The organism is Mucilaginibacter sp. UYP27 (assembly GCF_040547175.1).
Lineage (GTDB): Bacteria > Bacteroidota > Bacteroidia > Sphingobacteriales > Sphingobacteriaceae > Mucilaginibacter.
The window spans coordinates 1-57,671 of record NZ_JBEPPE010000010.1 but is presented as its reverse complement, the minus strand read 5'-3'; the positions used below and the strand labels follow the sequence as shown (position 1 = coordinate 57,671).

Below are 57,671 nucleotides of genomic sequence, written 5' to 3'. Positions count from 1 at the left end.
GACGCATCCCGTTTAAGAAGGTTACATCATATCGCTACTTTTTGAGTACAAGTTCCTGTATATCCCCATAGTTCTCGTAGCTCGAGGTGATTACCTTGTCGCCCGGCTTTAAGCCCGAGGTCACTTCGTAATAATCAGGGTTTTGACGGCCTATGGCGATGTCTGTTTTATAAGCAGTTTTGCCATCTTCGCTCACTTTAAAGATCCAGTTACCACCGGTTTGCTGGTAAAAACCACCCTTAGGTACCAATGTAGCTGTGGTCTCGTCGCTCAACGCTAAACGGATCTGCAAGGTTTGGCCCTTACGGATGCCTTTAGGCACTTCGCCAACAAACTGCATATCAACTTTGAAACGGCCGCTGGTTACCTGTGTAAATACCTTTTTAATGGTTAGCTTATATGTTTTACCCGCAAAGGCAAAATCGCCCATTAAGCCGTTATAAATCCTCGACAGGTAATGTTCTTCCACATCAACCTGTACTTTAAAACCGCCTTGTGCATCTATCTGCCCTAAATGTTCGCCTTTGTTTTTATTCTGGCCAACCTCGGCATCCATTGATGTTAACTGGCCATCTATCGGGGAACGAACGGTTAAGTCGGCAACTTTTTTGCGCATTAAAAGCAGGGTGCTTTTGTTGTGTGCATATTGCTCGCGCGCCTGCTCGTCTTCCTGGTGTATTAGGGTAGTGTCTTGTTTTAAAATCTGCGTGGTTAGTTTTTTGCGCCTTAACTGGTAGATGTAAGCATTTTCTGCCGCTTTATACTCCTGCAGGCCTATTGCTTTTTGGTCTAACAGTTTTTTATCGAGGGTGTAAACACGCTCGGCCTCTTTGTAAGCGTTATCCACATCGGCCATCTGGTTTAGTTTGGTGATGGTGTTTTGCTGGGCGTTATTATGAGAGATCTGCATTTGGGTTTGGGCCGCATAAACGGCAGTTTCCTGGTTAGCAAGGCTCAATTCAAGGTCGGTATTTGATAAACGGATGATCGGGTCGCCTTTTTTAAGGCTGGCGCCATCTTCTACATACTTCTCTTCTACGCGTCCGCCTTCTATCGCGTCAAGATATATGGTAGTAAGTGGTAACACCACGCCGTTAACCGGAATAAACTCCTGGAAGGCGCCTTTTTTAATTTCGCTTACGGTGATACGCTCTGTATCTACGTTCAATTTGCTTTTGCCCGATGTGAAAAATATACTGCCGGCAACCAAAACTACTACACCCGCAATACCGGCTATGGTCATCAGGCGCTTAGTGCTCCATTTCTGTTTTTGTATAACTCTATCCACTGTGTTTTATTAATATTTGACAATTGAATACAAAAACACATGCCACAAATTAAAATACTGTATTTCAGTAACTTATATTAAAAATACCATATTGCACCGTACGCTTCTGTTACAGCAAGTGTTCGGTATTGATACAGTGCGTTTTTAAGGCATATTATTTATGCTTCGTCAATCATAGTTGAATATCAGTATTATACTTAATATAGGCCAATTGGTACGATATTTCGTATCAAAATATTAAATTGCATGGGCAAATAGTACCGCTATATTTGGTGCTGTTATCCATGAACCAACCACTAATCACCACCAATAAATGATACTTAAAAAAGCAACCGTTTTAATTGTTGACGACGACCCCGATGTGCTTACGGCTGTTAAGTTATTGCTTAAAACAGAAACTAAAGAAATAATTACCGAAAAGAACCCGGAGAACATCAACTGGCTTTTACAAAAAAACGAGGTTGACCTGGTGCTGCTGGACATGAATTATAACAGCGCCATCAACACCGGTAACGAGGGTATTTACTGGTTGCGTAAAATAAAGGAATGGAAGCCGAACGTTTGCGTGATCATGATAACGGCATATGGCGATATTGACCTGGCCGTACGCTCGTTAAAAGAAGGCGCAAACGATTTTGTGGTAAAACCATGGCATAACGAGAAGCTGATAGATACCATTAAGGACCTGCTGGATAAAAAAGAAGGCGGCGGTGGTAAATCTGCCAAGGCATCTATTAAAGGCGCCGGTGGCGAAAAATCCATCCTTGGCGATAGCGAGGTGATGGAAGATATTTTCCATAAAGTAAATAAGATCGCCCCTACTGATGCCAACATACTAATATTGGGCGAGAACGGCACGGGTAAAGACCTGATGGCGAAAGCCATACACGAACGATCTTTGCGTTCCGATAAACCTTTTGTAAAGGTAGATGTAGGCGCACTGACGGATTCGCTGTTTGAAAGCGAACTGTTCGGCCATAAAAAAGGTGCTTACACCGATGCCCGCGAAGACCGCATGGGCCGTTTTGAAGAAGCTGAAGGTGGTACTTTGTTCTTAGATGAGATCGGTAACATCAGTCTGCAGCAGCAAGCAAAGCTGCTTACCATTTTACAAAACCGCCAGGTAACCCGTTTGGGCACCAACAAAGCTGTGGACATTAACATCCGCCTGATATGCGCTACCAACGTGCCCTTGCATGAACTGGCTAATGAGAACAAATTCCGTAAGGATTTAATTTACAGGATAAATACGGTAGAGATAAATATGCCCCCCCTGCGCAAACGTGCCGAGGATATTGTGGTATTGGCAAAACACTTCGCCAAAATGTACAGCAACAAATACCTTAAACCGGTAATTGATTTTGATAATACCGCGCTTAACAAATTGCGCGGGTATAGCTACCCGGGTAACGTGCGCGAACTGCAATACACCATTGAGCGCGCCGTAATTATGGCCGACGACCAGATGCTAAAAGCTGATGACCTGCTATTCTCGGTATTGGAATCACCCGGAGAAAACATTATTGATGACGATAACATACAGTTAAGCACACTGGAGAAGAATGCTATTTTACGCGTGATAGAAAAACACAACGGCAACATTACCCGCGCCGCTAAAGAATTGGGTTTAACCCGTACCGCCCTATATCGCAGATTAAGCAAATATGATATTTAACCGTTACGAATGGCGGCTGGTGCTGCGTGTGCTGTTGCTGTTTGTGGCTGTGGTAGCTACCACATTGGTTGTTATGAACGGGCAGGTCTTTTATGGGGTTATAACCGTTCCGATGGTGATCTATTCGGTGCTTGACCTGATCCGTTTTAACAAGAAAGCACAAGACGAGGTGAACCAGTTTGTAGAATCTATCCACTACCGTGATTTCTCCAGGCACTTTGATGTACGCAAAGCACCTAATGAGTTAAAACCCCTGCGCAAGGGCTTTAACGATATTAATACAACGTTTAAACTGATAAGCCGGGAGCGCGAAACCCAATACCACTACCTGCAAAAAATATTGGAACTGGTTGATACCGGTATCCTTTCTTATGAGGAAGAAACCGGCGAGATAGCCTGGATAAACGAGGCCTTTAAATCGCTCATCAGCATCCCTTATCTGAAAACCATCCACTCGCTCGAGAAACGCGAACCAATTTTGTATAAGGATGTGGTTAAATTAAAGCCCGGAGAGGCGCAAGTGCTTTCAATCACCCGCGACCAGCAGCAGGTTAAAATGTTGGTTACAGCCAGCACTATGCGGAGCGATGATAAACTGTACAAACTCATCGCGTTCCAAAACGTGAGCGAGGCTTTGGACGAAACGGAATCAAAGGCATGGTCGAAATTATTGAACGTGATGACGCACGAGATCATGAACTCGGTTGCGCCTATCTCCTCTTTGGCCGATACTTTAAAGAACCGCCTGCAAAGCCCGGAGATTGCCAATAGTATAGAAAGCGGCGACCTGGAAGATATTTCGCTCGGTATTGAAACCATAAAACGCCGTAGCGAGGGCTTGCTTAAGTTTACCGAAAGCTACCGCAGCCTTAACAAGATCACCAAGCTTGACCTAAACAAGTTGTTGGTACGTAACATATTCGAGAACCTGGCCAGCCTGATGCGCCCGATGCTCGAAAAAAAGAATATCGAACTGGAAATTATTTTGCGCGATCCGGCCCTGGCTATTGAAGCGGATATTAACTTGTTAGACCAGGTGATGATAAACTTACTGGTAAACGCTATTGAGGCTGTTAAAGACCGCGAAGAACCACGCATCACCCTATCTGCCGAAACGCAAAGCAGCAGCCGCATCCTGGTTAAAGTAACCGATAATGGCCTTGGCATGCCACCAGAATTGTTGGACAAGATCTTTATCCCGTTCTTTAGTACCCGCAAAACCGGCAGTGGCATCGGCCTAAGCCTTTGTAAGCAAATCATGTTGCTGCATAAGGGTAACATCCAGGCACAATCTACCGAGGGTAAAGGCGCATCGTTTATATTGCAGTTTGCTAATAATTAGCAACTGCCTCTAAATAAAGTAATTATGCAAGGAAAGCAAATCTTCGCCATACCCGGCAGCCTGCGGGCAGGCTCATCAAACCATAATATACTAAAGCAAATAGGCGGCTTGTTACCCACTGATGTTCGTTATAACATTTACGATGCACTCGCCATAATCCCGCCCTTCGATCCGGGGTTGGATAACGATACGCCTCCACAGGCGGTCATGGAATTAAGAAATACCATTACACAAGCCGATGCGGTAATTATCTGCACACCAGAATATGCTTATGGCATCCCTGGTCAGTTAAAGAACGCGCTCGACTGGATGGTATCGAGCGCGTCATTCTCTGGCAAGCCTACCGCGCTGGTAACGGCATCAACAGGTGGTGAGAATGCGCATACGGCATTGTTAAAAGTGCTGGGGGCAATAGATTGCCAGATAATTGAAGGCGGCACTTTGCTTATTTCCTATATCCGTTCAAAAATGGATGCAGATGGAAACATCACAGATAAAGATACCGCCGGTGCTTTAAAAAATATTGCAGATAAATTACTGAAAGCCACGGCATAGTAATCTACTTATTACTAAATTGCTTAAAAATCATTCGCCATGAAAAAATCGCTGTTCATATTGTTCGTATTGTTCGCTGTTAAGTCGGGCTTTGCACAAACTGCTGCCTTGCCTGCGAGCGAAGTTGTATTGAAAGAGGCCTACGCCAAAGCCGCTAAAGAAAATAAAAAGGTAATGCTGATCTTCCACGCTTCGTGGTGTGGCTGGTGTAAAAAAATGGAAGCCTCACTTGCCGACCCTACCATTAAGCCGCTTATAGACAACAACTATGTTATTGCCACACTCGATGTAATGGAGCGCCCGGGAAAAGAAAGTCTGGAAAATCCGGGTTCGCTACAGATCATGACCAAACTTAAGGGCGAAAAATCGGGTTTGCCCTTTTGGGTGGTGCTTGATGCCAAAGGCAAAGTTTTAGGTGACAGCCAGGTACGCCCGGCAGGTGCATCGTTAGATACTTACGGAGAAAATGTTGGCTGCCCCGCAAGTACAGATGAAGTGGCGTTCTTTACCAAATTGCTTAAAGCAACCTCAAAATTGAACGATGAGCAATTAGCTGTTATCGCAAAGCGCTTCGCACAAAACGCCTCAGCCCCAGCCCCGGCAAAAGCCGCAACACCAACTTCACCAGCTACCGTAGGGTCGAAATAATAAATATGTCATGGTGAGCTTGTTGAACTATTTGCGAAGCGCCTAGTCTTCGACAAGCTCAGACTGACATTTATTTCATCTGCACACCTCCATATTCGCATATCTGCACATCTTCCCCCTCTCTGCCAATTTGGCAAATCCTAAGCTTTGGAACGGGCATTGATTAGTTGTATCCGTAAATCATTTAAGCTTTATAAAATTACTACTATGCAAGAAAAAGGAACAATTTCGATCCACACCGAAAACATTTTCCCGATAATTAAAAAGTTCTTATACTCTGATACCGAGATATTTCTGCGCGAGCTGGTATCAAACTCGGTTGATGCTACACAGAAAATAAAACGTCTTTCATCCTTAGGCCAGTACACTGGCGAGCTTGGCGACCTGCGCGTTGAGGTTGCTTTTGATGCAGACAAAAAGACCGTCACCATATCTGATAACGGTTTGGGTATGACGGCCGAAGAAATAAAAAAATACATCAACCAGATAGCGTTCAGCGGCGCTACCGAGTTTGTGGAGAAATTTAAAGAAGCTAAAGATGCCAATGAGATCATCGGCCGCTTTGGTTTAGGCTTCTACTCGGCCTTTATGGTTGCTGATAGGGTTGAAATTGAAACCCTTAGCTACCAGGACGGCGCTACCCCTGCGCACTGGACATGCGATGGCAGCACCGAGTTTGAAATAAGCGAAGGTAGCCTTGAAGAGCGCGGTACCGAGATCACCCTGCACATTAACGCCGAATCTGAAGAGTTTTTAAATCAGGGCCGCATACAGGAAATACTGGACAAATATGCTAAATTCCTGCCGGTGCCTATCAAATTTGGCACTACTACCCAAGAGGAAGAAGATGGTGTTGATGAAGAAGGCAAACCAAAATACAAATCGGTCGAGGTTGATAACATCATCAACGATACCAACCCTATCTGGACTAAAGCACCAAACGAACTTAGTGACGAGGATTACCTTAAATTTTACAAAGAGCTTTACCCGTACAGCGAAGACCCTTTATTCTGGATACACCTTAATGTTGATTATCCATTCAACCTTACCGGTGTATTGTACTTCCCTAAGCTGAAGAACGATTTTGAGATCACCCGTAACAAGATCAAGCTATACTCTCGCCAGGTATTTATTACCGACGAGGTTAAGGACATCGTGCCTGAATTTTTGATGTTATTGCATGGTGTTATCGATTCACCGGATATCCCGTTGAACGTATCACGTAGTTTCTTACAGGCCGATAGCAATGTTAAAAAGATAAACAGCTACATCACCAAAAAAGTAGCGGATAAACTTGCCGAACTGTTTAAAGCAGACCGTAAAGGTTTTGAAGAAAAATGGGGCGACATTGGCTTATTTGTAAAATACGGTATGGTGAGCGAAGAGAAATTCTACGACAAAGCGAAAGACTTTGTTCTGGTAACCAACACCGCTAAAGAAAACTTTACTCTTAACGAGTACAAGGACAAAGTTGAGCCTTTGCAAACCGATAAGGACGGCCAGCTGATCTACATTTACACCAACGATGCCGAGAAACAGGATGCGTTTATCCAGTCGGCAGGTAAAAAGGGTTACGATGTTTTGGTGATGAACTCTCCTATCGATAACCACTTCATTAGCCAATTGGAGCAGAAGCTTGAAAAAACTTCGCTTAAACGGGTGGATGCTGATGTTGCCGATAAACTGATCAAAAAAGACGATGCCCCTGAGCACATACTTACTGAAGAGCAGTCGATCAGGATTAAAGAGATCTTTGATAAGGCCATCAACAAACCGGCATACAAAGTGCAGTTAGAAAGCCTTAGCCCTGATGAGTTACCGGTAACCGTTACGTTAGATGAGTTTATGCGCCGCATGAAAGATATGGCTGCCATGGGCGGTGGTATGGGTTTCTACGGCAATATGCCCGATAACTACAAGGTTACTGTAAACGGCAACCACAAATTAATAAGCCGCATTTTAGATGGCGAAGACGAAGGCGTACAGGCACAACTGGCCAAGCAAGCGTTCGACCTTGCCCTATTATCTCAAGGTCTATTAACCGGCGCCGAATTAACCGAATTTGTTAATCGCAGCGTGAGCCTGATATAAGTCGTAATACTTCTTAAATGGAAAAAGCCATCCGAAACCCGGGTGGCTTTTTTGTGGAATAAATTTTGATTGATTTATGGAAACCCGCTGCAGTTTGCATCTTATCATCAAAACCCGAAGATGAAACGTTATAAAACAAGCAGTAACGCACCGCCTAACTTAGTTTTCTTAAAGTATAAAAGCCTTTACAATTAAACCTGTGTAGGTGTATCAAGTCTAATAAATACTACGTTATATTTATATAAACATTTAACAATGAAAACTTTAATTAAAATATTTTTTGCAGTGGCTATTGCCTTTACAGCAATATCGCCCGCAAACGCGCAAAATGCTAAATCCGTAAAAGAAGCTAAAAAAGCCGCCGAAATAAAAGAACTTATAGATGCTAAAAATTACGTATTCCAGGCGAACTATATGTATCCAATGGGGAGTGGGTCGCGATACCTAACCTCTCCGTATGACCTGACCGTATCTCCGGACACTGTGGAAGCCTACCTGCCATACTTCGGGGTAGCTTATTCTGGTGTGGGCTACAATAGTAATGAAGATAATGGCATTAAATTTAAATCGACCAAGTTTGATTATACTACTACTGGTTTGCAAAAGAACGGCAGTTATATCATCCGCATAAAAACTAATGACACCCGTAACGCCACACAAATGCTATTGCAGGTTTTTAAGAATGGCAATGCCGATCTAAGTGTAATAAGCCAAAACAGGCAACAGATCCGTTTTACAGGTTATTTGGCAGAAAGAAAGAAAACCAAAGTGTAATATGGGATGTTAAAAAAACATCAAATAATAAGCCATGTTAAAAATAGCCATACCATCAGCCACCTTATCTGCTACAGTTTTTGGGCAGGAAACTTTGCCTACCCCGCCAAACGGAACGAAGACCGAAGCAAACGGCGACCTGATATTATTATTTGAAGATGAGGAAGAAGCTGTGGCTTACCTGGACGAACTGGAAGATTATGCTACCGAACTTGATGCAAACGCACCCGAAAAGCCAGCTATAAACGCTTTAATAAGCGCCATAAATAATGATGAATTTGTACAGGCATATTTGCAATAGCCAGTACAAATTCTATCTATTAATTACACATTCAAATTTTTGTTGATGTATTTAATACTGCTATTGATGCTCACAAAAGGATCTTTAGGCATATCGTGCTCTACAAAAAAACTTTGCATACCTGCAATTTTAGCTGCAGCGAAAATCGGTTTAAAGTCGATAGTACCGCTGCCTACAGGCAGGATATTCTCGCGGCTTGCGTCAAGGTCCTTAACATGCCATAGCGGGAAACGGCCCGGGTTTGCTTTAAACAGGTCTACCGGGTTTTTACCCGCCTTAACTGCCCAGGCAAGGTCAAGCTCCATTTTTACATGCTTCGCATCAGTTTCTGATAATAGCAGGTCATAAGGGATAGTGCCATCGCTCAGGATCTTAAATTCCATATCGTGGTTATGATAGGCAAAGGTTAAACCCGCTTTGCTTGCAGCCTCGCCTGTTTTATTCAGTACGGCTATAGATGCTTTTAGATTCTCGGGGGTGTCTGTTGGGGTATTAGCGCATACCAGGTATTTTACACCACCTTCGGCAGCTTCATCAACCAGTTGCTGCATATTATCCTGCAGGTTCATCATAGTAGGGATTACCATTGGTTTACCATCAGGTGTGGTTGGCATTTTAGCACCGGCAGGTAATTTAAACGGCGCGCCCAATACGTGGTGTGATTTCCAGGTTAAGCCAAGGCCGTTTGCCAAAGCTTTAAACTCTTTTGGTTTTAAACCATAATACCCACCTTTTTTACTGAAGGCCGATTCTATTTCGCGGTAACCTGCCGCTGCTACTTTGGTTAAAGTACCCTTAACATCTTCGTCCATCACGTTGAAGAACGTGAACAATTGTACACCAATAGGGTGCTTAATAAGATTTAAATATGATGCCGCTTTCCCCGACAACACTGCACTGCTAAGCACCAAAGTGCCGGTGCTTTGCAAAAACTTGCGCCTGTTAAAATTCATTACTGTAGTTAATTTAGTTTACTTGGTAAGTAAATCTAAATCAAATAATTCGAACAAAAAAATTATTGTGTCAAAACTACGCATTAGACTTAATGATAAAGGCAATTTGCTATCAATCCCGTCCAGCCGGTTTGGTGCGCGGCGCCTAAGCCACGGCCGGTATCGCCGTCAAAATATTCGTAGTACAGGATGTGATCTTTAAAATAAGGATCTGTTTGTGTCTTTTCATCGGTACCGTTACTTGGGCGGTGGCCGTTCTCATCCGGCAGGAACAATTTAGAGATGCGGCGGTAGATCTCATTCGCAACCTCCTTAAGGTTCATCATATTGCCCGAACGTGTTGGGCATTCAACAGTAAGCTCATCGCCGTAATATTGATAAAAATCGTTTAGACTTTCAATGATGAGGTAATTAATGGGGATCCATACCGGGCCACGCCAGTTGCTGTTACCTCCAAACATATCGCTGTCGCTTTCGGCAGGTACATATTTGATGCTGAACTGTGTGCCGTTGATTTTGGCGCTAAACGGATTGTTGAGGTGATATTTTGATAGTGAGCGGATGCCATAATCGCTTAAAAACTCATTCTCATCAAGCATATATTTCAAGATGCCTTTCATACGATGGCCGCGTAACAGGCTCACAAGGTGTTTACCTGTGGCGCTTTTCTCATCCCAACGGGAAACCAAACCGGCGAGATCCGGCCTGTTTGCAGCAAACCAATCCATCCTATCTCGAAAGATGGGGTTACTGGCAATGGTTTGTTCATCCAATACCTCAGTAGCAAATAATGGTACTAAACCCACTATACTGCGAATTCGCATTTTTTCGGCAGTACCATCGGGCATGCGCAGCTGGTCGTAAAAAAAGTCGTCTGCCTCATCCCATAAACCGCTTGTGCCACCCTCGCCCAGGCTGGACATAGCAGCCGATATATAAATAAAATGCTCAAAAAACTTAGAAGCGATATCGGCATAAGCTTTGTTTGTTTCGGCAAGTTCGGAAGCTATGCGCAGCAGGTTTAACGAGTACATGGCCATCCAGCTGGTACCGTCCGCTTGTTCAAGGTGCGCACCGTCTGCAAAGCGGGTGTTACGGTCAAACACGCCGATGTTATCCATCCCCAGAAAGCCACCCTCAAAAACGTTGTTACCGGCCTCGTCCTTGCGGTTTACCCACCAGGTAAAGTTGAGCATCAGCTTATGAAAAATGCGTTCTAAAAAGTAGGTATCGCCCTCGCCGTTATTGGCATTTTTATCTAATTGGTAAATTTTCCAGGTTGCCATAGCGTGCACGGGCGGGTTGGCATCGCTAAAATCCCACTCGTAGGCAGGTAGCTGCCCGTTAGGGTGCATGTACCAATCTTTAACCAGCAGGCTTAGCTGCCTTTTGGCGAAAGCTATATCCACCGCAGCAAGTGGTATGCAATGGAATGCAAGGTCCCAGGCGGCAAACCACGGGTACTCCCATTTATCGGGCATGGAAATGATATCCTGGCTGTTAAAATGCTGCCATTTGCTGTTGCGCTGATGCTGGCGTTGTACCGGCGGGCCAGGTTCTGCAGGGTCGCCATTTAGCCATTGATGGATGTTGTAATAGTAAAACTGTTTATTCCAAAGCATGCCGGCATAGGCCTGGCGTTGGATATTTGCCTTATCTGCGCTTTCATCATGCGGGCGCAATGCTTTGTAAAACTCATCTGCGTCCTGCAATCGCGCGGCAAAAATGTTATCAAAATCGGCAAAAGCGTTATCAGCGCCCTCACACAATCTTAACCTTATGGTGGTGCTTTCTCCTGCCGGGATGGTTATATCGTAATTAAAAGCCGCTTTGGTGCCCGTGTTGGCAGGATTGATGGTTTTGCTACCGTTTACAATATGGTCGTTAATGCCATCTTTGTAAAAAGATCTGCCATCATCAATATTATTGAAGCGTTTAGTATTGGTTTGATTTTCACAAAAAAGCGCGACAGGCTTGCCCTCTGCAAATAACCTCAGCGGACTTAAATCTTTATGGTCTATTTTAATTGCACCGCCTTCGACAGATAGCTGCGGCTTGTAATCGTCATACCCCCAATCCCATGTATTACGAAACCATACCGTAGGCAGCATATTTAAACTCGCGGCTTCTTTGCTCCTATTATGGATGGTCAGTTTAATGAGTATATCGTCTGTTCCTTCCTTGGCATATTCCACAAATACGTCAAAGTACTCGTCATTATCAAAAATGCCTGTATCCATTAACTCGTACTCAGACTGTGTACGGTCGCGTTTTTTACTTTCGTCTACAAGGTGCACATATGGAAATTGCTGTTGCGGGTATTTGTACAGCATTTTCATGTACAAATGCGAGGGCGTATTATCCAAATAGTAATATAATTCCTTTACATCCTCGCCATGGTTTCCCTCGGCATTACTCAAACCAAAAAAGCGTTCTTTCAGGATGGTATCTTTCTTGTTCCACAATGCAATGGAGAAACACAGCAATTGCTCGTGGTCGCAAATACCGGCTATGCCTTCTTCGCCCCAGCGGTACGCTTTACTGCGGGCAATATCATGGGTAATATAATTCCAGGCGTTACCATCGGCACTATAATCCTCGCGGACAGTGCCCCACTGGCGATCGCTCACGTAAGGTCCCCACTTTTTCCATCCAGTATCTTTTAACCTATCCTGTTCTGCACCCATTTTTTATTTCCAAGCGTTCCGTAAGAAATGTAACCAATTACCATGCATCATGTTTTCGATGTCGGTATCAGTATAACCGCGTTTTTGTAACAATGCGGGCACTTTTTGCATATCGGCAATAGTTTCCACGTCGTAAGGGCACTGCTCTTTGCCAAAAGCCCCATCCAGATCTGTACCCATACCCACATGCAGCGCGTTACCTGCTATCTGGCAAATATGGTCAATATGATCTACCATTACCTCAAGGTTGCAATTCATTTGACGCGGGGTTGACTGTCCCCTAACCCAATCATGCACCATCATCCAGGCATCGAGCGCGGCACCTACCACCGCGCCACGGTCAACAAGGGCTTTTATCATCTCATCGCTATATTGGCGGTTGTGATTTACAAGCGCACGGCAATTGTTATGACTTGCCCAAACGTGCCCGTTAAAATTATCCAGCGCTTGCCAAAAAGCATCGTCGCATAAGTGTGTGGCATCTAATATAATGTTCAGGCGCTCCATCTCTTTAAGCAACTCTAAACCATTCGCGCCCATTTTGCCTGTTGCGTCCGTACCGTTTGCGTATCTGCCGGGCCCGTAATGGGCCGGGCCAATAGCACGAAGGCCATTTTGATATGCGCTCTCTAAAAAGCCCACATCTATAATTGAATCTGCACCTTCAAGGCTTAGTATATATCCTATAGGCTTGTCAATATTATCCTTCCCATCGCACCAAAAAGTGAGATGCTTATCTAAAGTTTCTAAGTTGTTAACTTGGGTCATTTGCCCGGCAAGTTCCATAGCCTTGTACCATGCAAGTTGGCCCTGCGTTTGTGCCCAAGCCTGCTCAGGCGAGTGCCAGCCGGGCAGGTTATTATCCGGGGCAACATAGCGGCCAATCTGTGTAGCAACCACCAAACCTATGTTGCCTTTACGCAGTTCGGGCAAGGATACCACTGCCTTTGCGCGGTCGGGTTTATCAGTCATACCTTCTTCGCGTTGGTTAATTTCCGCAACCGGGCGGGTTAGGTCGCGGTTCCATTCCAGCGCGTTCATGCTGAGGTCTAAATGAGCGTCTATGATAAACATATTGTTATTGGGATTACACTGATTTTTTGATTACACCGATCTGTTTAAAAATTTACCGATGCTATATCGTTATCTTCCTATCTCTTGCAATATTTAGCCATTCTCCTGTAATTAACTTATTTTCAATAGTTATGGCACGTTCATATAAAGCAACTGTTGGGCATATATGATAGGGCAAGCCGTATAAAATATTACCGACTTTATATTGGTGACTTTCACCCGCTTCGGCAACCAGGTGTTCTTCTGACTGACCTGTAAATACAAGCTCGGGGGCGTTTAAAAAGTAGATCCGTTTCGATAATTCATTCTCCGCCGAAACCGATTTATGACCTACATCAATACAGATCTTTCCATCCTGTGGCAACGAAACTATGCGTGCAATTATCAAGGCCGCCGTTTGAAATGGCTGCTCGGGGAATGCCTGTTGATACCCCCTATCCCAGTAAACAAACGTGCCTGGGCTACACTCCAATCCTGTTTTTTTAGAAAGAATAGGGAACGTAGGCGAACCACCAGCAATTACGATGGGCCTTGGATATCCTTTAACTACAATATCATCAACGAGTTTTAAAACCGGGAGCATACTTTCTTCAGACTTGCTTTCGCGAATGCTATAATCGGCATCGTGGATATGGCCATCATAGGCATGCAACCCCAGTATCTTAATAGCGGGTAAGTGAGATAGTACCCTGTATAAGGCCAAAGCATAAATAGGGATAATGCCCGTACGGTTCATGCCGACGTTTAGGTCGATGTAAACAGGGATAGCGATATCGTTATTTAAAGCTTCCGCGGATATTTCTTTTGCAGTTTTCTCGTTATCTACCAAACAGGAAAATACCGTTTGCGGATATGTTTTAATAAGCTGAACAAAGCGTTTAAGCTTGGGGCCGTTGGGCTGATATGCCAGCAATACATCTGGCGCAGCGGCCATGCCCAGCATTTCGGCCTCGGCAATGGTGGCACATTTGTATTTGGTTATACCGGCCTGGATCATCAGCTCAGACACCACCCTGCTTTTATGCGTTTTTACATGCGGCCTCAGGCGTGCCACATCATCTATCATGGCTTTCACCAACGCTATGTTGTATTTTACCCTATCGGGATAGACAACTAATGCAGGCGTATCAAGTGTATCAACGTTGTTGATGGTGTACCAATCTGCTGCTACCATGCTTATACCAGCTCAAACAAGGCTTCTATCTCTACAGGGATATTATCGGGCAACGAGCCCATGCCAACCGCGCTGCGTACACCAATGCCATTCTCTTCACCCCAAACTGTCGCAAACAATTCGCTTGCCCCGTTTATGATATAAGGGTGTTTCTCAAAATCGGGCGTGCAGTTTACCATCCCCAATACTTTTATAACGCGCTTTACCCTATCCAGGCTACCTAAATTTGCTTTAATGGTTGCCAGCATTGCTAAACCTACCTGCCTTGCAGCAAGCTTGCCATCTTCCTGGCTTATGGTATCGCCAATGCGGCCAATGATCAAACTGCCATCGTCCTTGACCGTTCCGTGGCCCGATAGGTACAGGTATTTGCCATCAATTAAACATGGTTTGTAAACGCCAAGCGGCTTTGGTGCAGGCGGCAGGTTTAAGCCTAAATCTTTAAAGTTTTGTTCAGCTGAGTTCATTTTGTAAATCTATTATTTTAAAATAAAAAGCACGGTTATAAACAAAAAAAGGCCGGGAACCACCCCGGCCTAATTTTATATAACCATTATTATTAAAGTTTAAAAGAAACACCCACGTTTACGGCATAGTCTGCAAATGCAGCGTCGCCTTGTGTATAAATGCCTGTTAACTGGGTACTGATCTTGTCAGGCGTGCTTTGTATACGGTCGCGCACCATGGCAATAGGCACATAAGTATAAACAGAGAACCTTTTTAACCTGTAGGTGACCCCCGGCTCGGCTGATATAATATAACCTGGCCTGCGGAAACCATTGCTGCCGCCTATAAGGTCCTTTGCAGGCAGGCACTCTTCGCGCACGCCGGCCGAGAAATTGAATTTACCTACACCATAATTGGCGCCAACCCTTATCATAAACTGATCCGGCACGCTCATAATATCACTGCCATTAGCAATAGCTTTAGCAGATGCCACACCACCACGGGCAGACGACACCCCGTCTTGCTCCCGCGGATTCATCATGTAATAGAATGTACCGTACAGGCCAAAATTGTGAGAGAAGTTGTAATATCCGTTCAATTCGGTGATAATACCTGTACCGCCATCACCCAACTGGATGGATTGATCAACAGGGCCTAATAATTTTGCGCCGCCCGGGCCGGTATTCTGGAAGTAATCCTGGTACGTATAGCTTCCTGTAGGTAATTTTAAACCTATCCCTGCTTGTATATTCCCTTTATGCGCTTTAGCGGGGTTTAACAACCATGCATAAGCCTTAATGCTTACATCGCCGATACCAAAAGATTTGGTTTCATGCCTTTCCTTACCGCCGTGCTCATATAGTGATGAGCGGGTGTTGTTAAGCACAGGTACATCAATAGAAAACGACCAGCGGTTATTAAAGATACGCGTAAGTGTGAAATCTTGCGCGAAGGAGTGGTTGATAACATTAGTACCTAAAGCTATACGTTGTTTTTGCTCTTGTTTCCCTACAAAGTGTTTGTATGAGCGGTAATACCTGCTGTTAGCATTAAAAAGCCATGCCCCGCCTGATGTAGTACTGTCCGGGTGTTCGTCCATAGCGCATAAGCCACCGGTACTGCGGATAGCCACGCAACCCTGCGCGTTTACAGTTGTGTTATTAAAAAGTAAGTATATGGCAATCCCGATGAAGAATTTATATGTAAATTTCATGTTGTGTGTTTTGTGTAATAAATTTAATGGATAGCCTACCCTGTTTAGGGTGGGTTATGAGCTGTGAAAGATTTAAAATAGGTTGAAAATCCTTTTAAATAATTAGTTTTTTTGTAGAGATGTTATTGTGAGATTTGAGGAAACGTAGTTAATTGCAAACCATAAAGCTATCAGCGTGCCGTAGCTTCCGCCACGTTCGATCCACTCAAATAGTTCATAGTGAGGATATAATAATTCGCTTGAGATCTTCCAGATGATGAATACTAAAAGCACCGCACGGACAGGTTTTATCAATACAATTAACGCGGCTGCTATTTCAAAAACGCCAATAAACTGCGCCACCTTTGCAGGGCTTGTAAGCCCAAGGGATGCATACTGGCCAAGCAGGCCTTTCTTTTGTATGATGTTTAACCAACCGTGTCCCATCAGTAACAAAAAGCCTACTATTTTTAAACATTTAAATACATTATTGATTGTTTTATCATCTACCAAAGCATCAGCATCTATCCGCGTAAATAAACCTCGAAAGTTTTTGATACCACCAGACAGGATCAACAAAGCGAGCGGGGCACCAAAGTTGCCCGCGCGCTCAATAAATTCTGCAAACGGCTCGCCGGATGCCGGGCGTAAAAACGCTGTGGTGGCTCCCCAAAATACCAGCCATAAGGCAATGGCACGCATGGGGTAAAACAGCATTGTAACGCCCATCAGTATATCAACCGCTCCTACCCATGGCATTAAAGCATAGGCAGCATCGGTATTAATACCAAAAACGGCAAAGTAGTTACACCAAATTTGTTTTGTGATAATGCCAAAAACACCATGCCCAATAAAGCACATGGCCACAGCTATCCGCAAAACGTAATGTATCTTTTGTTCTGTCCTAAACATGCTCTTCATCTGTTAGTTCGACCCATCTGCCTTGCCACGTGCAACAGCGTATTCACCAACTTTTATACCTGTTTGCAAACCAACCTCGCAATCGCTTCGGTAGTGGATAGCACCGTATAACCTCGACATTGCCGCTTCATGCGCCATATCCATAAAAGCACTTGCTTTTTCGGGAACCAAATAGGCCAAAACTGTTGCAGCAGCGCCGCTAAAGTTTGAGTGACCTGATGTATAAGAAGGGAAATTAGGGACCCCTGTAAGCGTTTTGATGTTTAATACCATTTGTGTTGGGCGCGGGTTAAAGTAAAAATACTTAGCATCCCAGCAAACTATGGCGGCATCCATTTCGGCCATATTTAATAATGCGAGGTTACGTGCCCAGCGTACTTCGCTGTAGTTGTGTTTTACAAACTCATCTGCAGCAATTGTGTTCCAGTGGCCGGCAGGGGTTACTGTACCTACACCATCCGCCCAAAACGCGACAATACGCTCATGCTCGCGGCTGTGGTTTTGGCTCATTGATAATACCTCGTCGCTCTCCTTCTGAAACTCGGGAGTGCCCGGTTTAAATGGAGGCACAGGGCGCAAAGCAACAACTGTAGTTGTTGGGAAAAGAAACGGTATAACCTTTGTAAATAATGGTAACATTGGCGGGCGTTTAGGCAATTCTAAACTGATCCATGGCGTATTACCGGCTGCTGTAGTATTGGTAGCCAAAGCATCCCAATCTGCAGGGGTACCAATAGCAGCACCAGCCTTATCTGTACGGGCGCGCGCTAAAAATACAGCCGCAACCTGTTTGCCTAAGCTTTCTCCGGCGTCCATATCAGAGCGGGTATTGGCACCTGCCATAATACGGTATAGTTTTTCTTCGGCAACTTTCTTTTGAATGTAATCCAAATCACCGGGAAAAAGTAATTCCATCATTTTACCGGTAACACCTGCAACTACTGCATCCTCGCTTGGGTATGATGGCAATGCTGATTTAGGCACCAATGCCTGCACATTTATATCGTTTGTGTAAGGTGCCGCACGATTGAACTGTTTTTTAAACTTCCACGCCTGTACCAACGCATCGTATTGTGCTGCGCTTACATAAGCATAGGCACGTGCAGCATAAGGCGGGTTAGAGAATGGGAATAACGGATAAGCCAATGGGTTAGCCGCACTTGGGAACGGGTAACTACCGTCATCATTTTGATATGGCGGCAGGTTGTGCTTGGCAACAAGTTCGCGCAGTATCTCGTTCCAACGCAATACCGAGCCCGCGCTCCAGTACTTAATTATATCTCGTTGTTCGCTGGTTAGGTTACGCTGATAGCTTTTTATCTCGTTAAGGTCGGCCAGGTAATTTGGGGTAGTGATCGCATCCGGCGTAGCAATCGTAAAGGTAAACGCGGCCGTTAATATCGGCGTCCAGGTATCGGCATTAAGGTCCAGATTAGTTGGGGCCAAAGCGGGATAATCCACGCTGCGGTCCTTTTCCTGGATATCTTTTTTGCATGATGAGTTGAAAACCGCAAGGGCAACCATCAATACAGGCAATAGGTTATATATATTCTTTTTCATCACTATTCTTATTTATCAGATTTATCCTTTTTAACAGAAAACACATAATACACACCGGCAAAAAACGATCTGTTTTGGCCAACATTGCGGCCCTTTAATACGTAGTTGCCACCACCGGTAAGTTCTAAACCTGCAACGCTTTGGAAGCTGTATTTAAAAATTGCGCCAGCCAAAGTAGCATCCATATTATTACTTGGGAAAGGCATGTTGTTTTTGGTGATATCGAAACCACCAATGGTGTTCAGTTTGGTTAAAGTAGCTTCGGCATTAAACTTTAGGCTTCGGTAACCGGTGCTGAATAAAAAGTTTGTGGCATTCGGGATGGCAACCTGGTTGGTGTAATGCATCTCGGTAGTATAGTACGAATCTTTATCAATGGTGATATTATCTTTTCGCAAATACTGGCCGGAACCGGCTACGAAGAACCTGCCTGTTTGGTAGTTAATCAAAGCGCGTAAACCAATACTTTTACTGCGGCTGCCAATTGCTAATGGCAAATAATCTGCCTGGTAGTTACCTAGCGGGAGGCTACCGGTTACAATAGCATGTAAGCTTAGCAGCCCACTTCCCACCTCCTGCTTTACTGCCATCCATTTTACAGCAAGGTTAATATCCTGTATGCCGCTTTGGCCTCTAAAGGTACCTGCAGATGCGTTTGATTTGATATATGGGATCATAAACAACAAGTTAACCCTGTTACTTAGCCCGTAGTTACCGCCAACAGCATAAACGTTACTGCTAATGGTTCCTAAATTTAGGTTTTCGCGTTTAAATGTGCCTTCCCAATATTTATCCCAGCTATTGTAGGTGTACACACCGGCGGCGCAAAAGAAGTTCTTAGGTATCATTAAAGCATCATTTTCCGTTTGGGCGCTTACAGATTGGGTGGAAGCAATACAAACTACAATGGCCAAACAATACCTTTTTATATAAGGTAAAAATTGTTTCATAATACGTTTTGAAGTGATCAGCTTAACAAGTTTTTTTTTAAGCACCAGCTATTGAAAATCTCACAAATCAATAGATGATGCTCATTTTTTTTTAGTCTTAAATAAGGTTATAGCAATACACAACACATTAATACAAATGCAGCGCGTTAACTTGTGCCTGAGTTAAGAAACAATAAATCTTTTGGAATATATTAATCAGCCGATGTAGTTTGGCGGTTTGCCGGGCGATTCGATATACGGATTTGTTAAACTGGAAGATATAGAGTCTGCTAATTGTTCTACAGTATCGTCAAAACTAAAGAAGTTGTAGGTAACAACCGGATAATTATAATCTGACATTGATGAAGAGGCTTTTTTTGCAGGTGCCTCGCCTTTTTTACTTAGCGGCGCATCACTCACGTTTTTTGCCATAATGATATTGGCATTAAACAACTTTGTTTTTACGCTGTTGGCTACACACACCAGGAACATAGTGTCCCGAGTCATTTTAACACCCACGTAATTATAAAAACCATTTTTTAACTGGACCTGGCCTAATACACGTTCGTAATCAGGCCAATCCGTTATGCCTTTATTGTTTACAGGTATTTTAATTTGTACAAGCTGTGTAGCATCCACCTTATTTTCGTAAATATTTTTAACGATAGATAGCTCGGACTGATGGATGAAATATTGGAAGACAAAGGTGTAACCACCTGTATTAAACAGATGTATGCTTAGTAAGAATAAAGCAAAAAACCTTTTCACGTTTTGTTAGGTGTGCAGCTGCACTAATTAGGATTACTTGGTAAATATATGTAAATATTCAATTATCACAAAAAAATTACAAATTAATTAAAACAAACATATCAAACTATTTGCAAGTCTGCTTAATTACCTGGTTTATAAATAGCTACACCTACCCTGGAATCGGCGCAGCCATAGTATAGAAACCACTTCTTTTGAAAATATACCAGTCCTTCCATAAAAACTGTCCCCGCGGGATACTGACCGCTTTTTTCAAACGCCTCCTGCGGTACAAAAAAGGGTTTATCTAACCGGCTTATAGCTATTGTAGGATCTGTTGATGAAAACATTACCTGCCCGCCACAATAAGAATTGGCGGTGTAATTTTTATCGCCATGGTCTTTATTGTTTTTGCCATTGTAAAGCAGAATAATACCTTTAGGTGTCATGACGGCAGGCGGGCCACATTCGGTTAGGTCGCTGTCAAAGTAATTTTTCCGGGGCGATAACAATGCTTTTAGGCTGCCGTCTTTATTTATTAATGGCGACCAATTGACCAGGTCTGTTGATGTGGCCGCAAACACCCCCAGCTCGCCCCAATACATCCAATATTTACCATTTATTTTGGCAATAACTTGCTTACCATTTACCAGTTTGGTGATGATAGATGCCGATTTACTGGCAATGTTAAAGAACTTGCCATTATACGCTTTGCGGAATATTGGCCCGTGTTTATCCCATTTCCTTAAATCTTTTGAAGTAGCTACGCCAAGGCGGGGCATATCATGGTTCCATTGGGTGTAGAAAACAACATAGGTTCCGTTAGCGGTCATCGCTACGCGAGGGTCTTCACAACCACCTGTCCATTCAAATTCTTTCTGGCTGTCGTTGTCCGGATATAACACTGGTGCAGGTGAACGTTTTACAGCGGTACCATTACTGCTTTCAGCCAATCCCAAGCGCGATGTGCGGCCGCCAATGCCGGTGCCCGATTTATCTTCGGCGCGGTACAGGATATAGATCTTACCGTTTTTAATAGTAGCAGCAGGGTTAAATGTGTCATTTGATTCCCAGTCCATCTGCCTTTTGCGCATCGGGTCATAAAAACGGGAAGAGGTATCCGGACTAATCAGCGGGTTTACCCCAGCAGGCCTAACAAAAGGCCCCAAAGCCCACGCAGGCAATTTTTCATTTTGTGCTGATGCGGCTCCTGCCGTTAATATCAGCAGAACTAAGACCTTGATGAATTTGTAAGCGTTTTTCATACTTCTATTAATTAACCAGCGTTAGCCTTACCAGGTATTGATCCATATCATCTTCATATAAAACTTCGGTGGCCCAGCCTTCTTCGGCGGCGACGGCCATTAGTTTTTCGCTGTCAATGTAAAGCCATTTAAACCAATCGGTTTTTTGGCCTTTGTACTCGTATTGATATGATAGTTCGCCGTAATAGCTTTCACCATCAGGCAATTTATCTTCATACAAATAAGCGATATCAGAAGAATCGAATAATAATTGGCCGCCCGTTTTCAGGAGCGTTTTGGTATGCTGTAAAAATAGGCGTAATTGTTGGATACTACCGCACAGCCCTATGCCATTCATCATCAATAGTAATGTGTCGTATTTTTCGCGGCTATAAGTAAATATATCAGCCTCAAAAGCATGGCCGACCCCGCGTTGCTGCATTATCGTAACTGCAAGGCCGGATATATCCATCGCCGTAACATTAAAGCCTTTTCCCTGTAAAATCAAAGCGTGACTACCAGCCCCTGCGCCAATATCTAAAACCTTGCCGTTGCAATTAGTAATGGCGATGAGTTCCAGGTCGGGCATCTCCTCTGCGTCACGGAAATAAACATCCAGCGGCATTTCCTCTTTAGGGCCGTAAGTATTATTGATCCATAACTTATGCTTGCCGTTCTGCTTATAATGGTCAAATAAGGCCTGTCCGAAAATATCTTCCAAAGGGTTACGTGGTTAATCATCCAAAGAAAAGCATTGTACGGTAAAACATCAATCTTTTTTCTTAACAACACTTAGCTCTCCTGTATTTCCCGATATATATCTTTGATGTTTTCAAAATTGTCTTCATTAGCCCTAAGGCGCACATCGCTCATCAGGTCATCTTTTGTCATAAGGCATTTAAGGAGATTTTGATGCCTGATATCACCATTTGATACAGCAGGATCTAAAACGATTATTGTTTGCATAAAAAAGGGTGGGCCAAAAAAGCCCACCCTAATTCAACATGAAAAAAAATATCGCTACTATTGGTCAACTGGTTTTTGCTGCTCGTTAACCATATGTGCAAGCGTGCTTGCAGGTGTAACATTGCCCATAGAAGTTTGCAGTTTATTTTTAAAGCCCGATACTATTTTATCCTTACCGGCCATTAGCGCATCGTACCCGTCTTTGGCAACATCTGCGGGGTTAGCCATAGATTCTTTATCTTGTACAGCCTTGCTGCTATTCATACCTGCTTTGTTGAAAAAATCAGTATCGGTTACGCCCGGCTGCAAAGCGGTAATGGTTATATTAGTGTCTTTTATTTCCTCGTGGATAGCTTCCGTAAGCGAAAGCACATAAGCCTTGGTAGCATGGTAAACTGCCTGCCATGGCCCCGGCGTTTCGCTGGCGATAGAGGCCAGGTTAAGAATTTTACCATCGTTACGGGCTACCATTTCCTTTAAGAAATGCTTGGTTAAAATAGTTAGCGCGCTTACATTAAGGTCCACTATTTTTAATTCTCTGTCGATATCGTTATCCTGGAATAAACCGTACACGCCCTGGCCTGCATCATTAACCAATATATCAACCTGTATGCCTGTGCGTTTAACTTCGTCGCAAAGCGAGAACACCTCATCGCGGTTAAACAGGTCTTTGGCTATCGGGATAACGTCCACCCCATTCTTTTGTAATTCGCTTGCAGTTTTGTCCAAGGCCTGTTGATCGCGCGATACGATGATCAGGGTATAATGGTCTTTCGCGAATAGCTTTGCCAGTTCGTATCCAATTCCGCTTGTTGCGCCCGTAATAAGGGCATATTTTGTAGTACTCATAGTTTTATTTTAAAGCGTTAAATTATAGTTAGCCGTTTACAACCTCGCCCCCATTGATATGGATTACCTGCCCAGTAATGTAAGATGCGTCGTCTGACGCCAGGAAAACATACGCAGGCCCAATTTCTGATGGTTGCCCGGCACGCTTCATGGCCGTTTCGCTGCCAAAATCTTTTATTTTTTCTTCATCGAAGGTTGATACGATTAGCGGTGTCCACACCGGGCCAGGGGCTACCGCATTTACACGTATATTTTTTTTAACCAGGTTAGTGGCCAGCGAACGCGTAAATGTGGTTATAGCCCCTTTGGTTGAGGAATAATCAATCAAATTTGGCGACGAGCGATATGCCGTAACCGACGTGGTATTGATGATACAATCGCCCTCTTGCAAATGATCCAAAGCCGCGGTTGCGAAGTGGAAGTACGCGAAGATGTTGGTTTTAAAGGTTTCCTCCAGTTGCTGTTCGGTGATATCTTTAAACTCCTTTTGAGGCACCTGGATGCCGGCATTGTTAACTAGAATGTTCAGCTTACCTAATTCATCAACCGTTTGCTCAACCGCCTTACGGCAAAATTCACGGTCTTTAACATCGCCCTGTATCAGGGTACACTGCTGGCCTTCGGCTTGCACTAAGCCTTGCGTTTCTTCCGCATCGCCGCTTTCTTCCAGGTAAACAATAGCAACATCGGCACCCTCTCGGGCGTAATGAACGGCAACAGCACGGCCTATACCGCTATCACCTCCTGTTATTAAAGCCACTTTGCCGGCAAGCTTACCGGCCGCTTTATAATCAGGCTTTATAAATTGCGGTCTCGGGTTCATCTCAGCCTCAACACCGGGTTGATGGTCTTGCTTTTCGGGCACTTCTATTCCTTCTTTATTTTCCATAATATTATTCCCAAGGGTTTAAAACAACCTTAACACAGTCGTCTTCCTTTTTGTCGAAGATCTCGTAACCTTTGGTCACCTCGCTAAGCGGCAACCTATGGCTAATGATATCATCTAACACCACTTTCTCTTCTTTAACAAGATCTATCAGGTGATCGATATAATTTAACACCGGTGCCTGACCTTGCCTTATGGTTAAACCTTTATCAAAAATGCGGTGCATAGGGAAATTGTCATATGTTGATCCATATACACCCATAATAGTTACTGTACCACTACGGCGAACGGCTTTAAAAATCATATCCAACACCTTCATACTGCCAACTTCAAAGTTTACCAGGGCTTTAGCTTTGTCTAATATCGTGCGCTCCGGCTCAAAGCCAACGGCATCCACACAAACGTCTGCACCACGGCCACCGGTCATTTCACGAATAGCTTCCACCACATCCACTTCATCGGGGTTTAATGTATCTACTTTATTAACCTGGCGGGCTTTCTCTAAACGGTAATTAACCGGATCAATAGCGATAACACGGCTTGCGCCGTTTAACCAGGCTGCTTTTTGCGCCATTAAGCCAACAGGGCCCGAACCAAATATCGCAACCACTTCGCCACCCTTAAGCTGCGCCCAGTCGATAGCACTCCAACCTGTTGGGAAAATATCTGTCAGGAATAACACCTGTTCATCGGTCATGTTATCCGGCACTATCCGAGGACTAATATCGGCATAAGGCACGCGTACATATTGTGCTTGCCCACCACTATAACCGCCGTATAGATCGGTGTAGCCAAATAAGGCAGCACCCTTTTGATCCATCATATCGCCGTTAGGGCCGTAATGTTTATAGTTTGAATTTTCGCAACTTGGCGATGCCCCGTGGTTACAAAAGAAACAATGCCCACAAGCTATCGGGAACGGAACAACCACGCGGTCGCCCTTTTTTAGATTGGTGATAGCTGAGCCAACTTCTTCTACAATCCCCATAAACTCGTGCCCCATCACCATAGGGTCTTTTTGAGGCACACCGCCGCTTAGGATGTGCAGATCGGAACCGCAGATAGCTGTTGAAGTTACTTTTAGGATAACATCTCTTGGGTCTTCTATCCGTGGGTCTTCTACTGTATCGTATCTAATGTCGCCTGGTTTGTGAAAAACTGCTGCTTTCATATTGTTGATTTTTAGTGTTTGTTAGTTTACAAAGACAACACGAGTTACAGAATTATAGTTTTAAGAAATATTTTAATTTTTCAATTAGGCCTATTGCAATAATTAGACTGGGGTATAAAATCATAAAATTTGAAAACCCTGTAAAGTATTTTACCTTCACGTCAAATTACAACTATGAAGCTGCATACCATAAATACCGGCCTTTTTAAATTGGATGGTGGCGCAATGTTTGGCGTGGTGCCAAAGGCCATCTGGCAAAAAACCAACCCTGCCGACGATAAAAACCTTTGTACCTGGGCAATGCGTTGTTTGCTTATTGAGGACGGCAAGCGTTTGATTTTGGTAGATACCGGCATTGGCAACAAACAGGACGAGAAATTCTTTAGTCACTACTATCTGCATGGTGATGCCACTATGGATAGTTCGTTAGCTGCAAAGGGTTTCCACCGAGATGATATAACAGATGTGTTTTTAACCCACCTGCATTTCGACCATGTAGGCGGCGCGGTTGCTCGCAATGGCGAAAAGCTTTTACCCGCATTTAAAAACGCTACCTATTGGAGTAATCCACAGCACTGGGATTGGGCGGTTAACCCAAATGACCGCGAGAAAGCTTCGTTCCTAAAAGAAAACATATTACCCATCCAGGAAAGCGGCCAGCTAAAATTTTTAGATGCGAAGGCCGGTGTGAGTTTCACAGATGACATCAGCATAAAATTAGCGTATGGACATACTGATGCCATGATGCTGCCACTGATCAATTACAAAGGAAAACAGGTTTTATACATGGCAGATCTGCTGCCATCTATCGGTCACCTGCCCCTGCCCTATGTAATGGCTTATGATATGTTCCCGCTTAAAACTTTGGAAGAGCGTAAGGTGTACTGGAACGAAGCGGTAGAAAAAGAGTACATCCTTTACCTGGAGCACGACCCGATAAATGAATGCTGCACCCTGCAACAGACCGAAAAAGGCATTAGGGTAAAGGATGTGTTTAAACTGGAGGATTTTTGATTTTTGACGATAAAGAAACTTATCGAGCCAATGGTTATTAATCTATAACCACAAATATTATTCCAAAAAAAGTGTGCAAAACTTTCTCATTTTTTAATGAAATACGGGTGGTTTCATGTATAAAAATACTATTTTTAGAAACAAATTAATAGCTTTGCACGTTCAATCTAAATTATAAGAATCGAGGTTATATAACTAAATGAGACAACTCAAAATAACTCAATCCATTACCAACCGTGAGTCGCAGTCCCTCGACAAGTACCTTCACGAAATTGGTAAAGTTGATCTAATAACTGCCGAAGAAGAAGTAATCTTAGCCCAGAAAATTAGAGAAGGCGACCAGGCTGCTTTAGAGCGATTAACGAAAACTAATTTACGTTTTGTGGTATCTGTAGCCAAACAATACCAAAACCAGGGGCTTACCCTTGGTGACCTAATTAATGAGGGCAACTTAGGCCTTATAAAAGCGGCAAAACGCTTTGACGAGACCAAGGGTTTCAAATTTATATCATACGCCGTTTGGTGGATCCGTCAATCGATATTACAGGCCATTGCAGAGCAAAGCCGTATTGTACGTTTACCGTTGAACCAGGTTGGTTCATTAAGTAAAATAAGCAAGGCATTTTCAAAATTGGAGCAGGAATTTGAACGCGAACCATCGCCGGAAGAACTTGCCGATATGCTTGAAACTACTGTAGATAAAATATCAGATACGTTAAGCAACAGTGGCCGCCATGTATCTATGGATGCCCCGTTTGTACAGGGTGAAGAAAATACATTGTTAGATGTGTTGGAAAACTCAGAACCAAACACCGATTCAATCCTGATAAACGAATCTTTGTCAGAAGAGATCAAACGCTCATTATCTACCCTCACCGAGCGCGAACGCGAGATTATCGTGTTATTCTTTGGTTTGGGCAGCAACCATCCATTGTCGCTGGAAGAAATTGGCGAAAAATTTAATTTGACCCGCGAACGTGTACGCCAGATAAAAGATAAAGCATTACAACGCTTACGCCACACGTCGCGTAGCAAGATCCTAAAGTCTTACCTGGGATAAAAATCTTTGGTTAAAATCATTCAGCCTCCGTTTAAACAAGCGGGGGCTTTTTTATGTAATAAACTTATGGAACCATCTGGCTACGAACATCTATTCCCCGCCGAAGCTATACCTAAACCTAAAATCCAGGCACAATTTAGTTAACAAAATAGGATAAGAGAACGGGGAGAGTAAAACTTAGCAGTAACGCAATTTATTTGATTGATTTACGTATAGTAAACAATTTAAATGAAACGCCTAACTACCCTCACCTTGCAGTATTATCGTACGCTGCTCATTTATAATATAACTTTCACTATTCTATGCCTATTTTTGGTCAGCTTTAGCGGGGTCGGGAACCCTGTTACACTGTTTTTTTCCAAATTAATCGGTTTACTCGCGGCTATGGGCTTGCATTATTTTTCATCTGCCAAAACCTATTTTTATTATCTAAATGCAGGGTTGCCTATCAGGCGCTTATATATGTATGCTTTTACAATTGATTGTTTTGTTTTTATAGTACTTACAACTCTGTTTGCCATATGCCGCTACATATTTTAAAGGTTGATAGCGTTCAGCTGGCATTTGATGAACGCAAAATATTACAGGATATTTATCTGGAATGTATACAAGGCCAGATTATTGGTTTACTTGGCAGGAATGGCAGTGGTAAATCATCTCTGTTAAAGATCATTTTTGGCACACTTGCACCATCCTTTAAATATGTTAGTATTGATGGCGAGTTCATTCGTAAAGGGTATCATAAAAACCGGATAGCCTACTTGCCGCAGCACAGTTATTTACCCGATAAAATTAAAATCAGCAAGCTTGCAAAAATGCTTGTTGACGAAAATCTTTGGGATGCATTTACAGAACTTAACATTTATAAACAACACACACACAAAACGTCCGGTCAGCTCTCCGGCGGTGAATTACGGCAACTGGAAATGCTGATGATCATTCACAGCAAGGCCGATTTTATTTTGCTGGACGAGCCTTTTACCCATATTTCCCCTATTCAAGCCGACGAATTTAAACCCATTATCCGCGCCTGTGCCAAGCGCAAGGGCATCATCATTACCGACCATCAATATTACAATGTTTTAGAGGTAAGCGATAAGGTGATCCTGTTAAATAACGGTTGCACAAAACACATTACCCATAACGATGAATTGGTTACTTACGGCTACCTTAGCGGTAATAAATAAGTAACATCATGACTATCCCTATTTATCAGGCCGACGCCTTTACCAATAAACTGTTTGGTGGCAACCCTGCTGCTGTTTGTCCGCTGGATGAGTGGCTGCCCGATGAGACTATGCAGAAAATAGCACTAGAGAACAATCTTGCCGAAACCGCTTTTTTTGTAAAGAACGAGAACAGATACCTGTTGCGTTGGTTTACCCCCGAGTTGGAGATAGACCTTTGCGGCCACGCTACTTTGGCGTCCGCACATATTTTATTTACGGAATTGGGGTACGTTAACGGTACTATTTACTTTGATACTATTAAAGCAGGCACGTTGGCTGTAAAACGCGACGGCGATAAATATTCCATGGATTTCCCATCGCGCCTGCCCTTTGCCGCGGATATCCCCGAGGGGCTAGTTGAAGCACTTGGCGGCAAAAAGCCTAAGGAAGTTTTGCGTAGCCGCGATTACATGCTGGTCTATGAAACCGAAGAAGATATCATGGAGATTATCCCCGATCATTCAGCATTAGCTAAAATAAATACCCTTGGTGTTATAGTAACGGCACCAGGCAAAGATGTTGATTTTGTATCACGCTTTTTTGCACCCGCCGCAGGCGTGCCCGAAGACCCGGTTACCGGTTCGGCACATTGTAACCTGATTCCGTACTGGGCCGGAAAATTGGGTAAGAATACTCTGCACGCCTACCAGTTAAGCGCCCGGCACGGCGAACTTTGGTGCGAATTAAAAGGCGACAGGGTAATTATGGCCGGTAATGCGGTGACTTATCTGAAAGGGGAAATATACATTTAGGAGAAGCCCCCGGCCCCCTGAAGGGGGTGTAAAATATAAATTAAGATTTTTCAAAAAGCTCCCCCTTCAGGGGGTTGGGGGGCTGAGTTTTTTTCGCTATTTTCCACTCCTGTTTTTAAAGACGACGCTATCAATTAATGCAACTTACCAAATTAGAAATCAAGGGCTTTAAAAGCTTTGGCGATAAGATCACCATTAATTTTAATGAGGGTGTTACTGCTATTGTTGGCCCTAATGGTTGTGGTAAAAGCAACGTAGTGGATGCTATCCGTTGGGTTTTGGGCGAGCAAAGCACCCGTGCCCTGCGTTCCGAAAAGATGGACAACATCATTTTTAACGGAACAAAAAGCCGCAAGGCTGCCAACCTGGCCGAGGTTTCCCTGACTTTTGATAATACCAAAAACGTACTTCCCACCGATTTTTCGCAGGTTACGCTAACGCGCCGTCTTTATCGTACCGGCGAAAGCGAGTACCGGTTGAACGATGTACAATGCCGCTTAAAGGATATTACCGACTTATTCCTCGACACAGGCATCGGGTCTGATTCCTACGCTATTATTGAGCTAAAGATGATCGACGAGATTATCAACAATAAAGAAGGTTCACGCCGTAATTTGTTCGAAGAAGCATCGGGTATCTCTAAATACAAACTCCGTAAAAAACAAACTTTCAGTAAGTTAAAAGATACCGAGGCCGACTTGGAACGAGTGGAAGACCTGCTTTTCGAGATAGAGAAGAACTTAAAAACGCTGGAGAACCAGGCCAAGAAAACCGAGCGTTATTATAAGCTGCGCGATCAATACAAGTCGCTGAGTATCTCGCTGGCATCTTTCAGGATAGCCAATTTCAGCAAATCATTAGCGGAAATAGAGGAAAAGGAACAGATCCAGCGCGAGCAAAAATCAGGCATCGCCACGCAGATAGATAAACTGGAAGCTACCCTGCAGCAAAACAAATTGGATAGCCTTACCAAGGAGAAAAACCTTGCCGCGCAGCAAAAAGCCAGTAACGAATTTACGGCCAGGATCCGCGCGTACGAGAGCGAGAAACGTGTAAAGAACGAACAGTTAAAAAACCAGCAGGACAAAGAAAGCCGCTTAAAAGAAGAACTGGAACGCGACAACAACCAATTCAAACACGTTCAATACAATATAAAACGACTAAACGAGGAAAAACTACAGGAAGACGAAAACCTGCAAACCATTACTACCCGGGTTGATGAGTTGAAAGAGGCGGTTGATGAACTCCGTGCCCAACAGGCCGAGGCACGTAACGAACTGAACGAACTTAACAGTATAAATGGTCGCCTGCAAAACCAGGTTTACAAAGCCGAAAAAGATATAGACATCCTCAACATACAACAACAGGCGCTTGAGCAGGAAAGCCAGCGCAACATGGAGGACACTACCAATAAAGAAACTGAGCTTTCACATTTCAATAAAGTGGTTGCCGAGTTGGCTAGCCGTGTTGCTACCCTGAAAAGCGAATACGATCAGGCTGTTGAGGCAGAGAACAAACTACAGGAACAAGTCGCTGAAACCGAGACCGAACTTAAAACAGTAACCGACAGTATTGCCGCCGATGGCCGTAAGCTGGATGCCAAACAAAATGAGTACAACCTCACCAAAAGTTTGGTTGATAATTTAGAAGGTTTCCCCGAGAGTATCCGTTTCCTGAAAAAGAACACCAACTGGGCTAAAACAGTCACCCTGTTCAGCGATATATTATTTTGTGAGGAAGAGTACCGCGTAGCAATAGAAAACTACCTGGAGCCGCTAATGAACCATTACGTGGTAAACACTTATGATGAGGCCATTGCAGCTATTAACTTACTAAGTAATTCATCAAAAGGCCGCGCGCAGTTTTTCATTTTAGATAACTACGAGGCCAGCACACCTACTAATAAAACATTGGTTGATGATGCGGCCCTCGCTGCCCTATCGGTTATAGAAGTGGAGGAACGCTACAAGCCACTATGTAATCACCTGCTAAAGAATGTTTACCTCGTAAACGACGCTGCCGAGAACGACATCAATTCCATCAAATTACCGGATGAAGTCGTATTGATAGGCAAAAGCGGTAAATTTAATAAATCTAAACATACCATGGCGGGCGGGTCGGTTGGGTTGTTTGAAGGTAAGCGTATTGGCCGCGCCAAAAACCTGGATAACCTGCTAAAGGAGATCAAGCAAGCAGAAAGCCGTATTCAAAATTTCAAGAGCAAAATCGAGGAACTTCAAAGCCGTTTAGCTGCTTTGAAGTCATCCAACAAAACCAACGAAATACGCCGGCAACAGGACGAACTGAACAAGGTAAATACCGAGTTAATCACCGTTAAAACCAAACAGGAACAATACCAGGCTTTTATTGAGAACAGCCTTAACCGCAAGCAGGATATTGCCAATAAAATTGCAGGTATCAAAAATGATATCATAACTCTCGGCCCACAATTGTTAGAACTAAAAGAGCAAAAGCAATTACAAGCTGAATTGATATTGGATAAACAACAAGCCTTTAACGAGCTGAACGAAATGGTTACGGTGCAGTCAAACACTTATAACCAGGAGAATATCCGCTACCATCAACAGCAAAATAAGGTATCGGGATTATTAAAAGATCTGGACTACCGCGAAACCCAGTTAGAACATTTGGAAGTTCGCATCCGCCAGAATAATATCGAACTTGAAAAAGCCAAAGCCGCCATATTAGAAAACCTGCAGCAAACCGGCGATAGCGACGAAAGCCTGCTGGAAATGTACGGCCAAAAAGAATCCCTTGAAAAAGGAACTGCCGAGGCTGAACAGGCGTATTACGCATGGCGCGCTAACATAACAGAAAGCGAGAACGAAGTATCAAAACTTCGCCAGCGTAAGGATCAGACAGAGGCGTTAGAAAACGAACTTAAAGATGAACGTAATAACCTTAAGATAGAGCTAAATGCCCTGCGCGAGCGCCTTTCTGTAGAGTTTAATGTGGATATCAACGACCTGATGGAAATTGACAGCACCGAAATTGGGGCCGAAGACGAGATACGCGATAAAACGGAAAAGATGAAACGCCAACTGGATGATTTTGGCGCCATTAACCCCATGGCAGTTGAAGCGTATAATGAAATGAGCGAACGCCATACCTTTATCCAGGGCCAAAAGAAAGACCTTGCGGAGGCTAAGGCGTCCTTACTGGCAACCATACAGGAGATAGATGATACCGCCAAAGAAAAGTTCATGTCGGCGTTTACGATGGTGCGAGAGAATTTTATTAAGGTGTTCCGATCATTGTTTAACGAGGAAGACTCCTGCGACCTAATCTTGAGCAACCCCGATCAACCGCTGGAATCTGAAATAGATATCATTGCAAGGCCAAAAGGTAAACGCCCGCTATCCATCAATCAATTATCGGGTGGGGAAAAAACGCTGACGGCTACGGCTATCCTGTTTTCGCTTTACCTGTTAAAGCCTGCCCCATTCTGTATTTTTGACGAGGTAGATGCCCCGTTGGATGATACCAATATCGATAAGTTCAATAACATCATCCGTAAGTTCTCTAAAGAATCGCAGTTCATTATTATATCGCACAACAAGCGCACCATTGCCTGTACCGATATTATCTATGGTGTAACCATGGTAGAGCAGGGTATCTCGAGGGTGGTGCCTGTAGACCTGCGGGAATTAGCAGATTAAAGCGAAAATATTGCGCAAAAAAAAGGCCCTGATTACAACCGGGGCCTTTTCATATTTAAATAATATTATTTACGTTTAGCGTGATTGTTGTTGTAGATCATCCCTTTAAACATTTTTCCTTCCGTTTCGATACCCACTTCACGCGATTTATCAACGGAAAATGTTTTTAAACCACCTAAGCTTTGTGTAGATTGGTTTGTAAGACTAAACGTTCCGGTTTTTACATAACTGATGGCCAAAGCAAATAGCTTTTCGGTAGGGTCTCCAAATTCTTTGGTAACATCATCAGACGCCAACTTACCGGGGTAATTTGTTGTACCCGGTGTCATACCTGCGTAATAACCACCATTACCCGCACTATTCTTAGTTTCGAACTCAGGGATATACATTTCATATTTATTGATATCTATATTGAAGAAACCAACAGGTTTACCATAACTGGTAGTTCCAATTAATTTAACATTTAACTGTGATAGTGGTAACAAATTATTGATAGTAAGTTCACTTGCAGATGCTGTAGAACCAGTTACAATAAAAAACACATTATTTAAGTTAAGCGACGATGGCAGATTAGTTTTTGAAAATTGTATAGTGCTTGCTTCTTTTATAACATAATCGTAAAGGTCAAAATAATTATAAAGTTGATTTGAAACTTCATCTCTACGAACTTGATTTTTTAAGATTAGGTCCTTACCATCAACCATCGTTTTATTAAAATTATATGTAAACATTGTACCGCTGGTTTTTGTAGCCGGTGCAATTAAGTTACTCAGGTATTCGGCAGTTGATACATAACCACCACCATTATAACGAAGGTCAACAACTAAATCTGTAACACCTGCCGATGAAAAGGTTGCAAATGCAGCATTAAGCTTGGGCCTTGCATTCTCATCAGACGTAAAGCTGTTAAATACTATGTAACCAATTTTTTTGCCGCCACCTGCGTCAACTACATTACTTGTTAAAACAGGGTTTACAGTGTAAGTACCTGTTGTAATGCTAACATCAATTGTGCTGCCGTCCGGCTTTTTAAGGGTAAGATTTATATTGCTCGAATTTAGATAAGCATTTATTAAGAAATTAACATTATTTCCGCCATCGTAAGTTAATCCAGAACCTGTGCGGCCGTTTATAGACGTAATCTGATAACCTCGTTTAATGCCTTTAACATCTGCGGGAGAACCAGGGTAAACATATTTAACCCTAATATCGTCATCCCCTATCCAAACCGGGGCAAAACCAAAATCGCCTTTAATACCGTTCAATTCGTCTGAAACACTACCGTCATCTATAAAAGAATATTTTGCGGTGCCCGCAGCAGATGGACTGTATTCGTATGGTTTACCTGTCTCTGGGTTTTTGCTGTATTGCGTCATTGCATCAATTTCGCTTTGCAACGCATCCAAATCATTTGCGCCCGAAAAAGAACGTGGTTTAAATACATCAACCGTTGGCAGGCTTTCATTCCAGTAATACACCTGCTTAGCATATAAAAACACCGAATCTTTAATCAGGTCAAGCGAACTGGGGGTTGGCGCAATCTTTTTATCCTTCTTACAAGATGTAATCACTATTGCAGATGACAATAGTATTAGGTAAAATAATTTCTTCATAGTTTAATTAATTATATTCGAGTAAACGGTATTATTATTTTAATATTATATAAATCGCAATTATATTATTTCACCGGCATGTATGAGGTCAATCCCACAAGCTTCGGCACATAAAACATCTGTGGTTGAGCCTGCTATCATTAACAGATCGCGGCGTTCTAAATTGTGTTCCTCCATTAATAAATGCAATACATCCGGCTCGGGCTTTGGTAAGCTTTCATCAGCGAAATAACATATTAAATAAGGTTCTAATCCGTGCCACTCTATCTGCCTTATCTTATTAAGTTGTTGTTGCGGGTTGCCATTTGTAACTATAAATAACTTTTTACGGTCAGTAACAACTTCCTGCATAAAGCTAAGCATATTTTTAAACAACAGCAATTTCAAAGGCAATCGCGATGTTAACAGCATTATCTCCAGTTTATCGCGATACTTCTCTTCTATATTAAGCTGCGCCACAAGCTGGTTATAAACTTCTCCTGCCCCTTTCTTATTATACGTATCTATCATCAACTCGGTTGTCTTGGCAGCACTATTTAATTCGGTGTACTCCAACAGGTTTGCAAAAAGATAATAGATCTGGTAATAATAATCTTTTGCGGGATAAAGCACATCGTCAAGATCAAATATGAATGCTTTTTTGCGCGGGTCGATATCGTTATAAGTAATCACTGCCATTAATAATATTGATATTGTATTCGTTAAAAAGCTGTTCGGAGTGCACAAGCACCTCTGCCTCCTGCTTGTTTATCAGATAGAGGGTATCAAAATTATTATCCAAACTAAGTGTAAGCATTTCATGCGCGTAGGTATCGCCCACGGGGTTGGGCAGTTTAATAATCCCCATAAACGCGGGAAAATCGTGAAAATCGCCCAAAACAACCTCATCATTTATAAGTGTGGTTTTAAGCTTGTGCGCTTGCGCGGATGTAGCAGATGTGATAAGTACTTTCAATTACAGGTTATTTACAATTAAACCGTCTTTCATTAATATCGTGCGGTCGCTCATGTCAGATAAATGCTGGTTGTGGGTAACAATTACAAAGGTCTGATTAAAATCGTTGCGGAGTTTAATGAAAAGTTCGTGCAATTCCAGCGCATTCTTTGAGTCGAGGTTACCCGATGGTTCGTCGGCAAATATCAAAGCGGGATCATTTATTAGCGCGCGGGCTACTGCCACACGCTGCTGTTCGCCGCCAGATAGCTCTGCAGGCTTATGGGTAACTCTATTGCCAAGGCCAAGCATTTGTAACAACTCCGTAGCTTTCTTTTCGGCATCGGCACGCGGCATCCCCGCTATAAATGCAGGGATACATACATTTTCCAGCGCGTTAAACTCCACCAGTAAATGATGGAACTGGAAAATAAAACCGATTTTTTGGTTACGGAACGCGCTAAGGTTTTTGTTATTAAGCTTGCTTACCTCAACATCATCTATAAATAACTGCCCGCTATCGGCATTGTCTAAAGTACCCAGGATATTAAGCAGCGAGCTTTTACCGGCGCCGGATGCGCCCACTATGGTTACAATTTCGCCGCGTTTAACTTCAAGGTCTACCCCTTTTAGAATGTGCAGGTTACCGTATGATTTATTAATAGATAGTGCCTTTAGCATTTACAAATGTAAAATTAGTATCAGGTAGTTAGTAGCAAGTATCAAGATTTTTTAAGAAGATTTTAAGTTTGACAATATTATTAAAAAAACGTATTGATACTTGATACCCGTTACTTGATACTAACCAACAAAATAGTAGCTTTACCGCAAATTCTTCAAATAACATGAACATTCACGAATATCAGGGCAAAGCGATACTTAAAAGCTTTGGCGTAAGAGTACAAGAAGGCATAGTTGCAGAAACACCTGAAGAGGCTGTTGCTGCTGCTCAGAAAATGAAGGAAGACTTTGGGTCGGACTGGACAGTTATAAAAGCACAGATACACGCAGGTGGCCGCGGTAAAGGCGGTGGTGTAAAAGTAGCCAAGAACGCAGATCAGGTTAAAGAAATTGCAGGCAATATCATAGGTATGCAATTGGTAACCCCGCAAACCGGCCCCGAAGGTAAACTTGTTAAAAAAGTTTTGGTTGCGCAGGATGTTTACTACCCCGGCGAAAGCGAAGTAAAAGAATATTATATAAGTGTATTGCTTGACCGTGCTAAAGGCCGCAACATTATCATGTACAGTACCGAAGGTGGTATGGACATTGAAGAAGTGGCGCACTCTACACCAGAGCTGATACACAAAGAAGAGATTGATCCTAAGGTTGGTTTACAAGGTTTCCAGGCGCGTAAGATCGCGTTTAACCTGGGCTTATCCGGCGATGCTTTTAAGGATATGGTAAAATTTATCACTGCTTTGTACAAAGCGTATGATGCTACCGACTCGTCTCAGTTTGAAATTAACCCGGTACTTAAAACATCTGACAATAAAATTTTAGCGGTTGATGCTAAAGTAAACATTGATGATAACGCTTTATACCGCCACCCGGATTATGCAGCGATGCGCGATACCGATGAGGAAGACCCTACCGAGGTTGAAGCAAGCAAAAGCAACCTTAACTATGTAAAACTTGACGGTAACGTTGGTTGTATGGTTAACGGTGCCGGTTTAGCTATGGCTACCATGGATATCATCAAAATTGCCGGTGGCGAGCCTGCAAACTTCCTTGACGTTGGCGGAACAGCTAACGCGGCAACAGTTAAAGCCGGTTTTAACATCATCCTTTCGGATCCTAATGTTAAAGCTATCCTGATTAATATTTTTGGTGGCATTGTTCGTTGTGACCGTGTTGCCCAGGGTGTAATTGATGCTTATCATGAAATTGGTAACATTCCTGTACCCATTATTGTGCGTTTACAAGGCACAAACGCTGCCGAAGCAAAAGAACTGATCGATAACTCTGGTTTAAAAGTATTCTCGGCTATCTTGTTAAAAGAAGCTGCGGACAGGGTTAAAGAAGTGTTGGCACTTTAGTAGTGATTCGAGTCCCGATTGCCAATCGGGAAGTTGACCTGCATACATATTAAGGGAACCATTTTGGTTCCCTTTTTTTGTTTGTATCAAACTGTTATATCATAATTTAAACAAACAATCGCCCTCCCATATAGTTGCTTAGGGACTATGTCTGTGTATTGTAATACTTTTAAAAGACAATAGATGTTTAAACATCTATTATTATATTTGTATCATTATTAAAGCAAAACAAAAAAAACTAAATATCATGGCAACAACTAAATGGGTTTTAGACCCAATGCACTCAGAAGTTCAATTCAAAGTAAAACACTTAGTAATATCAACGGTAACAGGATCTTTCAAAACGTTTGAAGGATCATTAGAAACCGAAAGTGAAGATTTCAGCGGCGCTTCGGTTGAGTTTTCTTTAGATGTTAACAGCATCGATACTACCCAACCACAACGCGATGAACACTTAAAAAGCGCTGAATTTTTCGACGCGGCAAGCTTCCCAAAGATCAGCTTCAAATCAACATCTTTTACTAAAGATGGCGACGATTATAAACTAGCAGGCAACCTTACTATTAAAGATGTAACCAAACCGGTAACATTTGCTGTAGAGCACGGTGGTATAGCAGGTGATTTTTACGGTAATACCAAAGCAGGCTTTGAAGTAACCGGCAAAATAAACCGTAAAGAGTTTGGCCTTACCTGGGATGGCGTAACCGAAGCAGGTTCCATAGTAGTGGGCGAAGACATTAAACTTATAGCTAACATCCAGTTTGCCAAGCAAGCATAATTAGTTGATCGGTGTCCCGATAGGTATCGGGAGGGTGATTAGAATCCCGACAGCTATTGGGAAGTTGCTAATCGCTTTTTATAAATAAAAGGAAGCCATCTGGTAAAGCGGATGGCTTTTTTCGTGTTTATACCTCCATATTTTTCTTCAGGTCAAGTAAGCGTTGTTTGACATTGTTTTGAAGGTTGCGTGTAGCGATACCGGCAAACAAATTAAACGGAAACCTAAGCGAAAACGAGTACAGGAATATTACTTCGGTTTGTGCGGGCGTTATTTCCTTAAATGTCCACGAACCAAAAAATGCGCTAAACATATATGGCCCTTTAGTCATTTTTATGGCGGTAGCTTTTGAGCGATTAAAAGACACGTATTTTGTTTCCATACCGAGGCCATTTTTGGCTACACACCATGCCCTTACGCCTACCCCTGCTTCTGTGGCTCCGTTTATCAATTCGGCCTTTTTAAGAAACGTGTCCCATCTTAGCCTGTTGCCATAATCCTGTGTAAAATCAAAAGCAACCTGTTGCGATGTGTTAATGATGATACTTTCGGTGAATTTGATGTTTTTCATTTGTGGTTAAATAACCAATCGCAAGGTATATAATTAACCAATCAACAACAATTGGGCGGCATTATTGTCTTCAATAAAAGCGGTATATTTGCTTTATAATTATGCTAATACGAATTTACCCCGAAAACCCGAACGAAAAAGCTATTGAGCAGGCAGCTGATATATTGCGCAAAGGCGGCATCATCATCTACCCTACAGATACGGTTTACGGTTTGGGTTGTGATATAACCAACCAAAAAGCTATCGAACGGATTTGCAAGATCAGGAACATCAAGCCGGACAAGGCCAACTTTTCGTTCATCTGTTACGATCTTAGCCATATATCAGACTACATCAAACCTATTGATAACTCAACGTTTCGGGTGCTTAAAAAAGCTTTACCCGGACCGTTCACTTTTATATTTAATGCCAGCCACGCGGTACCAAAATTACTGAGCAGCAATAAAAAAACGGTAGGTATCCGTGTGCCTGATAATAATATTGCCCGCGCAATTGTAAAAGCCCTGGGTAACCCTATCCTATCAACATCTATCCATGACGAGGATGAGATCATCGAATACTCTACCGACCCGGAACTGATCCACGAGAAGTATGAGGAATTGGTTGACCTGGTAGTAGATGGCGGTTATGGCGAAAATATACCATCAACCGTGGTAGACTGTACAAACGGCGATTTCGAGGTGATTCGTGAAGGTAAAGGCGACCTGCAAGAATATTTATAATCCCTATCTTCACGTTTTAAGCAAACAATATCGTGGCCGGTAACCTTAAACAATTCGCAGAATTTATCCGCTCCTATGCTACAGGTGGCGTCATACTTGTAACCTGCGTTATTATTTCATTGATAATTGCAAATACAGCCTTACACACACCCTTCACTCATTTTTTGGATAATCATATCGGCCCTTACAGCAGGCTAACCTGGATAAACGACGGGCTGATGGCTATATTTTTCCTTCTGGTTGGTTTAGAGATCAAGGACGAAGTTTTAAACGGCGAGTTGTCCGACAGGCAATCTGCTACCTTACCCGTTTTCGCAGCCCTTGGTGGCATGCTTGTCCCGGCCGGTATCTACGCCTTGGTCAATTACAATACCGCCACTCGCGCAGGTTGGGGCATCCCCATGGCTACAGATATTGCTTTTGTGGTGGCAATCATAAGTGTTATTAAATCGCGCGTGCCACAATCCTTACAGGTATTTATTAAAGCGCTTGCTATAGTGGATGACCTTGGGGCGATATTGGTTATAGCGATCTTCTATTCGGCGGGGTTGCATACAACCTATTTGCTACTGGCATTGGGCATGTTTGTTTTGCAGATGCTTTTTAATCGTTTTAACGTGCGCTACCTTTTGGCTTATATTATTCCCGGCGTGTTCATGTGGTATTTTATCCATCACTCGGGCATCCATGCAACAGTAGCAGGCGTATTAACTGCAATGGCTATACCGCACGATGTAAAGCTCGATTATTCGCCATTAAAGAAACTTATCCACCTACTGGAGAATCCGGTTAATTTTCTTATCATACCTATATTCGCATTAGCTAATTCCAACATCAACATTAGCGAAAGCCTGGCTGGTGATAACCTGATCAGCCCCTTATCAGCAGGCATCTTATTAGGATTGATGCTGGGCAAACCGATAGGTATTACCCTGTTTAGCTGGCTGGCTGTAAAACTAAAATTATCTAAACTGGCCGATGGTGTTAAGTGGATGCAGGTTTGGGGGATTGGTCAACTTGCGGGCATCGGTTTCACCATGTCGATATTTTTGGCGCTGTTATCCTTTACTGATACCACTTTGCATAACCAGGCTAAGCTTACTATATTGATCAGTTCGGTATTGGCAGCGGCAATAGGTTACGCTATCCTTATCCGCATAAAGCAGAACCCTACCCCTTAATTCCTTTTATAAACGCGGGGATCTTATCCATGTAGCCATCCTCGCCCAAAAGTTTTACAAACGCGCTACCTACAATGGCACCGTTTGCGTACTCGCAAGCTTTATTAAAGGATCTGTTATCTGAAATGCCGAAACCAATAATGGCAGGGTTGTTTAACGTCATTGCTTTTATACGCTTGTAATACTCTTCTATACTATCGGTCAATTGCAAACTACCACCGGTTATAGATGATGATGACAGCAGGTAAATAAAACTATTGCTCAGGCTATCTATCTTACGGATGCGTTCTTCTGATGTTTGTGGTGTAACCAAAAAAATATTACTTAGGCCGTTGTCTTCAAAGTGATTGCTGTACAGCATCTCGTACTCGTACATCGGCAGGTCAGGAACTATGATGCCATCAACTCCAACTGCTGCAGCTGCTTTGCAAAAACGGTCAACACCGTATTGTACTATCGGATTAACGTAACCCATCAGTAAAACTGGGATGCTTACCCGGTTGCGCAAGTCTTTTAACTGCTCAAATAATATATTAAGGTTCATGCCATTATCCAAGGCTGTTTGTGAACTATGCTGAATAGTTGGCCCATCTGCAACAGGATCAGAATATGGGAACCCTATCTCCAGGAAATCTGCACCGGCTTTTTCCAACGCTTCGGCAATATCAACGGTAGTGTTTAACTCCGGGTAACCGGCGGTAAAATATATCGAAAGCAGGTTATTATTCTTAGCGGCAAAAAGTTGATTGAGGCGGTTCATGGAAGCGATTGTGTTAGCCATATTTATTACCTGCTTACTTTAACCGGCAGGTGGTTACAAAAATATCTTTATTAAATATCTTTTCAGCTATAAATAACAGATTTTAGAGCGTTTTCATTCACACACGTTCTTGTTTCATATAACTTAAACCCCTACTTTAGGGCTATCCTGCGTTGGCAGGCTTGCATTTAAACCTGAAGAATATGTCGCCTGCAATATTACTATCATTTATAATCGGTTACTTTTTAGTGTTGCTGGTAATATCATACCTCACCTCTAAAAAATCATCAGATAACGATACCTTTTTCGTAGCTAACCGTAACTCCAAGTGGTATTTAGTAGCCTTTGGGATGATAGGCACGGCGCTTAGCGGGGTTACGTTTATATCTGTACCGGGCAAGGTTGGCGCACCAAGCGGTGATCAGTTCGCGTACTTTCAGTTTGTGTTGGGTAACGCGGCAGGCTTTCTAATTATCGCCACCGTGCTGTTACCGCTTTATTACCGCTTAAAGCTCACGTCCATTTATAGTTACATTGAGCAAGCCCTGGGTACCTGGAGCTATAAAACCGCCGCCGGTATTTTCCTGTTAAGCCGTACAATCGGTTCGTCATTCAGGTTATACCTGGTGGTTATCGTACTGCAAAAATTCATCTTCGATAGCTATGGGGTGCCCTTTGCTGTTACGGTGATGATATGTTTGGTGCTGATATGGTCGTACACGTTCAAGGGCGGCTTAAAAACCATCATTATAACCGACAGCCTGCAAACCCTGTTCCTGGTATCATCGGTGTTCCTGTCTATCTATTTCATTTGCGATAGCCTGCACTACAGCATCTTCCAGGCGGCAGAAGCTATCAAAAATAGCAGCTATTCCAAAATTTTTTTCTTTGACGATTTTCTGGGCAGCCACTTCCACCTTAGCAAACAATTCCTTGGAGGCATGTTCATCACCATTGGTATGACAGGCCTTGACCAGGACCTTATGCAGAAAAACCTGAGTCTCAAAAATATTAAAGAAGCACAGAAAAATATGTTCAGTTTTACCGCGGTTTTCGTGGTGATAAACATCTTCTTTTTAAGCGTAGGCGCGCTGCTTTATATGTACGCGCAACGTAATGGCATCAGCGTAGCAAAAACCGATTACTTATACCCTACCATCGCCTTACAATACCTGGGGATTATACCAGCTATGGTGTTTATGCTTGGCTTAACCGCTGCTACCTTCGCCACTACAGATTCTGCACTTACAGCGTTAACCACATCGTTCTGTGTCGATTTCCTGAACTTCAATAAACGTGGAGACGTCAACAGTAAGAAAATGGTGAACGTACGCCACTATGTACATGTCGCATTTTCGGGCTTGATGTTTCTAACTATTATCGCGTTCAACGCTCTTAACAACGATGCGGTGGTGACTGCCATATTTAAAGTTGCATCGTACACCTATGGGCCGCTGCTTGGCCTTTATAGCTTCGGTTTATTTATGAGTAAAAGGCAGGTGAGGGATAAAATGGTGCCGTTTATTTGTTTGATCTCTCCCGCGGTTTGCTACTTCCTCAGCACAGAGTCAAAAGTGTTACTGGGCGGCTATGTTTTCGATAACGAACTCATCATTGTAAACGGTTTAATTACATTTGTGGGGTTGTGGATCTCTTCGAGTCCGAAAGTCGTGAAGTCCGTAAGTCCGCAAGTAGCTTAAACCGCACATTATAAAACCTTAAACAAAATTTATTGTAATATTATTACACTTCCGGACTTCCCGATTCATCGGACTTCGGACTAATTTACTAACATGACTGGTGAAGATAAAATAAGAGAAGCATTCGAAAATAAAAACTGGCAGGAAATTAAAGTAACCGATTCCTGGCAGATCTTTAAAATTATGGCCGAGTTTGTCGACGGCTTCGAGAAACTGGCCAAAATAGGCCCGTGTGTGTCCATCTTTGGATCGGCACGCACCCATAATGATAACCCTTACTATAAATTGGCAGAAGATGCCGCACGCCTCCTTACCGAGCGTGGCTATGGTGTAATATCCGGCGGTGGCCCGGGTATTATGGAAGCTGCCAACAAAGGCGCTTACGAGGCTGGTGGCAAATCGGTAGGTTTAAATATCGAGCTGCCGTTTGAGCAATTCCATAACAAGTATATAGACAGAGATAAGATCCTGGAGTTTGATTACTTCTTTATCCGTAAAGTAATGTTCATGAAATACTCGCAGGGCTTCATTATCCTGCCGGGTGGTTTTGGCACCATGGACGAATCTTTTGAAGCCATTACGCTAATACAAACCGGTAAGATCGCCCGCTTTCCTATTGTATTTGTCGGGGTAGATTATTGGGGAGGCCTGTTTAAATGGGTAGAAGAAAAGATGCTTGCCAACGAGCATAACATCAGCGCCGATGACCTTAACCTTTACCGCGTAGTTGATACTGCCGAAGAAGCTGCCGAGCATATCTTCCGTTTCTATGATAAATATGTACTGAAACCGAATTTTTAACAAACGCCAATCCCCGAAAGGGGATTTTTTTATTACATTCCCTTCATGAAAAAAACATGGAACATTATAGCGATCGTTGCTTTTTCGCTTGTTTGCCTGTGGTATTTATTAAAGGTAACCTTTGTTTTTGCTATTTATCAAATACCAAGTGATGCTAATAAGCCTGCCATAAAACCAGGTGATAAGATATACGTATCGCGTTTTGCAAAACCTGAGTTTAATAAGTTTTTATGTTTCGAAAAAAAAGGCGTTCCGTTGTCGGTATTCAGGTGCGTTGGCATGCCAAACGATATCATTGAAATTAGGTTGGGCGTGTTATACAGAAACGGGAAACAGTTATACGAACCTAAAATATGGAATGAATACCTTATAAATAAAAAAATGTTAACCAGTATTTTAGGTTATGTAAAAACCAATGGCTACGATCTATACGAAGTTAACGATAGTATCTCCAGGATCGCGATATCTAAAAGTGAGTTACAGGGTTTCAAGTTAAAGCTGCAACAATATGTGGTATCTAAAGACTCCGTCAACGAAATGATCTCGAAGGCTTATCCGGGTACTGGTTACAATGAAGATAATTTTGGCCCGCTAAAAATACCTGCAAACAATTATTTTGTACTTGGTGATGACAGGCACAACGCTGCTGATTCCCGCTACTTTGGCCTTGTAAATGAAACTGAAATAAAAGCAACCGTTATAAATAAATAAATAAGGGCTATAACTAAAAAAGGCGCACGGGAATATCCGAAGCGCCTTTTTACTATATACAGTTTAGGTTTATTTAAGCATAGATACTTTTGGTGCGTTTGCAACTGCATCCGGGTTAGTGGTAAGTTCAACCATGTTGGTTACCTCGTCAAGCACCGCTTCTGCCGAGCCTGAATAACCCACATATTTAAACCTGATATTACCATCTTTATCAATAACGAACTTAGTTGGGATGCCCAAAACCTTAAAGTCAGAAACTACTTTAGCCTGTTTGCCGCTGCTATCCTTTTCATCCATTAATACATGAAAGGTATATTTGTTGTCGGCTATAAATTTCTTAACTCCAGGCAGGTAATTGTCGCCGGTTTCCCAAGTATCAATAAACAGGAACTTTACGTTGGGGTTATCTTTAAATTTATTAACCGCCATTTGCATGCCCGGGAATGATGCTTTACAAGGGCCGCACCAGGTAGCCCAAAAATCCACAATAACCACTTTGCCTTTTAGGCTTGCCAGCGACACTTCCTTCCCGTCAAAATCCTTTAACGCGAAGGCAGGCGCCGGTGTATTTATCATTTCTTTAACAAGTTTTGCCCTGCCCGCATCGTTCTTTTGTTTATACATGCCGGCGACATATTCTTCATACCCCGCGTTGCTGCCTTTCACTTTAGCGTATGCAATTGCCAGTTGAGCCTTTAAAATTTCTGAACCTTTACCTGCAAGAATAGATTTCTCTACAATCTCTTTTGTTTTTACATATTGGCCATTTGCGTTTAATATCAACGCGTAATGCTCATTAATTTCTGCATCCTGGTATTTCATACCATCATATACTTCGCTCTGCACCTTTAATGCCTCAGGGAATTTACCTTGCTTAAACAGGATAAATGCATAGGTATCGGCAATTCCCCCGTAGGTTGCCCGGTTATTATCAGCTACTTGTTTAGCAGTCATGTACATACCGGCCTCAGCATTTTTAAAATCATCATTTAAAATATCTAAAGATTGTTTGGATAATACAGCTGCTTCGTCCAGGTGTTCACCCTTTTCTGCCCAGGCCCATGCGGCACTGTTTAACGCATTGGCTAATTGCGATTTGGTTTTCACCTTCGCTGCCCATTCGTTATATTTAGCGGTATTCCCGGCGTTAAGGTAAGCTGCTGCAATTTGCATCCTGAAATTATCCTGAACTGTATTTTTTTCATTCTTTTCGGGATATTTAGCAATATAGGCCGAATATAATTCCGCTTTCTTAGCAGCATCTTGCTCCTTATTGATGACAATGCCTGCGGCATTCTGCGCGGCTTCTCCATTCGGGAATTTCGTGATGATAATTGCGTTCAATGAATCAAAAGCAGCTTTATTTCTCAATCTGCTGTAAATTCCGGATGCCATCATCATATCTTTCTCATTACCACTTTTTGACCACGCAGCAATTTTCTCTTTGACTAATTTTTGGCTGGCGTCGTCCTTCAAACTCGCTACCATGCTCACATAGCTTACACCAAAGTCTTTTTCGCTTTGCGGATAAAGCTCAAATTCTTTTTTATAAAGAGTAAGCGCTTCTGGTACATCGGTTTTTAATTTAGTGAAGTAATTGCCCATACCGCTACCTACAAGATAGGCTTTCATAGCATAAGCGCCGGCAACAGGCTTTTCGCTATTATCAGTAACCAGGTATACGTAACCTTTTTCAACATTATCATCTATCGCTTCACCGCTGCTTAGTTTAACAAACAAGGTTTTAGTATCTGCAGGTACCGTAAACTCCCCTTTCAAATCTGCACCACTTTTTATTAAAGCTGCATCAGCAGCTGGGTTGCGCTTATTATCTAAAAAGTAAACGGTTGCCTTTATGTCCTGCTTACCATCAAGCGGGGTGCCGGCAGGGTTATAAGTAAAACTGATCTTCTGGCCAACAGATGGGGTTTCGTCAGATAGTTTTAAATGTGCCGCTGTTTGCGCGAACGCGCTGTGCATCAGCAAAGCACAAGGTAATGTGAGGATAAGGTTAAGTGTTTTCATGGTATAACTAAATTTTTAGTCAATTTAAGGATTTAGTTATATTACTTCCAAATATTATCTAATAATTAATAGCGAGTTTTAAATTATTAGTTGTTATTTTACGGGAATGGACTTGCTTACCGAACCCCCAAAAAAGGCCGCACTGAGCTTAATATTTGTTACCCTATTTATATACCGGGCATGCCTTACTTTATAGCATCGGCCTTAATGCTTACAGGGGCCATGCTTGCCGTAAGAAGTTTTAGAAAAGAGAAACAAACTACTGATAATTCATCTTATAACAGCGGCGCAAATAATCGCTGATACTCAACTTATGGACGAACCCGTAGTACAACACGGCAAAGCTGCTTTAGGATTTATCTTCATAACGATATTTATCGATGTGCTTGGCCTGGGTATTATAATTCCTATTTTGCCTAAGCTACTGGAGGAACTTGGCCACGTTGATATCAGTATGGCCAGCCAGTACAGCGGGTGGCTTACGTTTACTTACGCATCTATGCAGTTTCTGTTCGCACCAGTTTTGGGTAATTTGAGCGATATGATTGGCCGCAGGCCTGTGTTGCTATTTTCATTGTTCGGTTTCGGTATCGATTATTTGTTTATGGCCTTCGCCCCTACCATTGCCTGGCTTTTTATAGGGCGGTTGATAGCGGGTATAGCAGGCGCAAGTACCACAACCGCAACGGCTTACATTGCCGATATCAGCAGCGGCGAAAAACGCGCTACCAATTTTGGATTAATAGGCGCGGCAACCGGGCTTGGCTTTATATTAGGCATTGGCCTTGGTGGCTTTTTAGGTAATTACTGGATAAAGCTGCCGTTCATCGTAGCCGCCGGATTGGCTTTGTTAAACGCGCTTTACGGCTATTTTGTGCTGCCCGAATCTTTATCACTCAGGAACCGCCGACGCTTTGAATGGAAACGCGCTAACCCCATTGGGTCACTTTTGCGCCTGCGTAAATATTCTATGGCGATAAGCACATTGATAACCGCGTACACAATTGTTTATATCGGCCAAAAAGCTATTGAGGGTGTTTTGCCATTTTATTTGATAGAGAAATTCCAGTGGACGCTTCCCAGCATTAGTGCCCTTGGTATCTTTATAGGCTTATTGATAGCCGCTATTCAAGGCGGTTTTGTAAGATGGACGATCCCTAAATTTGGGATGCGAAAAAATATAATGGCGGGGATAACCTTTTATGGTATCGGTTTGGTATTTATTGCGTTTAATAATGTAGGCTGGCTGATGTATATCTATATGATCCCCTATTGCCTTGGCGGCATTGGTGGTACGGCTTTGCAAGGTTTTATTTCGGATAACGTCCCCCCTAACGAACAAGGCGAATTGCAGGGAGCGTTGGCAAGTCTTGTAAGCCTAACCACCATCATTGGCCCGCTGATGATGACCACGCTGTTTCACCACTTTACCATCAAAGGTGGTTCGGTTTATTTCCCCGGCGCTCCATTTTTATTGGGTGCCATCCTGATGTTTATCGCCATAATTTTAACTATTCGCAGCTTTAAAAAGAAAGACCCAAAACTGTTACCGCAAAACGCCTCTACTCCAGCCCACTAACCCCGCCCGAGATCACAAATTTCATCACTTCGGCAGCGCTTCGGTTTATCGGCTTTATTTTGTCTACGGAAACAATTACTACCTGCCCTGCAAACGAGTACGACATGGGGAAGTAAACAGCAACTTCGCCCGGCAAGCCAAGCGCTTTCATGTCCTTTTGTACCAGGAAGCCTATTTTTTTCAGTCCAAATTCATTTACCTCTACCAAAACGGGTTCGTTAAATTTCTTTTCTTCGCCTACAAAAGCTTCGGTAAGATCTTTTATGGATGAATAAAGGAACTTGAATAATGGGACGCGATTAAGCCATCGCATAACCCATTTTTTAATGGGGTCGGTAATTACATTAGTAACCAATATACCGGCGATCAGTATAATAACAATAACCGTTAAGATACCTAAACCAGGTATATATAGTGGCTTCCCCTGTGCATCTACCAATATTTCGGTACTTAGGTTTAGCCCCGTATCTATCCGCGATACAACCCAAAACATCAGGAAAAATGCAGCGCCAAGCGGCACCACAATTAACAGCCCTTTTACAAAATAATTAAGCAGCGCACGGAACAATCTCTTCATTTATCTGTCTAAAATTTTACTCGTAAAACTACAAGCTTTTGAAATCAATTATCGAATAACTTTTCAAGTTCTATAATACGCTCTGACTTAATTATGACACCAAGATTTATGGGTATTCTTAATAGAGAAACAGACTGATTAGTTGTGGGAATATCGACAACTTTAATTTCGCCCTGCGTTGTATATTGAGGGCCAGCATATAACACGCCTAATAAAAAAATCCTCACCTGCCCGACGATAAAAGTCCCCTTCTTGTCTTTGTAACCTCCCTGATTTAAAATTAAAACAGGCGAACCACTTGAACCTGGAAAACAAGCAGCATCGATCAGGATTTCTTTTTTTCCGTTGTAATCAAATACTGGATGAGTTGCAGTTATGCCTTTTCGAAAGATGGGTTTGTTATTCTTTGAATCCCAAATACCATTAGGATAACCAATCATTATAATCTCTTCCAATGCATCTAACTCAGTTAACTGATCCTTCGTTGGTATTATTGATTTATCTAAAGGATCATAATATAACTTTTGTCCCCGACTATTTGCCTCGTTTAAATACGGTGCAATTGGCATAGCACATAAATCTACATTAGCATCTGGGTGCTTACGCCATAACGACTCGAAATTACCGAGGGTAATGGGAAAGTGCTGCGTATCTAACGGCGTATTGTCAGCAGAAGACCTTGTAAAAGTAAGTCTTCCATTCATAGCACCTTCTATAACATGCTTGTTCGTAACAACGACAGGAATATGTGTTTTTCCATCATCAAAGAACTTAAAGAAAAAACCAGTTCCGGTACTTATCCCCTTCTCGTTCTCACACTCAATTCGCACTGTTGAATATGTAAGCCGCTCAGTTACTGTTAGTCCCATATCTTTTAATAAAAAATTAAAATTTACTCGTAAAAGTACACTCTTTTTACCCGCTGCGAAATGTTTGTTAGTATTTCGTAAGGGATGGTGCCTATTTGCTGGGCAAGGTCTTCTATCCGTTGTTGCTGGTTAAATACAATAACTTCGTCGCCTTCTTTTACTTCTACATTACTTACGTCAAGCATGCACATATCCATGGTGATGTTGCCTACAGTCGGCACTAGGGTTCCGTTTACCAGCATTTTTCCAACACCATTGCCAAAAGCACGCACGTAACCATCGGCATAACCTATGCGCACGGTGGCTATTTTACCATCGTCCTTTAAACTGCCACTACGGTTGTAGCTAACGGTTTCGGCAGCGGGCACCCTCTTAACCTGCGATACGGTAGTTTTCAAAGTAGCCACGGGTTGTAAACCGCTTTCTCCGCGTGGTACAGCCGCATCTACCCCGTACAGGCCAATGCCAAGCCTTACCATATCGTAACGCGCGTTTGGCCAGCGACTGATGCCGGATGTATTGCTAATGTGTTTTATAACGGAATAGCCCAAGGCCTCTTCTATCTGCTTATAAGCCGTTTCGAAGATCTGGATCTGCTGCATGGTAAACATATCGTGCAGTTCATTGTCGCTCGCTACAAAATGCGAGTAAACGGATTGTACACGGATGTACGGGTTTATCTCCAGCAGGTCGCACAGCGCTTCCACTTCAAAGGCTTCGAAACCTACCCTGTGCATGCCGCTATCTATTTTTAGGTGGATGGGGTAGTTCAGCACGTCCTCTTCCTGCGCAAATTTCACAAACTCGTCCAGTAAGGTAAAACTATATATGGCAGGCTCTAACTTATTGGCTACCATTTTATCATAAGCCAAAGGCTCGGGGTTAAGCACCATAATAGGCAATGTTATGCCAGTTTCGCGCAGTGCGATACCTTCGTCCGTATAAGCTACGGCCAAATAATCTACTTTGTTGTATTGCAGCATGTTAGCTACCTCAAAAGTACCACTCCCATACGAAAAAGCTTTTACCATCGCCATGATCTTTACTCCCGGTTCCAGCTTTGCTTTGTAAAAGTTGAGGTTGCTGAGTAAGGTATTCAGGTTTATCTCCAATACTGTTTCATGTGCTTTTTGTACCAGCGCACGGCTTATTTTCTCAAATTCGAAACTGCGCGAGCCTTTGATCAGGATGGTCTCTTCGTGCAGGTGCAGTTTACTCAGATCTTTCAACAACGACGATGTATCGGAATAAAAATGAATTTGAGGAATGTTAAAAAGCGATTTATGCTCCTGTAAAAACGTGCCCACGCCTATAAAACGGTCTACCTGTTTGCCGTTTATCATCTGAGCAACCTGTTTGTACAATGCCTCCTGCTGCAAACCTGATTGATAAATATCGGACAGGATCAATGTTCTCTTTTGATGTTGATTTTGCTGGTTTAAAAAGTTAAGCGCGATCTCCAAAGATTGAATATCTGAGTTGTACGAATCATCAATAATAGAGCAATCGTTGATGCCATGCTTCAGTTCCAAACGCATGCTTACAGGGGCAAGGCGCTCGATACGTTCGTCCGCATCTTCCGGGCTATAACCCATGGCCAGCATGGTGGCCCAGCAAACTATAGCATTCTCTATTGATGCCTCATCGCGAAAAGGCATCAGGCATTCTATTTCCTGTTCTTTGTAGATGGCCCGCATATAATATTTGCCTTGTATAGTGGTTTCGCTGAACACGTAAAGGTCGGAAAGATTAAATTTGCGGCTCCACGCAAAACACTCTCGGCTTTTTAGGTCCTCCCGGTGATCAAGCAAGGCTTCGTAATTGTATATTATCTGCTTGCATTCTTTAAATAGTTTAAGCTTTTCGGTTAGCTTGTCTTCGGGTGTTTCAAAGCCCTCATCGTGCGCGGTGCCAATGTGGGTAAGCACGCCGATGGTAGGCTGAATAATCATTTCCAATTTATCCATTTCGCCGGGCACTGAGATGCCTGCCTCAAAAATACCCAGGTTATGCGTTTCGTTAATTTGCCATATAGAAAGCGGCACCCCAATTTGCGAGTTATAACTTTTCGGGTTGCGCACAATACTTCTCTCGGGATTCATGAGTTGGTAAAGCCACTCCTTCACAATGGTTTTGCCATTGCTACCGGTGATACCAATGACATCCAAACTAAACTGTTTACGGTGATAAGCGGCAAGCGCCTGTAGAGCCTTCAATACATCTGCCACTACCAGGAAATTGGCATCTGGCATAATGGTATCGGGTTGGTGGTTCACTACAAAATTACGGACGCCGGCAGTGTAGGTATCAGCAATAAATTCGTGCCCGTCGCGCCGCCCGGGCAATGCAAAAAACAAAGAGCAATCGGGGTTGTTTACCCGGCGGCTATCGGTAAGCAACACACTTATGGTAGCATCGCCAACAATGTCCCCGGTGGCATTTATAACTTGTTTTATATCGTTTATAGCGTACGAATTTTGCATGACACGAATTTGCTTATATTTATGTGAATAGAAGAATTTTTGACGATTTTTGGTTTTAATGGACGCCCCTAAAAAAGTAAAAATTACCGACGTAAATGTAGCCATGAAAAAGGCCGAACATTACTGCGCCTACCAGGAGCGGTCGCAGCAGGAAGTACGCAACAAACTTTACGATCTGGGGTTGTGGACGGATGCGGTGGAGAACATCATCACCCGTTTGATAGAAGAGAATTATCTAAATGAAGAACGCTTTGCCAAAGCCTATACAAAAGGTAAGTTTAACCAAAAGGGCTGGGGCAGAATAAAGATAAAGCAGGGACTGAAACAGAAACATGTATCGCCCGTGTTGATAAAAAAGGCGCTTTTGCAAATAGACGCCAGCGATTATATGGATACCCTAACGCGTTTGATAGAAAAAAAAGTAGCTACGTTGACAGAGAAAGACCCGTACAAACGCAGGTATAAACTGCAGCAGTACGCTTTAAGCCGCGGTTTTGAAACAGACCTAACTGCTGAAGTTTTGAAAAACAGCGAGTTATAAAAAACTTTTAAAAAACTTTAAATATTACTTGCAGAACGTTCATTTCTGTCTATATTTGCACTCCCGCAAACGCAGTAAGGCTTTAGCTGAATGCCAAGTAGGAATACCAATGCGAAAGTAGCTCAGTTGGTAGAGCACGACCTTGCCAAGGTCGGGGTCGCGAGTTCGAATCTCGTCTTTCGCTCGAATCCCTTCCTTACCGGAGGGATTTATTGTTAAAAGGTTAATCGCCTGCTCAGATGGTGGAACTGGTAGACACGCAGGACTTAAAATCCTGTTCCCGTTAAAGGAGTGCGGGTTCGATTCCCGCTCTGAGTACAAAAGCACAGGCAAAGTGCTTCAAAAAGCCCTTAAATCAATGATTTAGGGGCTTTTTTGTTTTAAAGCCTACTCAAAACTCGTATATAAACACATAATTCTATTGAGTGATTCATTGAGTAACCTAAGAGCAAAAAAAAGACTCAATGAAAACGCCACAATAGACTGACAATCAAAGATGTACGCCTCGTAAACATCTTGATTGTCAGCGGCCGAATTCCGACATTTGTTTTACCCTTTTAATGCGTAATTATGTTAGAAAAAAGCTTCGGGTTATTGTTCTTTATGCGAAAACCCAAAAATTACCGGACAGGCCCACTACCAGTCTACTTAAAAATCACTATTGACGGCGAGTCAAAAGAATTGTCATCAAAACGAAAATGCGATCCATCCCAATGGAACGTCAAATCCGGCAGGGCGTCCGGAAACAAGGAATCCGTGAAAGAACTAAATCATTACCTGGATTCGCTGGAACAAATGGTGTTTCTGGCAAAAAGAAAATTAATTGAATCGGAAAAGGAGATTACGGTCGAGGCGATAAAAAGTATCATGACCGGAACAGATGAGAAAAAAGTGGGGTTATTGGAAGTTTTTAAACATCACAACGCGCAGATGAAAGCGTTAGAGGGAACTGAGTTTTCCCCGAATACCGTAAACCGGTATGAAACAACGATGACGCACACTTCGACTTTTATAAAATGGAAATATGGTTTGGAAGATTTAAATATAAAAAAACTGGACTATGAGTTCATCTCAGAGTTTTGCTTTTGGTTCAAAGGCATCCAGAAATGCAATCACAACTCGACGATGAAATACCTTTCAAATGTTAAAAAAGTCGTCTTGATCTGCGTAAAAAATAAGTTGCTACCAACTGATCCCTTCGCTAATTTTAAATTCACCAGGAAACCTGTTGAACGGATAGCTTTGACCGAACATGAGTTAAAAAAGATTGCTACAAAAAAATTTGCTACCGACCGGTTAGTTTTTGTTCGCGATATTTTCCTTTTCAGTTGCTACACCGGATTATCCTATGCAGATGTAGAAAAATTAAAATACTCCGAAATTGTAAAGGGTATTGATAATGGAAACTGGATATTCACCAATCGGCAAAAAACGGGTAGTTCATCCAGGATACCTCTCCTACCTGAAGCAATGGCCATCCTTGAAAAATACAAGACAAACCCAAAGTGTTTAAATAGTGGGCTTGTATTACCAGTGTCCAGCAATCAAAAAATGAATTCGTACTTAAAGGAGATTGCCGGAATTGCCGGGATTAATAAAGAGCTTACTTTTCATATTGCAAGGCATACATTTGCTACCACGATTACCTTAAGTTACGGTGTTCCTATGGAAACCGTATCGAAAATGCTCGGACATACTAACATTAAACAAACACAGCATTACGCTAAATTGACTGACACAAAGGTGAGTAATGATATGCACGAATTAATACATAAAAGGTCCGTTATAAACAAGTAGCGATAGCTGAATCTACTTATTTTTCAAAAAAAAGATATCTGGATACAAACCGGCAACTAAGATCGCTGACCATTACAAAAAAAGTGCGAGAAGGCTTTGATGCTAAAATTTAAGCCCTTTCGCACGTTAATTCCCAAAACTCCCACATAACACGCCCAAATTAGTGGAGAATTGACTGATCAATATTACTTAAAGCATTAGGGAACATATCGCCTGCAATTATCGCATTGGGCTTTATTATGATTTCGATTGATGTTCCTTGATAAGAATCATAGGTTGGCACATACACAATATAACCAAGATCTTTTAAGCATTTGATAGACTTATGGTAGGTGGTTATGCTGCGAAAATGGGCTTTGGCCATGAGTAATTTTCTGGTGACCTTTATTTCCTTCTGGAAACCATTTTGCTGCCAAAGGTTCAACAGGGCAGTGTATAAACTAATCTGCCATACATTTACCCTGGGATCATCGCCTATCTTGGAAAATAGTTCAGAAAGAATAGTTGTTTGTGATGTCATATGTTAGGTTTTTTTGCCACTGATCATATTTTCAATATCAGTAAGTTTGTAATAGTGGATCCCTCCTACTTTTTGGGATTTAAGTTTGCCGCTGATCCTTAAATTCTGTATGGTACCAGTAGAGATTTTAAGCATTCGCCTAACATCGCTGCACCTTAGCCACTCTTGATGTTCGTGAATTTGAGGAGAAAGCAATAATTTAATATCACTAAGTAACGCTTTACGAAAAGTTTCCAGATCGTCTTTGGTAAGAAGTTCAAAAGGCATTTTGGGAATGATTAGCATAAATTTCATGTGCAAAAAGATATGCGCATGATCGCTACCCGCCTTTCCGGCCGGCAGCTTGGATAGCCTGCGGCTTTATGATGAAGATTTTGGCAAATCATCACCTACCGTTAAGCCATATATTTTTTCCGATTATTTAACCAAGCCGTTCTAATTGCATGAGGAATTGATCCGGGCTAAAGCTTTTTATCTAGCTGATAGAATGAGACTTTTGTATGCGTAATCCATCCGCCGTCCGTAGTGTGGACACAAGCTTCGCAACAATTATACAGACGATCAATTAAGTATTGATCTATGTTCAGTTTGAGCGAATAATATTTCAGGCTACCATCTATCCTGCTTTGCAGGGAATGAAGTAAGCCAGTGCGTTCATCATTTACATAAAATTCGTCGCACGTTTCACCGCAGTATGGGCAGGATGCAGCAAAATAACTTTCCTGATCCGCATCGTTAAATCGGAAACTGACGGGTGTAATTACCGGATCCTTAATTCTTAGCATTTCAATAAAATCGGCAATCAAAATTGTGTCGTCCATCATGATTTGACTTAAATTCAACAGGCCGTTATAATATTTCCAGGTTGTGTTTTTCCAGCTGGTTAATTGTTTATCCGGAAAGACCAGACCAGTTATTGTTTTTATTTCCTTCCCGCATTTCCAGCAATTACCCTTCATTATTTCAAGATTGACTTGTTGTAGCCCCTTCCTCGGGCCGGCGTATATGAGCCTACCCTCCCAGACTTTGGCCAAACCGCGGTGGAGGTATTCATAATGAATACCATCAAAAGTCATTTTATTGTTTTTATCCAGGTAGCAGGAAATCCATATAAAATCCGGACTATGCACCAGAAGTCGTTCGGAAATAAAAGTACCGGTATCGGCTAAATAATCGGCCTGGGGTTCTTCATTGATCACTATTAATAACACCCTTTCTGACAGGAGCAAGTCCCTCAGCATCAATAGTTGCTTTTCATTATCCGCGTTAAGCTTAATAGATAATGGTAAAACCAGGATATTAACCATTTTCGACTCTCCCGCTATGTGAGCGTGGAAAGCGTGACTTATCTCACAGGGTTGCGCTCCCGGCAACTGATCTTCAGCGATATGCTGCCAATTAACCGGCAAAGTTTGTTCCAATTCATGGGATACAAAATCATAAAAAATGTCTTTCATGGTTAGGCTGGATTAATTTAAAAGGATGTTTTTGGTAAGAACAGTAACCATTTTCATTACTGTAGCTGCGATAGGGCCTTATAATAATAAAAGTCCCCAAACACTCGCTGCCGGGGACTTTCAACCTAAACCTTATCACAATTAACCGGCAGATTGCTGGTATTTAAGATGTTGTAAAACTATCAATTATTCTTCAATAATGCCGATTATACGCAGTATTACGACTATAATCATTAAACCTGCGCCGGTACTCTCGTTCTTCGTTTAATCTTTTATAAAGCACGTTACACCGCCACGCACAGGCGCCGCAAGCTATGAAGGCAACTGCTAAGCAGGTCAATGTCTCCTTCCTTGCCTCCGCCTTTTGAGCTTCAGTCATTTTATCCTTCGTATGTTTTCTTCCAACTGCCCCAAAAAAGGCAAACATGGATATGATACAAGCTAATAGGATGTTACGTACGATGGCTTTCATGGCATTAATTTATTAATTAAAATTACTAATTAAGTTAGTAATCTCCAAGCGTTTAATCAATTTAATTCGTAAATTTTATTGCTTTTTCGTGCTTCTAAAACCCTTTCGCGTATGGTTTCTATGATGTTGGATTCAGGTATTCCCTGAAACAGGATCGTAGCATTTTCAGCATCAGTACTTTTTAAGGTCAGAACCATTAGCTTGCAAATTTGCATGATAAACGACTGCGTTATAATGTAATGTAGGCTAAGCACCCAGCGCCTTGCTATATCACTATAGTAGGTTTCCATGTACTCGCCCCCGAACCGTACGTACACCTTCCAGCGTATACG

General features: G+C 42.6%; 53 protein-coding genes, 2 tRNA genes and 1 pseudogene. 25 read left to right on the top strand and 31 right to left on the bottom strand.

Annotated elements, in window-relative coordinates; all coding sequences use genetic code 11:
• Positions 1-34: 34 nt before the first annotated feature.
• Positions 35-1,288, bottom strand: a complete 1,254-nt coding sequence (locus ABIB39_RS20385; RefSeq protein ID WP_354432024.1) for an efflux RND transporter periplasmic adaptor subunit — start codon at positions 1,286-1,288, stop codon at positions 35-37.
• A 313-nt stretch (positions 1,289-1,601) separates the two neighbouring features.
• Between ABIB39_RS20385 and ABIB39_RS20380 the strand changes: the two genes are divergently transcribed.
• The 7 genes from ABIB39_RS20380 to ABIB39_RS20350 all read left to right on the top strand — a co-directional run bounded on the left by ABIB39_RS20380 (position 1,602) and on the right by ABIB39_RS20350 (position 8,674).
• Positions 1,602-2,963, top strand: a complete 1,362-nt coding sequence (locus ABIB39_RS20380) for a sigma-54-dependent transcriptional regulator (RefSeq protein ID WP_354432023.1) — start codon at positions 1,602-1,604, stop codon at positions 2,961-2,963.
• Entirely contained in the window at positions 2,953-4,305 is a 1,353-nt protein-coding gene (locus tag ABIB39_RS20375) for a sensor histidine kinase (protein ID WP_354432022.1), read from the top strand. Before ABIB39_RS20380 ends, ABIB39_RS20375 begins: the two co-directional genes overlap by 11 nt.
• Before the next feature lie 24 nt (positions 4,306-4,329).
• The gene (locus tag ABIB39_RS20370; RefSeq protein WP_354432021.1) at positions 4,330-4,860 is read left to right on the top strand and encodes an NADPH-dependent FMN reductase; all 531 of its coding nucleotides are present in this window, start codon (positions 4,330-4,332) and stop codon (positions 4,858-4,860) included.
• 39 nt (positions 4,861-4,899) lie between these two features.
• Positions 4,900-5,508 (top strand): thioredoxin family protein, encoded by a 609-nt coding sequence (locus ABIB39_RS20365; RefSeq protein ID WP_354432020.1) that lies wholly within the window; start codon positions 4,900-4,902, stop codon positions 5,506-5,508.
• 207 nt (positions 5,509-5,715) lie between these two features.
• Entirely contained in the window at positions 5,716-7,599 is a 1,884-nt protein-coding gene (htpG, locus tag ABIB39_RS20360) for a molecular chaperone HtpG (protein ID WP_354432019.1), read from the top strand.
• Positions 7,600-7,854: 255 nt separating this feature from the next.
• Positions 7,855-8,373, top strand: coding sequence for a DUF4251 domain-containing protein (locus ABIB39_RS20355; protein WP_354432018.1), 519 nt, complete (start codon positions 7,855-7,857; stop codon positions 8,371-8,373).
• Positions 8,374-8,407: 34 nt separating this feature from the next.
• Positions 8,408-8,674 (top strand): hypothetical protein, encoded by a 267-nt coding sequence (locus ABIB39_RS20350; RefSeq protein ID WP_354432017.1) that lies wholly within the window; start codon positions 8,408-8,410, stop codon positions 8,672-8,674.
• A 23-nt stretch (positions 8,675-8,697) separates the two neighbouring features.
• Here the strand turns inward: ABIB39_RS20350 and ABIB39_RS20345 are convergent, their stop codons facing one another.
• The 16 genes from ABIB39_RS20345 to ABIB39_RS20270 form a co-directional block, all read right to left on the bottom strand.
• Positions 8,698-9,627 (bottom strand): sugar phosphate isomerase/epimerase family protein, encoded by a 930-nt coding sequence (locus ABIB39_RS20345; RefSeq protein WP_354432016.1) that lies wholly within the window; start codon positions 9,625-9,627, stop codon positions 8,698-8,700.
• Between the two features lie 89 nt (positions 9,628-9,716).
• A complete protein-coding gene (locus ABIB39_RS20340) occupies positions 9,717-12,314 on the bottom strand; it encodes an MGH1-like glycoside hydrolase domain-containing protein (protein ID WP_354432015.1) in 2,598 nt (865 codons plus the stop codon).
• Positions 12,315-12,317: 3 nt separating this feature from the next.
• On the bottom strand, positions 12,318-13,388 hold the full coding sequence (locus ABIB39_RS20335; RefSeq protein ID WP_354432014.1) for a dipeptidase: 1,071 nt from the start codon (positions 13,386-13,388) through the stop codon (positions 12,318-12,320).
• 61 nt (positions 13,389-13,449) lie between these two features.
• Positions 13,450-14,562: a D-TA family PLP-dependent enzyme gene (locus ABIB39_RS20330; protein WP_354432013.1), complete on the bottom strand. Its 1,113-nt coding sequence runs from the start codon at positions 14,560-14,562 to the stop codon at positions 13,450-13,452.
• Between the two features lie 2 nt (positions 14,563-14,564).
• Positions 14,565-15,029, bottom strand: coding sequence for a RidA family protein (locus ABIB39_RS20325; protein ID WP_354432012.1), 465 nt, complete (start codon positions 15,027-15,029; stop codon positions 14,565-14,567).
• 92 nt (positions 15,030-15,121) lie between these two features.
• Positions 15,122-16,222, bottom strand: coding sequence for a hypothetical protein (locus ABIB39_RS20320; protein ID WP_354432011.1), 1,101 nt, complete (start codon positions 16,220-16,222; stop codon positions 15,122-15,124).
• Positions 16,223-16,324: 102 nt separating this feature from the next.
• Positions 16,325-17,113: a hypothetical protein gene (locus ABIB39_RS20315; protein WP_354432010.1), complete on the bottom strand. Its 789-nt coding sequence runs from the start codon at positions 17,111-17,113 to the stop codon at positions 16,325-16,327.
• A gap of 12 nt (positions 17,114-17,125) precedes the next feature.
• Positions 17,126-18,682, bottom strand: a complete 1,557-nt coding sequence (locus ABIB39_RS20310) for a vanadium-dependent haloperoxidase (RefSeq protein ID WP_354432009.1) — start codon at positions 18,680-18,682, stop codon at positions 17,126-17,128.
• 8 nt (positions 18,683-18,690) lie between these two features.
• Positions 18,691-19,632 (bottom strand): hypothetical protein, encoded by a 942-nt coding sequence (locus ABIB39_RS20305; protein ID WP_354432008.1) that lies wholly within the window; start codon positions 19,630-19,632, stop codon positions 18,691-18,693.
• Between the two features lie 195 nt (positions 19,633-19,827).
• Positions 19,828-20,379 (bottom strand): hypothetical protein, encoded by a 552-nt coding sequence (locus tag ABIB39_RS20300; protein ID WP_354432007.1) that lies wholly within the window; start codon positions 20,377-20,379, stop codon positions 19,828-19,830.
• Between the two features lie 122 nt (positions 20,380-20,501).
• Positions 20,502-21,623, bottom strand: coding sequence for a beta-1,2-mannosidase (locus ABIB39_RS20295; RefSeq protein ID WP_354432006.1), 1,122 nt, complete (start codon positions 21,621-21,623; stop codon positions 20,502-20,504).
• 7 nt (positions 21,624-21,630) lie between these two features.
• Positions 21,631-22,323, bottom strand: coding sequence for a class I SAM-dependent methyltransferase (locus ABIB39_RS20290; protein ID WP_354432005.1), 693 nt, complete (start codon positions 22,321-22,323; stop codon positions 21,631-21,633).
• Positions 22,324-22,394: 71 nt separating this feature from the next.
• Positions 22,395-22,568, bottom strand: coding sequence for a hypothetical protein (locus ABIB39_RS20285; RefSeq protein WP_354432004.1), 174 nt, complete (start codon positions 22,566-22,568; stop codon positions 22,395-22,397).
• A gap of 57 nt (positions 22,569-22,625) precedes the next feature.
• On the bottom strand, positions 22,626-23,417 hold the full coding sequence (locus tag ABIB39_RS20280) for an SDR family NAD(P)-dependent oxidoreductase (protein WP_354432003.1): 792 nt from the start codon (positions 23,415-23,417) through the stop codon (positions 22,626-22,628).
• A gap of 28 nt (positions 23,418-23,445) precedes the next feature.
• A complete protein-coding gene (locus ABIB39_RS20275; RefSeq protein WP_354432002.1) occupies positions 23,446-24,306 on the bottom strand; it encodes an SDR family oxidoreductase in 861 nt (286 codons plus the stop codon).
• A gap of 4 nt (positions 24,307-24,310) precedes the next feature.
• Positions 24,311-25,474, bottom strand: a complete 1,164-nt coding sequence (locus ABIB39_RS20270) for a zinc-dependent alcohol dehydrogenase (RefSeq protein ID WP_354432001.1) — start codon at positions 25,472-25,474, stop codon at positions 24,311-24,313.
• A 174-nt stretch (positions 25,475-25,648) separates the two neighbouring features.
• Here ABIB39_RS20270 and ABIB39_RS20265 point away from each other — a divergent pair, with 174 nt between their 5' ends.
• From ABIB39_RS20265 to smc, 5 genes are all read left to right on the top strand, one after another.
• Positions 25,649-26,488: an MBL fold metallo-hydrolase gene (locus ABIB39_RS20265; protein ID WP_354432000.1), complete on the top strand. Its 840-nt coding sequence runs from the start codon at positions 25,649-25,651 to the stop codon at positions 26,486-26,488.
• Positions 26,489-26,687: 199 nt separating this feature from the next.
• Positions 26,688-27,548 carry a sigma-70 family RNA polymerase sigma factor gene (locus ABIB39_RS20260; RefSeq protein ID WP_252756834.1) on the top strand — a complete coding sequence of 287 codons (861 nt, stop codon included), beginning with the start codon at positions 26,688-26,690 and terminating at the stop codon, positions 27,546-27,548.
• A gap of 521 nt (positions 27,549-28,069) precedes the next feature.
• Positions 28,070-28,735, top strand: a complete 666-nt coding sequence (locus ABIB39_RS20255; RefSeq protein ID WP_354431999.1) for an ATP-binding cassette domain-containing protein — start codon at positions 28,070-28,072, stop codon at positions 28,733-28,735.
• Positions 28,736-28,743: 8 nt separating this feature from the next.
• Positions 28,744-29,529, top strand: coding sequence for a PhzF family phenazine biosynthesis protein (locus ABIB39_RS20250; RefSeq protein WP_354431998.1), 786 nt, complete (start codon positions 28,744-28,746; stop codon positions 29,527-29,529).
• 137 nt (positions 29,530-29,666) lie between these two features.
• Positions 29,667-33,209, top strand: coding sequence for a chromosome segregation protein SMC (gene smc, locus ABIB39_RS20245; RefSeq protein ID WP_354431997.1), 3,543 nt, complete (start codon positions 29,667-29,669; stop codon positions 33,207-33,209).
• Between the two features lie 65 nt (positions 33,210-33,274).
• Here the strand turns inward: smc and ABIB39_RS20240 are convergent, their stop codons facing one another.
• The 4 genes from ABIB39_RS20240 to ABIB39_RS20225 are packed head-to-tail and all read right to left on the bottom strand — an operon-like array spanning position 33,275 to position 36,437.
• Positions 33,275-34,822: a S41 family peptidase gene (locus ABIB39_RS20240; RefSeq protein ID WP_354431996.1), complete on the bottom strand. Its 1,548-nt coding sequence runs from the start codon at positions 34,820-34,822 to the stop codon at positions 33,275-33,277.
• 60 nt (positions 34,823-34,882) lie between these two features.
• Positions 34,883-35,500 carry an HAD family hydrolase gene (locus tag ABIB39_RS20235; protein WP_354431995.1) on the bottom strand — a complete coding sequence of 206 codons (618 nt, stop codon included), beginning with the start codon at positions 35,498-35,500 and terminating at the stop codon, positions 34,883-34,885.
• A complete protein-coding gene (locus tag ABIB39_RS20230; RefSeq protein WP_354431994.1) occupies positions 35,481-35,777 on the bottom strand; it encodes a hypothetical protein in 297 nt (98 codons plus the stop codon). Before ABIB39_RS20230 ends, ABIB39_RS20235 begins: the two co-directional genes overlap by 20 nt.
• On the bottom strand, positions 35,778-36,437 hold the full coding sequence (locus ABIB39_RS20225; protein ID WP_354431993.1) for an ABC transporter ATP-binding protein: 660 nt from the start codon (positions 36,435-36,437) through the stop codon (positions 35,778-35,780).
• 161 nt (positions 36,438-36,598) lie between these two features.
• Between ABIB39_RS20225 and sucC the strand changes: the two are divergent.
• Together sucC and ABIB39_RS20215 are read left to right on the top strand one after the other, a co-directional pair.
• Positions 36,599-37,795, top strand: a pseudogene (gene sucC / locus ABIB39_RS20220) (ADP-forming succinate--CoA ligase subunit beta); the annotation flags it as partial.
• Between the two features lie 247 nt (positions 37,796-38,042).
• On the top strand, positions 38,043-38,573 hold the full coding sequence (locus ABIB39_RS20215; protein WP_354431992.1) for a YceI family protein: 531 nt from the start codon (positions 38,043-38,045) through the stop codon (positions 38,571-38,573).
• Between the two features lie 127 nt (positions 38,574-38,700).
• On the opposite strand, the gene ABIB39_RS20210 is transcribed toward ABIB39_RS20215, so the two are convergent.
• The gene (locus ABIB39_RS20210) at positions 38,701-39,144 is read right to left on the bottom strand and encodes an SRPBCC family protein (protein WP_354431991.1); all 444 of its coding nucleotides are present in this window, start codon (positions 39,142-39,144) and stop codon (positions 38,701-38,703) included.
• Between the two features lie 101 nt (positions 39,145-39,245).
• Between ABIB39_RS20210 and ABIB39_RS20205 the strand changes: the two genes are divergently transcribed.
• Together ABIB39_RS20205 and nhaA are read left to right on the top strand one after the other, a co-directional pair.
• A complete protein-coding gene (locus tag ABIB39_RS20205; protein WP_354431990.1) occupies positions 39,246-39,866 on the top strand; it encodes an L-threonylcarbamoyladenylate synthase in 621 nt (206 codons plus the stop codon).
• A gap of 32 nt (positions 39,867-39,898) precedes the next feature.
• Positions 39,899-41,047 (top strand): Na+/H+ antiporter NhaA, encoded by a 1,149-nt coding sequence (nhaA, locus tag ABIB39_RS20200; protein ID WP_354431989.1) that lies wholly within the window; start codon positions 39,899-39,901, stop codon positions 41,045-41,047.
• Here nhaA and trpA read toward each other — a convergent pair.
• Positions 41,037-41,807 (bottom strand): tryptophan synthase subunit alpha, encoded by a 771-nt coding sequence (trpA, locus tag ABIB39_RS20195; protein ID WP_354432040.1) that lies wholly within the window; start codon positions 41,805-41,807, stop codon positions 41,037-41,039. The genes nhaA and trpA overlap by 11 nt on opposite strands.
• 203 nt (positions 41,808-42,010) lie before the next feature.
• Here trpA and ABIB39_RS20190 point away from each other — a divergent pair, with 203 nt between their 5' ends.
• From ABIB39_RS20190 to lepB, 3 genes are all read left to right on the top strand, one after another.
• On the top strand, positions 42,011-43,507 hold the full coding sequence (locus ABIB39_RS20190; protein ID WP_354431988.1) for a sodium:solute symporter: 1,497 nt from the start codon (positions 42,011-42,013) through the stop codon (positions 43,505-43,507).
• A gap of 93 nt (positions 43,508-43,600) precedes the next feature.
• On the top strand, positions 43,601-44,308 hold the full coding sequence (locus ABIB39_RS20185) for an LOG family protein (RefSeq protein ID WP_354431987.1): 708 nt from the start codon (positions 43,601-43,603) through the stop codon (positions 44,306-44,308).
• 45 nt (positions 44,309-44,353) lie between these two features.
• Positions 44,354-45,019, top strand: coding sequence for a signal peptidase I (gene lepB, locus ABIB39_RS20180; protein WP_354431986.1), 666 nt, complete (start codon positions 44,354-44,356; stop codon positions 45,017-45,019).
• 69 nt (positions 45,020-45,088) lie between these two features.
• On the opposite strand, the gene ABIB39_RS20175 is transcribed toward lepB, so the two are convergent.
• Positions 45,089-47,044: a TlpA family protein disulfide reductase gene (locus ABIB39_RS20175; RefSeq protein ID WP_354431985.1), complete on the bottom strand. Its 1,956-nt coding sequence runs from the start codon at positions 47,042-47,044 to the stop codon at positions 45,089-45,091.
• Between the two features lie 180 nt (positions 47,045-47,224).
• Here ABIB39_RS20175 and ABIB39_RS20170 point away from each other — a divergent pair, with 180 nt between their 5' ends.
• On the top strand, positions 47,225-47,347 hold the full coding sequence (locus ABIB39_RS20170) for a hypothetical protein (protein ID WP_354431984.1): 123 nt from the start codon (positions 47,225-47,227) through the stop codon (positions 47,345-47,347).
• A 10-nt stretch (positions 47,348-47,357) separates the two neighbouring features.
• Positions 47,358-48,623 (top strand): TCR/Tet family MFS transporter, encoded by a 1,266-nt coding sequence (locus ABIB39_RS20165; RefSeq protein ID WP_354431983.1) that lies wholly within the window; start codon positions 47,358-47,360, stop codon positions 48,621-48,623.
• Here ABIB39_RS20165 and ABIB39_RS20160 read toward each other — a convergent pair.
• Genes ABIB39_RS20160 through ABIB39_RS20150 form a run of 3 tightly spaced genes read right to left on the bottom strand, consistent with a single transcriptional unit; the run spans position 48,607 to position 52,552 of the window.
• Positions 48,607-49,200, bottom strand: coding sequence for a DUF502 domain-containing protein (locus ABIB39_RS20160; protein ID WP_354431982.1), 594 nt, complete (start codon positions 49,198-49,200; stop codon positions 48,607-48,609). The two genes, ABIB39_RS20165 and ABIB39_RS20160, sit on opposite strands and share 17 nt — an antisense overlap.
• Positions 49,201-49,244: 44 nt before the next feature.
• Positions 49,245-50,069: a S1 family peptidase gene (locus ABIB39_RS20155; protein ID WP_354431981.1), complete on the bottom strand. Its 825-nt coding sequence runs from the start codon at positions 50,067-50,069 to the stop codon at positions 49,245-49,247.
• Between the two features lie 23 nt (positions 50,070-50,092).
• Positions 50,093-52,552 (bottom strand): bifunctional UDP-N-acetylmuramoyl-tripeptide:D-alanyl-D-alanine ligase/alanine racemase, encoded by a 2,460-nt coding sequence (locus ABIB39_RS20150; protein WP_354431980.1) that lies wholly within the window; start codon positions 52,550-52,552, stop codon positions 50,093-50,095.
• 58 nt (positions 52,553-52,610) lie between these two features.
• Here ABIB39_RS20150 and ABIB39_RS20145 point away from each other — a divergent pair, with 58 nt between their 5' ends.
• From ABIB39_RS20145 to ABIB39_RS20130, 4 genes are all read left to right on the top strand, one after another.
• Positions 52,611-53,093: a regulatory protein RecX gene (locus tag ABIB39_RS20145; RefSeq protein ID WP_354431979.1), complete on the top strand. Its 483-nt coding sequence runs from the start codon at positions 52,611-52,613 to the stop codon at positions 53,091-53,093.
• A 111-nt stretch (positions 53,094-53,204) separates the two neighbouring features.
• Positions 53,205-53,277 (top strand) — tRNA-Gly (locus ABIB39_RS20140).
• Between the two features lie 49 nt (positions 53,278-53,326).
• Positions 53,327-53,411: transfer RNA gene (locus tag ABIB39_RS20135), tRNA-Leu, on the top strand.
• Positions 53,412-53,663: 252 nt separating this feature from the next.
• On the top strand, positions 53,664-54,890 hold the full coding sequence (locus ABIB39_RS20130; protein ID WP_354431978.1) for a site-specific integrase: 1,227 nt from the start codon (positions 53,664-53,666) through the stop codon (positions 54,888-54,890).
• 160 nt (positions 54,891-55,050) lie between these two features.
• Here the strand turns inward: ABIB39_RS20130 and ABIB39_RS20125 are convergent, their stop codons facing one another.
• The 4 genes from ABIB39_RS20125 to ABIB39_RS20110 form a co-directional block, all read right to left on the bottom strand.
• The gene (locus tag ABIB39_RS20125; protein ID WP_354431977.1) at positions 55,051-55,410 is read right to left on the bottom strand and encodes a hypothetical protein; all 360 of its coding nucleotides are present in this window, start codon (positions 55,408-55,410) and stop codon (positions 55,051-55,053) included.
• A 3-nt stretch (positions 55,411-55,413) separates the two neighbouring features.
• Positions 55,414-55,677: a helix-turn-helix domain-containing protein gene (locus ABIB39_RS20120; RefSeq protein ID WP_354431976.1), complete on the bottom strand. Its 264-nt coding sequence runs from the start codon at positions 55,675-55,677 to the stop codon at positions 55,414-55,416.
• Positions 55,678-55,871: 194 nt separating this feature from the next.
• Positions 55,872-56,867, bottom strand: a complete 996-nt coding sequence (locus tag ABIB39_RS20115; RefSeq protein WP_354431975.1) for a hypothetical protein — start codon at positions 56,865-56,867, stop codon at positions 55,872-55,874.
• A 528-nt stretch (positions 56,868-57,395) separates the two neighbouring features.
• Positions 57,396-57,671: hypothetical protein (locus tag ABIB39_RS20110; protein ID WP_354431974.1), on the bottom strand; the 276-nt coding region annotated here is incomplete at its 5' end.

Bases quoted from the DNA above. Each gene is read 5' to 3' on its own strand.
- ABIB39_RS20380 (WP_354432023.1), top strand. From the start codon at position 1,602: ATGATACTTAAAAAAGCAACCGTTTTAATTGTTGACGACGACCCCGAT.
- ABIB39_RS20375 (WP_354432022.1), top strand. From the start codon at position 2,953: ATGATATTTAACCGTTACGAATGGCGGCTGGTGCTGCGTGTGCTGTTG.
- ABIB39_RS20370 (WP_354432021.1), top strand. From the start codon at position 4,330: ATGCAAGGAAAGCAAATCTTCGCCATACCCGGCAGCCTGCGGGCAGGC.
- ABIB39_RS20365 (WP_354432020.1), top strand. From the start codon at position 4,900: ATGAAAAAATCGCTGTTCATATTGTTCGTATTGTTCGCTGTTAAGTCG.
- htpG (WP_354432019.1), top strand. From the start codon at position 5,716: ATGCAAGAAAAAGGAACAATTTCGATCCACACCGAAAACATTTTCCCG.
- ABIB39_RS20355 (WP_354432018.1), top strand. From the start codon at position 7,855: ATGAAAACTTTAATTAAAATATTTTTTGCAGTGGCTATTGCCTTTACA.
- ABIB39_RS20350 (WP_354432017.1), top strand. From the start codon at position 8,408: ATGTTAAAAATAGCCATACCATCAGCCACCTTATCTGCTACAGTTTTT.
- ABIB39_RS20345 (WP_354432016.1), bottom strand. From the start codon at position 9,627: ATGAATTTTAACAGGCGCAAGTTTTTGCAAAGCACCGGCACTTTGGTG.
- ABIB39_RS20340 (WP_354432015.1), bottom strand. From the start codon at position 12,314: ATGGGTGCAGAACAGGATAGGTTAAAAGATACTGGATGGAAAAAGTGG.
- ABIB39_RS20335 (WP_354432014.1), bottom strand. From the start codon at position 13,388: ATGTTTATCATAGACGCTCATTTAGACCTCAGCATGAACGCGCTGGAA.
- ABIB39_RS20330 (WP_354432013.1), bottom strand. From the start codon at position 14,562: ATGGTAGCAGCAGATTGGTACACCATCAACAACGTTGATACACTTGAT.
- ABIB39_RS20325 (WP_354432012.1), bottom strand. From the start codon at position 15,029: ATGAACTCAGCTGAACAAAACTTTAAAGATTTAGGCTTAAACCTGCCG.
- ABIB39_RS20320 (WP_354432011.1), bottom strand. From the start codon at position 16,222: ATGAAATTTACATATAAATTCTTCATCGGGATTGCCATATACTTACTT.
- ABIB39_RS20315 (WP_354432010.1), bottom strand. From the start codon at position 17,113: ATGTTTAGGACAGAACAAAAGATACATTACGTTTTGCGGATAGCTGTG.
- ABIB39_RS20310 (WP_354432009.1), bottom strand. From the start codon at position 18,682: ATGAAAAAGAATATATATAACCTATTGCCTGTATTGATGGTTGCCCTT.
- ABIB39_RS20305 (WP_354432008.1), bottom strand. From the start codon at position 19,632: ATGAAACAATTTTTACCTTATATAAAAAGGTATTGTTTGGCCATTGTA.
- ABIB39_RS20295 (WP_354432006.1), bottom strand. From the start codon at position 21,623: ATGAAAAACGCTTACAAATTCATCAAGGTCTTAGTTCTGCTGATATTA.
- ABIB39_RS20285 (WP_354432004.1), bottom strand. From the start codon at position 22,568: ATGCAAACAATAATCGTTTTAGATCCTGCTGTATCAAATGGTGATATC.
- ABIB39_RS20280 (WP_354432003.1), bottom strand. From the start codon at position 23,417: ATGAGTACTACAAAATATGCCCTTATTACGGGCGCAACAAGCGGAATT.
- ABIB39_RS20275 (WP_354432002.1), bottom strand. From the start codon at position 24,306: ATGGAAAATAAAGAAGGAATAGAAGTGCCCGAAAAGCAAGACCATCAA.
- ABIB39_RS20270 (WP_354432001.1), bottom strand. From the start codon at position 25,474: ATGAAAGCAGCAGTTTTTCACAAACCAGGCGACATTAGATACGATACA.
- ABIB39_RS20265 (WP_354432000.1), top strand. From the start codon at position 25,649: ATGAAGCTGCATACCATAAATACCGGCCTTTTTAAATTGGATGGTGGC.
- ABIB39_RS20260 (WP_252756834.1), top strand. From the start codon at position 26,688: ATGAGACAACTCAAAATAACTCAATCCATTACCAACCGTGAGTCGCAG.
- ABIB39_RS20255 (WP_354431999.1), top strand. From the start codon at position 28,070: ATGCCGCTACATATTTTAAAGGTTGATAGCGTTCAGCTGGCATTTGAT.
- ABIB39_RS20250 (WP_354431998.1), top strand. From the start codon at position 28,744: ATGACTATCCCTATTTATCAGGCCGACGCCTTTACCAATAAACTGTTT.
- smc (WP_354431997.1), top strand. From the start codon at position 29,667: ATGCAACTTACCAAATTAGAAATCAAGGGCTTTAAAAGCTTTGGCGAT.
- ABIB39_RS20240 (WP_354431996.1), bottom strand. From the start codon at position 34,822: ATGAAGAAATTATTTTACCTAATACTATTGTCATCTGCAATAGTGATT.
- ABIB39_RS20235 (WP_354431995.1), bottom strand. From the start codon at position 35,500: ATGGCAGTGATTACTTATAACGATATCGACCCGCGCAAAAAAGCATTC.
- ABIB39_RS20225 (WP_354431993.1), bottom strand. From the start codon at position 36,437: ATGCTAAAGGCACTATCTATTAATAAATCATACGGTAACCTGCACATT.
- ABIB39_RS20215 (WP_354431992.1), top strand. From the start codon at position 38,043: ATGGCAACAACTAAATGGGTTTTAGACCCAATGCACTCAGAAGTTCAA.
- ABIB39_RS20210 (WP_354431991.1), bottom strand. From the start codon at position 39,144: ATGAAAAACATCAAATTCACCGAAAGTATCATCATTAACACATCGCAA.
- ABIB39_RS20205 (WP_354431990.1), top strand. From the start codon at position 39,246: ATGCTAATACGAATTTACCCCGAAAACCCGAACGAAAAAGCTATTGAG.
- trpA (WP_354432040.1), bottom strand. From the start codon at position 41,807: ATGAACCGCCTCAATCAACTTTTTGCCGCTAAGAATAATAACCTGCTT.
- ABIB39_RS20190 (WP_354431988.1), top strand. From the start codon at position 42,011: ATGTCGCCTGCAATATTACTATCATTTATAATCGGTTACTTTTTAGTG.
- ABIB39_RS20185 (WP_354431987.1), top strand. From the start codon at position 43,601: ATGACTGGTGAAGATAAAATAAGAGAAGCATTCGAAAATAAAAACTGG.
- lepB (WP_354431986.1), top strand. From the start codon at position 44,354: ATGAAAAAAACATGGAACATTATAGCGATCGTTGCTTTTTCGCTTGTT.
- ABIB39_RS20175 (WP_354431985.1), bottom strand. From the start codon at position 47,044: ATGAAAACACTTAACCTTATCCTCACATTACCTTGTGCTTTGCTGATG.
- ABIB39_RS20170 (WP_354431984.1), top strand. From the start codon at position 47,225: ATGCCTTACTTTATAGCATCGGCCTTAATGCTTACAGGGGCCATGCTT.
- ABIB39_RS20165 (WP_354431983.1), top strand. From the start codon at position 47,358: ATGGACGAACCCGTAGTACAACACGGCAAAGCTGCTTTAGGATTTATC.
- ABIB39_RS20160 (WP_354431982.1), bottom strand. From the start codon at position 49,200: ATGAAGAGATTGTTCCGTGCGCTGCTTAATTATTTTGTAAAAGGGCTG.
- ABIB39_RS20155 (WP_354431981.1), bottom strand. From the start codon at position 50,069: ATGGGACTAACAGTAACTGAGCGGCTTACATATTCAACAGTGCGAATT.
- ABIB39_RS20150 (WP_354431980.1), bottom strand. From the start codon at position 52,552: ATGCAAAATTCGTACGCTATAAACGATATAAAACAAGTTATAAATGCC.
- ABIB39_RS20145 (WP_354431979.1), top strand. From the start codon at position 52,611: ATGGACGCCCCTAAAAAAGTAAAAATTACCGACGTAAATGTAGCCATG.
- ABIB39_RS20130 (WP_354431978.1), top strand. From the start codon at position 53,664: ATGTTAGAAAAAAGCTTCGGGTTATTGTTCTTTATGCGAAAACCCAAA.
- ABIB39_RS20125 (WP_354431977.1), bottom strand. From the start codon at position 55,410: ATGACATCACAAACAACTATTCTTTCTGAACTATTTTCCAAGATAGGC.
- ABIB39_RS20120 (WP_354431976.1), bottom strand. From the start codon at position 55,677: ATGCCTTTTGAACTTCTTACCAAAGACGATCTGGAAACTTTTCGTAAA.
- ABIB39_RS20115 (WP_354431975.1), bottom strand. From the start codon at position 56,867: ATGAAAGACATTTTTTATGATTTTGTATCCCATGAATTGGAACAAACT.